This is a genomic window from Oceanicola sp. D3 (assembly GCF_006351965.1).
GTDB lineage: Bacteria > Pseudomonadota > Alphaproteobacteria > Rhodobacterales > Rhodobacteraceae > Vannielia.
Genome location: NZ_CP040932.1, coordinates 57,672 through 111,931, shown reverse-complemented (window position 1 = coordinate 111,931; position 54,260 = coordinate 57,672). Strand labels below are relative to the sequence as shown.

General features: G+C 65.1%; 56 protein-coding genes (2 of these 56 cut by a window edge). 33 read left to right on the top strand and 23 right to left on the bottom strand.

Annotated elements, in window-relative coordinates; translation table 11 throughout:
* A protein-coding gene (pyrC, locus tag FHY55_RS00585; RefSeq protein ID WP_140012341.1) for a dihydroorotase crosses the window boundary here: on the top strand, nt 1-1,246 show its 3' portion. 32 nt of this gene lie to the left of the window's left edge; only the last 1,246 of its 1,278 coding nucleotides appear in the window; the start codon falls outside the window, past its left edge; the stop codon is at nt 1,244-1,246.
* Between the two features lie 40 nt (nt 1,247-1,286).
* Nucleotides 1,287-2,315 carry a Gfo/Idh/MocA family protein gene (locus FHY55_RS00580; protein WP_210410522.1) on the top strand — a complete coding sequence of 343 codons (1,029 nt, stop codon included), beginning with the start codon at nt 1,287-1,289 and terminating at the stop codon, nt 2,313-2,315.
* A gap of 41 nt (nt 2,316-2,356) precedes the next feature.
* Here FHY55_RS00580 and FHY55_RS20395 read toward each other — a convergent pair whose 3' ends face one another.
* On the bottom strand, nt 2,357-2,512 hold the full coding sequence (locus FHY55_RS20395; RefSeq protein WP_168222903.1) for a hypothetical protein: 156 nt from the start codon (nt 2,510-2,512) through the stop codon (nt 2,357-2,359).
* Between the two features lie 258 nt (nt 2,513-2,770).
* Between FHY55_RS20395 and plsY the strand changes: the two genes are divergently transcribed.
* The gene (gene plsY / locus FHY55_RS00575; protein ID WP_140012340.1) at nt 2,771-3,391 is read left to right on the top strand and encodes a glycerol-3-phosphate 1-O-acyltransferase PlsY; all 621 of its coding nucleotides are present in this window, start codon (nt 2,771-2,773) and stop codon (nt 3,389-3,391) included.
* Nucleotides 3,392-3,428: 37 nt separating this feature from the next.
* Here plsY and FHY55_RS00570 read toward each other — a convergent pair whose 3' ends face one another.
* The 5 genes from FHY55_RS00570 to FHY55_RS00550 all read right to left on the bottom strand — a co-directional run bounded on the left by FHY55_RS00570 (nt 3,429) and on the right by FHY55_RS00550 (nt 7,350).
* The gene (locus FHY55_RS00570) at nt 3,429-3,671 is read right to left on the bottom strand and encodes a hypothetical protein (RefSeq protein WP_140012339.1); all 243 of its coding nucleotides are present in this window, start codon (nt 3,669-3,671) and stop codon (nt 3,429-3,431) included.
* 146 nt (nt 3,672-3,817) lie between these two features.
* A complete protein-coding gene (locus FHY55_RS00565) occupies nt 3,818-5,188 on the bottom strand; it encodes a glutamate--cysteine ligase (RefSeq protein ID WP_140012338.1) in 1,371 nt (456 codons plus the stop codon).
* Between the two features lie 61 nt (nt 5,189-5,249).
* On the bottom strand, nt 5,250-5,774 hold the full coding sequence (locus FHY55_RS00560; RefSeq protein WP_140012337.1) for a hypothetical protein: 525 nt from the start codon (nt 5,772-5,774) through the stop codon (nt 5,250-5,252).
* On the bottom strand, nt 5,771-6,634 hold the full coding sequence (locus FHY55_RS00555) for a GNAT family N-acetyltransferase (RefSeq protein ID WP_140012336.1): 864 nt from the start codon (nt 6,632-6,634) through the stop codon (nt 5,771-5,773). Before FHY55_RS00555 ends, FHY55_RS00560 begins: the two co-directional genes overlap by 4 nt.
* Nucleotides 6,631-7,350: a 16S rRNA (uracil(1498)-N(3))-methyltransferase gene (locus FHY55_RS00550; RefSeq protein ID WP_140012335.1), complete on the bottom strand. Its 720-nt coding sequence runs from the start codon at nt 7,348-7,350 to the stop codon at nt 6,631-6,633. Before FHY55_RS00550 ends, FHY55_RS00555 begins: the two co-directional genes overlap by 4 nt.
* A 12-nt stretch (nt 7,351-7,362) precedes the next feature.
* Between FHY55_RS00550 and ubiA the strand changes: the two genes are divergently transcribed.
* The 6 genes from ubiA (at nt 7,363) to FHY55_RS00520 (ending at nt 16,323) form a co-directional block, all read left to right on the top strand.
* The gene (ubiA, locus tag FHY55_RS00545; protein ID WP_140012334.1) at nt 7,363-8,322 is read left to right on the top strand and encodes a 4-hydroxybenzoate octaprenyltransferase; all 960 of its coding nucleotides are present in this window, start codon (nt 7,363-7,365) and stop codon (nt 8,320-8,322) included.
* A 72-nt stretch (nt 8,323-8,394) separates the two neighbouring features.
* On the top strand, nt 8,395-10,371 hold the full coding sequence (locus FHY55_RS00540; RefSeq protein ID WP_140012333.1) for an OmpA family protein: 1,977 nt from the start codon (nt 8,395-8,397) through the stop codon (nt 10,369-10,371).
* Nucleotides 10,364-10,693, top strand: a complete 330-nt coding sequence (locus FHY55_RS00535) for a hypothetical protein (RefSeq protein WP_140012332.1) — start codon at nt 10,364-10,366, stop codon at nt 10,691-10,693. Before FHY55_RS00540 ends, FHY55_RS00535 begins: the two co-directional genes overlap by 8 nt.
* A complete protein-coding gene (locus FHY55_RS00530) occupies nt 10,690-11,340 on the top strand; it encodes a DUF2268 domain-containing putative Zn-dependent protease (protein ID WP_140012331.1) in 651 nt (216 codons plus the stop codon). Before FHY55_RS00535 ends, FHY55_RS00530 begins: the two co-directional genes overlap by 4 nt.
* Before the next feature lie 150 nt (nt 11,341-11,490).
* A complete protein-coding gene (locus FHY55_RS00525; protein WP_140012330.1) occupies nt 11,491-12,954 on the top strand; it encodes an efflux RND transporter periplasmic adaptor subunit in 1,464 nt (487 codons plus the stop codon).
* The gene (locus tag FHY55_RS00520; RefSeq protein ID WP_140012329.1) at nt 12,955-16,323 is read left to right on the top strand and encodes an efflux RND transporter permease subunit; all 3,369 of its coding nucleotides are present in this window, start codon (nt 12,955-12,957) and stop codon (nt 16,321-16,323) included.
* Between the two features lie 86 nt (nt 16,324-16,409).
* On the opposite strand, the gene FHY55_RS20910 is transcribed toward FHY55_RS00520, so the two are convergent.
* Nucleotides 16,410-17,966 carry an ABC-F family ATP-binding cassette domain-containing protein gene (locus FHY55_RS20910; RefSeq protein WP_140012328.1) on the bottom strand — a complete coding sequence of 519 codons (1,557 nt, stop codon included), beginning with the start codon at nt 17,964-17,966 and terminating at the stop codon, nt 16,410-16,412.
* A 131-nt stretch (nt 17,967-18,097) separates the two neighbouring features.
* Nucleotides 18,098-18,910: a protein-disulfide reductase DsbD domain-containing protein gene (locus FHY55_RS00510; protein WP_140012327.1), complete on the bottom strand. Its 813-nt coding sequence runs from the start codon at nt 18,908-18,910 to the stop codon at nt 18,098-18,100.
* A gap of 124 nt (nt 18,911-19,034) precedes the next feature.
* On the opposite strand from FHY55_RS00510, the gene FHY55_RS00505 reads away from it, so the two are divergent.
* Nucleotides 19,035-19,628 (top strand): YqgE/AlgH family protein, encoded by a 594-nt coding sequence (locus FHY55_RS00505; protein WP_140012326.1) that lies wholly within the window; start codon nt 19,035-19,037, stop codon nt 19,626-19,628.
* Between the two features lie 54 nt (nt 19,629-19,682).
* On the opposite strand, the gene FHY55_RS00500 is transcribed toward FHY55_RS00505, so the two are convergent.
* A complete protein-coding gene (locus FHY55_RS00500) occupies nt 19,683-20,633 on the bottom strand; it encodes an L-threonylcarbamoyladenylate synthase (RefSeq protein WP_140012325.1) in 951 nt (316 codons plus the stop codon).
* A 108-nt stretch (nt 20,634-20,741) separates the two neighbouring features.
* On the opposite strand from FHY55_RS00500, the gene FHY55_RS00495 reads away from it, so the two are divergent.
* Genes FHY55_RS00495 through FHY55_RS00485 form a run of 3 tightly spaced genes read left to right on the top strand, consistent with a single transcriptional unit; the run spans nt 20,742 to nt 23,994 of the window.
* Entirely contained in the window at nt 20,742-22,448 is a 1,707-nt protein-coding gene (locus FHY55_RS00495) for an acyl-CoA dehydrogenase (protein ID WP_140012324.1), read from the top strand.
* A gap of 10 nt (nt 22,449-22,458) precedes the next feature.
* Nucleotides 22,459-23,493 carry an MBL fold metallo-hydrolase gene (locus FHY55_RS00490; RefSeq protein WP_140012323.1) on the top strand — a complete coding sequence of 345 codons (1,035 nt, stop codon included), beginning with the start codon at nt 22,459-22,461 and terminating at the stop codon, nt 23,491-23,493.
* A 3-nt stretch (nt 23,494-23,496) separates the two neighbouring features.
* Complete coding sequence (locus FHY55_RS00485; RefSeq protein ID WP_140012322.1) at nt 23,497-23,994, top strand: DUF6173 family protein; 498 nt, start codon at nt 23,497-23,499, stop codon at nt 23,992-23,994.
* A 51-nt stretch (nt 23,995-24,045) separates the two neighbouring features.
* Here FHY55_RS00485 and FHY55_RS00480 read toward each other — a convergent pair whose 3' ends face one another.
* The 3 genes from FHY55_RS00480 to FHY55_RS00470 form a co-directional block, all read right to left on the bottom strand.
* Nucleotides 24,046-24,840: a 3'(2'),5'-bisphosphate nucleotidase CysQ gene (locus FHY55_RS00480; protein ID WP_254695384.1), complete on the bottom strand. Its 795-nt coding sequence runs from the start codon at nt 24,838-24,840 to the stop codon at nt 24,046-24,048.
* A complete protein-coding gene (locus tag FHY55_RS00475; protein WP_140012320.1) occupies nt 24,827-26,179 on the bottom strand; it encodes a TldD/PmbA family protein in 1,353 nt (450 codons plus the stop codon). Before FHY55_RS00475 ends, FHY55_RS00480 begins: the two co-directional genes overlap by 14 nt.
* 351 nt (nt 26,180-26,530) lie before the next feature.
* Nucleotides 26,531-28,036 carry a DUF2125 domain-containing protein gene (locus FHY55_RS00470; protein ID WP_168222902.1) on the bottom strand — a complete coding sequence of 502 codons (1,506 nt, stop codon included), beginning with the start codon at nt 28,034-28,036 and terminating at the stop codon, nt 26,531-26,533.
* Nucleotides 28,037-28,182: 146 nt separating this feature from the next.
* Between FHY55_RS00470 and FHY55_RS00465 the strand changes: the two genes are divergently transcribed.
* Together FHY55_RS00465 and FHY55_RS00460 are read left to right on the top strand one after the other, a co-directional pair.
* The gene (locus FHY55_RS00465; RefSeq protein WP_140012318.1) at nt 28,183-28,935 is read left to right on the top strand and encodes an SDR family oxidoreductase; all 753 of its coding nucleotides are present in this window, start codon (nt 28,183-28,185) and stop codon (nt 28,933-28,935) included.
* Entirely contained in the window at nt 28,932-29,579 is a 648-nt protein-coding gene (locus tag FHY55_RS00460; protein WP_140012317.1) for an enoyl-CoA hydratase/isomerase family protein, read from the top strand. The genes FHY55_RS00465 and FHY55_RS00460 overlap by 4 nt, the downstream gene beginning before the upstream one ends.
* Here the strand turns inward: FHY55_RS00460 and FHY55_RS20705 are convergent.
* A complete protein-coding gene (locus tag FHY55_RS20705) occupies nt 29,539-29,841 on the bottom strand; it encodes an HNH endonuclease (RefSeq protein ID WP_140012316.1) in 303 nt (100 codons plus the stop codon). The two genes, FHY55_RS00460 and FHY55_RS20705, sit on opposite strands and share 41 nt — an antisense overlap.
* A gap of 33 nt (nt 29,842-29,874) precedes the next feature.
* Between FHY55_RS20705 and FHY55_RS00450 the strand changes: the two genes are divergently transcribed.
* The 3 genes from FHY55_RS00450 (at nt 29,875) to FHY55_RS00440 (ending at nt 32,162) form a co-directional block, all read left to right on the top strand.
* Nucleotides 29,875-31,029, top strand: a complete 1,155-nt coding sequence (locus FHY55_RS00450; RefSeq protein ID WP_140012315.1) for a TIGR03862 family flavoprotein — start codon at nt 29,875-29,877, stop codon at nt 31,027-31,029.
* A 145-nt stretch (nt 31,030-31,174) separates the two neighbouring features.
* Nucleotides 31,175-31,699: a hypothetical protein gene (locus tag FHY55_RS00445; RefSeq protein ID WP_140012314.1), complete on the top strand. Its 525-nt coding sequence runs from the start codon at nt 31,175-31,177 to the stop codon at nt 31,697-31,699.
* Between the two features lie 49 nt (nt 31,700-31,748).
* On the top strand, nt 31,749-32,162 hold the full coding sequence (locus FHY55_RS00440) for a hypothetical protein (protein WP_140012313.1): 414 nt from the start codon (nt 31,749-31,751) through the stop codon (nt 32,160-32,162).
* A gap of 12 nt (nt 32,163-32,174) precedes the next feature.
* On the opposite strand, the gene holA is transcribed toward FHY55_RS00440, so the two are convergent.
* The 4 genes from holA to FHY55_RS00420 form a co-directional block, all read right to left on the bottom strand.
* A complete protein-coding gene (holA, locus tag FHY55_RS00435) occupies nt 32,175-33,194 on the bottom strand; it encodes a DNA polymerase III subunit delta (RefSeq protein ID WP_140012312.1) in 1,020 nt (339 codons plus the stop codon).
* 7 nt (nt 33,195-33,201) lie between these two features.
* Nucleotides 33,202-33,735: an LPS assembly lipoprotein LptE gene (gene lptE, locus FHY55_RS00430; protein ID WP_140012311.1), complete on the bottom strand. Its 534-nt coding sequence runs from the start codon at nt 33,733-33,735 to the stop codon at nt 33,202-33,204.
* Nucleotides 33,722-36,265, bottom strand: coding sequence for a leucine--tRNA ligase (leuS, locus tag FHY55_RS00425; protein WP_140012310.1), 2,544 nt, complete (start codon nt 36,263-36,265; stop codon nt 33,722-33,724). The genes lptE and leuS overlap by 14 nt, the downstream gene beginning before the upstream one ends.
* A 137-nt stretch (nt 36,266-36,402) precedes the next feature.
* Nucleotides 36,403-36,948, bottom strand: coding sequence for a DUF3576 domain-containing protein (locus tag FHY55_RS00420; RefSeq protein ID WP_140012309.1), 546 nt, complete (start codon nt 36,946-36,948; stop codon nt 36,403-36,405).
* A 272-nt stretch (nt 36,949-37,220) separates the two neighbouring features.
* Here FHY55_RS00420 and FHY55_RS00415 point away from each other — a divergent pair, with 272 nt between their 5' ends.
* The 4 genes from FHY55_RS00415 to thpD all read left to right on the top strand — a co-directional run bounded on the left by FHY55_RS00415 (nt 37,221) and on the right by thpD (nt 41,536).
* Complete coding sequence (locus tag FHY55_RS00415; protein ID WP_140012308.1) at nt 37,221-38,207, top strand: porin; 987 nt, start codon at nt 37,221-37,223, stop codon at nt 38,205-38,207.
* A gap of 127 nt (nt 38,208-38,334) precedes the next feature.
* Nucleotides 38,335-39,834: a tetratricopeptide repeat-containing sulfotransferase family protein gene (locus tag FHY55_RS00410; RefSeq protein ID WP_140012307.1), complete on the top strand. Its 1,500-nt coding sequence runs from the start codon at nt 38,335-38,337 to the stop codon at nt 39,832-39,834.
* The gene (locus tag FHY55_RS00405) at nt 39,816-40,469 is read left to right on the top strand and encodes a YggS family pyridoxal phosphate-dependent enzyme (RefSeq protein WP_140012306.1); all 654 of its coding nucleotides are present in this window, start codon (nt 39,816-39,818) and stop codon (nt 40,467-40,469) included. Before FHY55_RS00410 ends, FHY55_RS00405 begins: the two co-directional genes overlap by 19 nt.
* 125 nt (nt 40,470-40,594) lie before the next feature.
* Entirely contained in the window at nt 40,595-41,536 is a 942-nt protein-coding gene (gene thpD / locus FHY55_RS00400; protein WP_140012305.1) for an ectoine hydroxylase, read from the top strand.
* 54 nt (nt 41,537-41,590) lie between these two features.
* Here thpD and FHY55_RS00395 read toward each other — a convergent pair whose 3' ends face one another.
* Genes FHY55_RS00395 through ribA form a run of 3 tightly spaced genes read right to left on the bottom strand, consistent with a single transcriptional unit; the run spans nt 41,591 to nt 43,550 of the window.
* On the bottom strand, nt 41,591-42,070 hold the full coding sequence (locus tag FHY55_RS00395; RefSeq protein WP_140015944.1) for a L,D-transpeptidase: 480 nt from the start codon (nt 42,068-42,070) through the stop codon (nt 41,591-41,593).
* Nucleotides 42,070-42,486 (bottom strand): hypothetical protein, encoded by a 417-nt coding sequence (locus FHY55_RS00390; protein ID WP_140012304.1) that lies wholly within the window; start codon nt 42,484-42,486, stop codon nt 42,070-42,072. The genes FHY55_RS00395 and FHY55_RS00390 overlap by 1 nt, the downstream gene beginning before the upstream one ends.
* The gene (gene ribA / locus FHY55_RS00385) at nt 42,483-43,550 is read right to left on the bottom strand and encodes a GTP cyclohydrolase II (RefSeq protein WP_140012303.1); all 1,068 of its coding nucleotides are present in this window, start codon (nt 43,548-43,550) and stop codon (nt 42,483-42,485) included. The genes FHY55_RS00390 and ribA overlap by 4 nt, the downstream gene beginning before the upstream one ends.
* Before the next feature lie 162 nt (nt 43,551-43,712).
* Between ribA and FHY55_RS00380 the strand changes: the two genes are divergently transcribed.
* The 3 genes from FHY55_RS00380 to FHY55_RS00370 all read left to right on the top strand — a co-directional run bounded on the left by FHY55_RS00380 (nt 43,713) and on the right by FHY55_RS00370 (nt 46,115).
* Nucleotides 43,713-44,399 (top strand): response regulator transcription factor, encoded by a 687-nt coding sequence (locus FHY55_RS00380; protein WP_140012302.1) that lies wholly within the window; start codon nt 43,713-43,715, stop codon nt 44,397-44,399.
* Nucleotides 44,400-44,593: 194 nt separating this feature from the next.
* A complete protein-coding gene (locus FHY55_RS00375) occupies nt 44,594-45,139 on the top strand; it encodes a murein L,D-transpeptidase family protein (RefSeq protein WP_140012301.1) in 546 nt (181 codons plus the stop codon).
* Between the two features lie 4 nt (nt 45,140-45,143).
* Nucleotides 45,144-46,115, top strand: coding sequence for an alpha/beta fold hydrolase (locus FHY55_RS00370; protein WP_168222901.1), 972 nt, complete (start codon nt 45,144-45,146; stop codon nt 46,113-46,115).
* A gap of 48 nt (nt 46,116-46,163) precedes the next feature.
* Here the strand turns inward: FHY55_RS00370 and FHY55_RS00365 are convergent, their stop codons facing one another.
* Entirely contained in the window at nt 46,164-47,132 is a 969-nt protein-coding gene (locus FHY55_RS00365; RefSeq protein ID WP_140012299.1) for a hypothetical protein, read from the bottom strand.
* Between the two features lie 92 nt (nt 47,133-47,224).
* Here FHY55_RS00365 and FHY55_RS00360 point away from each other — a divergent pair, with 92 nt between their 5' ends.
* Nucleotides 47,225-48,013 (top strand): exodeoxyribonuclease III, encoded by a 789-nt coding sequence (locus tag FHY55_RS00360; protein WP_140012298.1) that lies wholly within the window; start codon nt 47,225-47,227, stop codon nt 48,011-48,013.
* Nucleotides 48,014-48,271: 258 nt separating this feature from the next.
* On the opposite strand, the gene FHY55_RS00355 is transcribed toward FHY55_RS00360, so the two are convergent.
* Nucleotides 48,272-48,901, bottom strand: coding sequence for an SGNH/GDSL hydrolase family protein (locus tag FHY55_RS00355; protein WP_254695383.1), 630 nt, complete (start codon nt 48,899-48,901; stop codon nt 48,272-48,274).
* Between the two features lie 89 nt (nt 48,902-48,990).
* On the opposite strand from FHY55_RS00355, the gene FHY55_RS00350 reads away from it, so the two are divergent.
* From FHY55_RS00350 to FHY55_RS00320, 7 genes are read left to right on the top strand one after another with little or no spacing between them, the layout of a single operon-like run.
* Nucleotides 48,991-50,478 carry an FAD-binding protein gene (locus FHY55_RS00350; RefSeq protein WP_140012297.1) on the top strand — a complete coding sequence of 496 codons (1,488 nt, stop codon included), beginning with the start codon at nt 48,991-48,993 and terminating at the stop codon, nt 50,476-50,478.
* Nucleotides 50,475-50,876 (top strand): hypothetical protein, encoded by a 402-nt coding sequence (locus tag FHY55_RS00345; protein ID WP_140012296.1) that lies wholly within the window; start codon nt 50,475-50,477, stop codon nt 50,874-50,876. The genes FHY55_RS00350 and FHY55_RS00345 overlap by 4 nt, the downstream gene beginning before the upstream one ends.
* A complete protein-coding gene (locus FHY55_RS00340; protein ID WP_371707105.1) occupies nt 50,873-51,916 on the top strand; it encodes a hypothetical protein in 1,044 nt (347 codons plus the stop codon). Before FHY55_RS00345 ends, FHY55_RS00340 begins: the two co-directional genes overlap by 4 nt.
* Nucleotides 51,900-52,211, top strand: coding sequence for a hypothetical protein (locus FHY55_RS00335; RefSeq protein WP_254695382.1), 312 nt, complete (start codon nt 51,900-51,902; stop codon nt 52,209-52,211). The genes FHY55_RS00340 and FHY55_RS00335 overlap by 17 nt, the downstream gene beginning before the upstream one ends.
* A 39-nt stretch (nt 52,212-52,250) precedes the next feature.
* Nucleotides 52,251-53,165 carry a thioredoxin gene (gene trxA, locus FHY55_RS00330; RefSeq protein WP_140012295.1) on the top strand — a complete coding sequence of 305 codons (915 nt, stop codon included), beginning with the start codon at nt 52,251-52,253 and terminating at the stop codon, nt 53,163-53,165.
* Nucleotides 53,166-53,192: 27 nt separating this feature from the next.
* Nucleotides 53,193-53,849 (top strand): LON peptidase substrate-binding domain-containing protein, encoded by a 657-nt coding sequence (locus tag FHY55_RS00325; RefSeq protein WP_140012294.1) that lies wholly within the window; start codon nt 53,193-53,195, stop codon nt 53,847-53,849.
* Nucleotides 53,846-54,046, top strand: a complete 201-nt coding sequence (locus tag FHY55_RS00320) for a Trm112 family protein (RefSeq protein WP_140012293.1) — start codon at nt 53,846-53,848, stop codon at nt 54,044-54,046. Before FHY55_RS00325 ends, FHY55_RS00320 begins: the two co-directional genes overlap by 4 nt.
* 7 nt (nt 54,047-54,053) lie before the next feature.
* Here the strand turns inward: FHY55_RS00320 and FHY55_RS00315 are convergent, their stop codons facing one another.
* Nucleotides 54,054-54,260, bottom strand: the final stretch of a protein-coding gene (locus tag FHY55_RS00315) for a TIGR00730 family Rossman fold protein (RefSeq protein ID WP_140012292.1). Its footprint extends 633 nt past the window's final position; the window shows 207 of its 840 coding nt (coding positions 634-840); the start codon falls outside the window, past its right edge; its stop codon occupies nt 54,054-54,056.

The following is a 54,260-nucleotide window of genomic DNA, read 5'->3' as shown; positions in this document are numbered from 1 at the left end:
GATCGACCCCGAGGCGCTTACCGAGGCGCCGGGCCACCTGCTGGTGAAAGACGGGATCATTGCCGATGTCGCCACCGGCCCGATGGCTGCGCCCGAGGGGGCCGAGGTGGTGGATGGCGGCGGCAAATGGCTGGCGCCGGGGATCGTCGATCTTGGGGTGAAGATTTGCGAGCCCGGCGAGCGGCACAAGGAATCGTTCAAATCGGCGGGCGCGGCGGCGGCGGCGGGTGGGGTGACCACCCTCATCATGCGCCCCGACACGCTGCCGGCAATCGACTCACCCGAGACGCTGGAGTTTGTCACCCGCCGCGCGGGTGAGGCGGCGCCGGTGAACATCCACGCCATGGCCACGCTCACGAAAAACCGCGAAGGGCGCGAGATGGCCGAGCTGTCCTTCCTCAAGGACGCGGGCGCGCTGGCCTTTTCCGATGGTGACAAGGTCGTGGCCGATACCAAGGTGCTCGCCCGCGCCCTTTCCTACGCCCGCGATCTGGACGCGCTGGTTGTTGGCCACCCGCAGGAGCCGACCCTCTCCAAAGGCGCGGCCGCCACCTCCGGCAAACTCGCCACGCTGATGGGCCTGCCCGCCGTCTCCCCCATGGCCGAGCGCATGGGCGTGGACCGTGACATCGCCATGGTCGAGATGACAGGCACGCGCTACCACTTCGACCAGCTCTCCGCCGCCCGCGCCCTGCCGCCGCTGGAGCGGGCCAAGGCCAACGGGTTCGACATCACCGCAGGCGTCTCGATTCACCACCTGACGCTGAACGCCAACGACATCACCGACTACCGCACCTTCTTCAAGCTCAAGCCCCCGCTGCGCGAAGAAGAGGACAGGCTGGCGATGGTCGAGGCTGTCGCCTCCGGCCTGATAGATGTGATCTCCTCCATGCACACACCGCAGGACGAAGAGAGCAAGCGCCTCCCCTTCGAGCAGGCCGCCTCCGGGGCTGTCGCGCTAGAAACGCTGCTGCCTGCCGCCATGCGCCTCATCCATTCCGGCGCGCTCACCCTGCCGCAACTCTTCCGCGCCCTGTCGTTCAAGCCCGCCGCGCGCCTCGGCCTGCCCTCGGGCCGCCTCGCCAAAGGCGCCCCGGCGGACCTGCTCTTGTTCGACCCCTCCGCGCCCTTCCTGCTCGACCGCACGAAGCTGCGCTCCAAGTCCAAGAACACCCCGTTCGATGGTCAGCGCATGGAAGGCCGGGTGCTTGGCACATGGGTTGCGGGCATCCGCGTTTTCGGCTGAGCGGCGTCCTCGCCAAACCGCGCCAGACTCCCTAGGGTGGGTGAAATCCACCATCCAGACCGTGCCCATGCCCTTCAACTTCGCCACCATCGGCCTCAACCACGGCCATATCTACGGCCAGACCGAGGCCATGCTGAACGCGGGCTGCACCCTCACCCGCTTCGCCGCCGAGGAGGATGATCTTGCCGCCCGCTATGCAGAGGCCTTCCCGCAAGCCACTCGCTGCACCGAGGCCGAGATCATGGCCGACGAGAGCATCCGCCTCATCGTCGCCGCACCCATTCCGTGCACCCGCGCCGCGCTGGCGATCCGGGCGATGGAGGCAGGCAAGGATGTGATGGTCGACAAGCCCGGCTGCCTCTCGCTTGATGAGTTGGCCGCGATCAAGGAAAGTCAGCAGGCGACGGGGCGTATCTGGTCGGTGCTCTATTCCGAGCATTACCGCCAGAAGGCGACCACACGGGCGCTTCAGCTTGTGCGCGAAGGCGCGATTGGCAAGGTCATCCACATGACGGGCTTTGGCCCCCACCGCATTGGTGACTATGGCAACCGCTACCCGTGGTTCTGGGATCCGGCGCAAAACGGCTCTATCCTGACCGATATCGCGGCGCATCAGTTCGAGCAGTTCCTTGCCTTCACCGGCGCGGCTTCGGCCCGCGTGCTGCAAGCCTCCGAGGCCAACCACGCCCACCCGCAATATCCCGGCTTCACCGATTACGGCCATGCGGTGGTGGAGGCAGACACCGGCGCGCTGGGCTTTTTGCGGGTCGATTGGTTCACCCCCGCTGGCTCCCCCGTTTGGGGCGATGGGCGCTGCTTTTTGACCGGCACGACAGGCACAATAGAGCTGCGCAAATACATGGATATCGAGGGCCGCCCGGGGGCAGATCACCTGTTCCTGACCGATGCGCAAGGCACCCGCCACATCGACTGCTCCGACACCCAGCTGCCCTATGGCGCGGCCCTGCGGGATGATGTGCTGAACCGCAGCGAAACCGCCATGCCACAGGCCCATTGCTTCCACGCAACAGAACTCGCGCTACAGGCCGCTGCGCTGGCCTCAAGCTAAGCCCCCTAGCTGCCGCACCCCGCGTTCGGCTGCCTGTCAGCCTACCGCAGGTCGGCAGAAGCTTTCAGGGAAATGTCCACTGGATCGGCTTGCAGGGTTTTGCCCTGGGCGATGGCGTTGCTTTGCGAAAGCATGAAGGCACCGGCCACGAGGCAGACGGCGGTGCAGGTGATCAAGGTCGCGATGTTGAGGGTCATCGGTCGGTCCGTTCAGGCTGTGTTTAGCCTTTAACGAGCCCGGGCCGGGATCCGGTCGCGGAGCGTTGCCAGAATGTTGTGGCATCGCACGTTCCGGCAGGGTTTCGCCGGTGGGCTGTGCGCTGAGATTCTCGTATGCATGGGTTGTGCATGGGATGTGCATCACTTGTGCCTGTGGTGTTCTGTTACCTCCGGGGCGGTTAACCACTTGCCCAAAAACCGCGATTCAGCGCATAGGGGAGGCGAAAAGGAGCTTCGATGCCCGAACTACTGACCAGTTTTCAAACCCTCGCGCTGACCGCGCTGGCTGCCTACCTGCTTGGCTCCGTGCCCTTCGGCCTCGTGATGGCGCGGCTGTTCGGGCTGGGCGATTTGCGCGCTATCGGCTCGGGGAATATCGGGGCAACCAACGTGCTTCGGACGGGCAACAAACCGGCTGCCTTCCTCACCCTCGTTCTGGATGCCGGAAAGGGCGCAATCGCGGTGCTGGTGGCGCGTGCGCTGCTTGCCGAAGATGCCGCCCAAGTTGCTGGATTGTTTGCCTTTCTTGGCCACCTCTTTCCGGTGTGGCTGAAGTTCAAGGGCGGCAAGGGCGTGGCCACCTTCCTCGGCACCCTGCTCGCCCTGCACCCGCTCACCGGCCTCGCCGCCTGCGGCACGTGGCTGGTGGTTGCGCTGGCCACCCGCCTCAGCTCGCTCGCCGCCCTGATCTCGGCGGCCACCTGCACCTTCTGGATGTTCACCCTCGGCTACGGCAACGGCTTCTTTCTCGGGATCGCGCTGACCGTTCTTATTTATGTAAGACATGTCGAGAATATTCAGCGGATGAAAGCGGGCACCGAAACCCGCATTGGCGAGAAAAAGAAAACCGGACCCTGAGGCCCGGTTTTGCAATCTCTAGGAGCTGTGGCGCGTTTTAGCGACCGGCCAGCTTTTCCACCGCTTCGGCGGTCCGCTTGGTGTGGTAGTAGATGCCGATCTGGATGAAAAACAGAGCCATGATGATCACGGCATAGAGGATACCGCCGACGATCAGAGCGAGGCCCACCACTTCACCCTGCGCAAGCGCAATGATGCCGCCGACGATGCCGCCGATGGCGGCCAAGGCACCGATAACCCAGATAAGGACGTCGAAAATCTTGATAATTGTGTCGCGCATTGAATAACTTCCCTCTTCGCGTTCAATGTTTTGTGCCACGAGATTGGGCACTTTTTTACCGTTGGGTCAAGTAAGGTTAACATTTCCGTGTGCTTTCGCCCCCTTCATGACGGGAGTTTTCACGAAAGCCTCACGGATTGCGCAGGTCAGTAGCTGTAGGCGGTGTAGATTTGGCTCAGGTCGCCATTCCAGTCGCCGTCATAGTGCTCCAGCATTTCGTCGGCGAGGGTCTGCCCGCTGGCCACGCTCTCTTGCAGCGCGTTCAGAAAATGGGTTTCGTCCGGCACCATGCCGCCGGACCCGGGCCGCGCTCGCGCCTTCAGGCCGGCCTCTGCGATGTTCAGCGCCTCACGTGCGAGATCGAGAATTTTCAGCCCCTCCACCTCGCCAGCCAGCCCCTGTTCGCCCGCGCAGACATGCAGCTTGTGGCGGGTCTCCGCGTCCCAGCCCTTCACCATGTCCCATGCCGCATCCAGCGCGGTCTGGTCATAGGTCAGGCCGACCCAGAAGGCAGGCAGCGCACAGAGCCGCCGCCACGGCCCGCCATCGGCCCCGCGCATCTCGATGAACTTCTTCAACCGCGCCTCGGGAAAGAGCGTTGTGAGGTGGTCGGCCCAGTCGCTGAGCGTGGGCTTCTCGCCCGGCAAAGCGGGCAGCTCGCCCTTCAGAAAATCGCGGAAAGACTGGCCCAAGGCATTGATATACTTGCCATCTCGGTAAACGAAATACATCGGCACATCGAGCGCGTATTGCACATAGGCTTCAAAGCCGAAGCCCTCATCGAAGACGAACGGCAGCATTCCCGTGCGGTCGGCATCGAGGTTGCGCCAAACGTAATTGCGGTAGCTCTTCACCCCGTTCTTCTGGCCTTCAAAGAAGGGCGAACTGGCGAAGAGCGCATTGGCCAACGGCTGCATTGCGAGGGCCACGCGCATCTTCTGCACCATGTCGGCCTCGGAGCCGAAATCGAGGTTTACCTGCACGGTGCAGGTGCGCCGCATCATGGTGGTGCCGGTGCTGCCAACGCGGCCCATATAGGCATCCATCAGCTTGTAGCGGCCCTTGGGCATGAGCGGCATCTGCTCGTGCGTCCATTCAGGCGCGGCACCAAGGCCGATAAAGCCCACGCCGATCTTGTCGGCAATCTCTTTTACCTCGCGCAGATGCTCGTTCACCTCGTCGCAGGTCTGGTGAATGGTTTCCAGCGGCGCGCCGCTCAGCTCCAGCGCCCCGCCGGGCTCGAGGCTCACATTGGCGCCGTCCTTCTCCAGCCCGATCAGGTATCCGGCCTCTTCCACCGCGGCCCAGCCGAACTTGTCACGCAGGCCTTCCAGCACCGCCTGAATCGAGCGCTCGCCTTCATAGGGCAGGGGCTTCAGGCTGTCTTTGCAGTAGCCGAACTTCTCGTGTTCCGTGCCAATTCGCCAGTCATCCTTGGGCTTGCAGCCATCTGCGAGGTATTCGGCAAGTTGCTCGTGCCGCTCGATCGGCCCGCCGCCGGACTGGGGGATAGACATATTCTGGCTCCGGGGTTTTCTGCCGCTAGAACGGTCAGACTTGGCGGCATTGCCGATGAAGTCAATGCACCAGAAGTCTATCCTTCTGCCACACGATGAACAGGCGCGGCTCGGTGCTGCCCGAGGCCGCGATGACCTGCTCGTAACGGGCACCGGGGAAGGCGGCAAGGGCATCCACCATCTTCTCCGACCCTGCGGCGGAGGCCGGGATGCGTGCCGTGCCCTCCGGCGTGACCCAGAGCCAGAACAGATCGTCCACCATCGGGCCTTCGCCAGTGGTCTCTATCTCGATGCGCACCACATCGGGCAGCGAAATCACCGCGCCGCCCGCGCCGGTGAGGTAGCGCAGCGACCCTTCGTCCAGCTCGATCAGCCCCTGCCCACCAGAGCGCGGCCGGATCAGGGCGCGTTGCATGCCGGCGTAAAAGCCAAGCCCGCCAACGGTGATCATCGCGATCGCGAACCACCATACCAACCCAGAGGTGCGCAGGCCCAGCCAGACACCCACGACCATGATCACCGCCCCGGCGATGCACTCGCGCCAGCGATAGAGATGCGCCCGCGCCTCTGGCCGGATCAGGCTCATGCCACCACCCCCACCGGCACTGGGCGGGAGAGGATGGCAATGCGGTAACGCCCCACCAACTCAAAGCCGATCGCCTCATAAACCCGTGCCGCCGCCGCGTTGTTGGCAAAGAGCACCGCCACCTCGGCGCCCCTTGCGCGCTCCTCCGCGAGGAGCGCTGCCGTTACCTTTCGGCCCCGCCCGCCCCGGCGCAGATCGCGTGGCACGTGGACGGAGCCGAGTTGCACCATATTGGCGACCCGCGCGTTGATCCCGGCCATGGCCACCGGTTTGTAGCCGTGTTCAAGCAGGAGCCGCAGATCTTTCTCATGCACCACGCGTGCTGCCCGCTTTCGGGCATCGGCGGAGGCTTGCAGCTTGTTGGTTGCAAAGCCCGTGTCGAGAAAATGCTCGAAGAACCAGCTTTTCAGCATCGCCTCGTCGCCCGGCTGCGTCTGCCGCAGCTGCGCGCCCGGGTCTTCAAGTCTGTCCAGCTCCATCCGATAGAGCGGCTCGTCGTGGCTCAGGGTGAAGGGGGCGCCCGATAGGCCAAGCCCGGCCAGCGCGCCGCGCACCTGCCCGTCTTCCCCGGTCATCCCTGCCACTTTCCGCCCCGCGAGCGCATGGGTGACGGCACCCCAGAACCCCGGGATCTCCTCGGGCACCTGCGCCATCAGGAAGCCATCGTTGTTGCAACCCACCACAGCGCGGATCTCGCCGCGCTCGGTCTCTGCCAGCCAGCAGGTGCTGGAATGCGGGTGATCGGAGGGCACCAGCCCATGCGCCGCGAGGTTGCCGCGCAGAAACATCGAGGTGTTCGGGTGTTGCGCCAGAAAGGATTCCAGCCGCGCCTCCTCGCCGGGCTGGGCCTGCCGGATCATCGCCAGTCTCCGTGGGTGGTTTGCCAGAGGGTCAGCGCCGCGACGGCTGCCGTGTCGGCGCGCAGGATGCGTGGGCCGAGGCTCACCGCTTGGGCTTGGGGCATGGCGGCCAGCCTTTCGCGCTCCGTTTCCGAAAACCCGCCTTCGGGGCCGATCAGCACCGCCCAGGGGCCGGGCGCTCCGCCCAGTCGCCGGTCTTCGCCCACCAGCGCCTCGTTGCAGAACATCAGGCTGCGGCCTTCGGGCCAGTCTCCCAGCAGGGCCGAGAGTTTCACCGGCTCTGCGACTCGTGGCACGAAGGTTCCGCCGCATTGCTCGGCGGCCTCTACCGCGTGGGCCTGAAGGCGATCTACCTTCACCCGCTCGGCATTGGTGAACTCGGTCAGCACCGGCACAATCCGCCGCGCGCCCATCTCTGCGGCCTTCTCGACGATAAAGTCGGTGCGGGCCTTCTTGATCGGGGCGAAGCAGAGCCAGAGGTCGGGGGGCGACACCTGCGGGCCGGTCTGCTCGCGGCATTGCAGCACCGGGTTGCGCTTGTTGGCCACGATCACCTCGGCCAGCCACTCGCCGGCCTCGCCGTTGAACAGCAACACGCCGTCGCCCACGCTGAGCCGCATCACCGCAAAAAGGTAATGCGCCTGCTCCCGCGACAATCCAACGGTTTGCCCCGCGCCCAGCGGGTGGTCTACATGGAGGCGGGTTTTCGCTTTCATGGGGCCAGAGATATGCACGCCGAGACCGAAACGCCAGACGTGCAAGTGGCTGATGCCGTCACCGGCAACTGGGTGGACCGCTGGGCCCCCGCCGCCGCGCGGCCCTACTTTCGCCTCTCGCGGCTCGACAGACCCATTGGCACATGGCTTCTGTTGCTGCCCTGTTGGTGGGGCGTGCTGCTGGCCGCCGCCTCCACCGGCTGGCGCTGGTTTGACCTGTGGATCATCATCGGTTGCGGCCTTGGCGCCATCCTGATGCGCGGCGCGGGCTGCACGTGGAACGACATCACCGACCGCGATATCGACGGCTCGGTTGCCCGCACCCGCTCGCGGCCCATCCCTTCGGGCGCGGTCAGCGTCAAGCAGGCGCTGGCGTGGATGGTGGTGCAATCGCTTGCCGCCTTCCTCATCCTGCTCACCTTCCCGCCCACGGCGATCTGGCTCGGCATCGGCTCGCTTGCGCTGGTGTGCATCTATCCTTTCGCCAAGCGGTTCACATGGTGGCCGCAGATCTTTCTTGGGCTTGCCTTCAACTGGGGTGCGCTGCTGGCCTGGGCCGCGCATAGCAATGCGCTCAGCCTTGCGCCGGTGTTCCTCTATCTCGCGGGCATTGCCTGGACGATTTTTTACGACACGATCTATGCCCATCAGGACATCGAGGATGATGCGCTGATCGGGGTGAAATCCACCGCCCGGCTGTTCGGCGACAATTCGCCGTCTATCCTCCGCCTCTTCCTTGCCCTCACCATCACCCTGCTGACCGTGGCGATGATTGCCGCGCTGATCGAGCCGGCTTCGCCGTTGCAACTGGCGCTTGCCGCTTGCGGGGCATGGGCGATGGGTTGGCATATGGCCTGGCAGCTTGCGCGGCTCGACATCGACAATCCGGCGATCTGCCTCAAGTTGTTTCGCTCCAACCGGGACGCCGGGTTGATCCCCGTGCTGTTTCTCGCCGCTGTCATCCTTCTGTGATCGCAGCATGATTGCGCCCGTGGCCCCGGCGCTCTAAAGCAAGGTCCAACCCGCAGCCGCGCCGGAGTGTTCATGCGCCTCAGCCCCAAGCTCGTTACCTTTGCCGCCCTCATTCTGGCCGCCGTGCTGTGCTATGTCAGCGCCACCGCCGCCGCAGGTCTGATCGAGCGTGGCTCGCAATCGGCGGTGAAAACGGCGCTGATTGAAGGCGGGCATGATTGGGCGGCGGTTGAAACTGATGGCTTGCAAGTGCGGCTCACGGGCACTGCACCCAACGAGGCCGCGCGCTTTCGGGCGCTCTCTGCCACCGGCGCGGTGGTGGATGCCTCCCGCGTGATCGACGAGATCGAGGTGGAGCCGGGCAAGCCGATTACCGCGCCCAAGTTTTCCATCGAGATCCTGCGGAACGACGAAGGTGTGTCGATGATCGGGCTGATCCCCGCCGAGATCGACCGCGATGCCTTTGCCGAGCGGATCGCCGGGGCTGTGGGCGAGAAGGTGGGCATCACCGACCTGCTGGAAACCGCGGATTACCCCTTGCCCGAGGGCTGGGAGACGGCGGTGGAGTTTGGGCTCTATGCGCTTGAAATGCTGCCGCGCTCCAAGGTGTCCATTGCCGCCGACAGGGTGGCGGTTACGGCCATCAGCGCCTCGGGCGCCGAAAAGCGCAATCTCGAAACCATGCTGGCCCGCAGGGCACCCGAAGGCGTGCGGCTGGTGGTGGATATCACCGCGCCCCGCCCCGTTATCACGCCCTTCACACTGCGCTTCCTGATCGACGAGAACGGCACCGCCCGCTTTGATGCCTGCTCTGCCGATACCGAGGCCACGCGTCGGCGCATTCTTTCAGCCGCCCGCGCCGTGGGGCTTCAGGGGCAGGCCGATTGCGTGCTGGGCCTTGGCGTGCCCACCCCCGACTGGGCCGAAGCTGCCGAACAGGCGATTGCGGCTGTGGGCGAGTTGGGCGGCGGTGCTGTGACCTTCTCGGATGCCGATGTTTCTCTCGTCGCCCTTGCCGGCAGTTCGCAGTCCACCTTCGACCGCGTGGTGGGCGAGCTGGAGAGCAACCTGCCAGATGTGTTCTCGCTCACCTCCAAACTGCCCGAAAAGGCCAGCGTCGACGGCACCGGTGAAGCCGATCAGGGCCCGCCAGAGTTTGTTGCCACCCGTTCGCCCGAGGGCCGGGTGCAACTGAGAGGGCGGGTGACCAACGAGCAGGTGCGCGAGGCCGTGCGCAGCTTTGCGCAGGCCAGTTTCGGCTCCGAGGCGGTGTATCTGGCCACGAGGCTTGACCCGGATTTGCCCGATGGCTGGCCGATCCGCGTTCTGGCGGGGCTTACTGCGCTTTCGGAACTGAACAGCGGTTCTGTTGTCGTGCAGCCGGCCTATATCGAAGTGCGCGGCATCACCGGCAACCCTGATGCCAAGGCAGAGATCGCCCGGCACCTTGCCGCGAAGTTGGGCGAAGGTGCGCATTTCGAGATCGCCGTCACCTATCAGGCGGCGCTCGACCCGCTGGCTGATCTGCCCACGCCCGAGCAGTGCCTTGCCAAGATCGTGGCGATCAACGAGGCCACCAAGATTACCTTCGAGCCCGGCTCCACCGAAATTTCCGGCGGTGCCGTTGCGGTGATGGACAAGATCGCAGAGGTGCTGAAGGGGAAGTGCTCGGAGATCGAATTTGCCTTCGAGATCGGCGGCCACACCGATAGCCAGGGCCGCGAGCAGATGAACCAGCAGCTCTCGCAGCAGAGGGCCGATGCGGTGCTCAACGCGTTGATGGAGCGCCGCGTTCTGACGGGCCGGATCACCGCCATTGGCTATGGTGAGGCCCAGCCCATCGCTGACAACGAAACCGAAGAGGGCCGTGAGGCCAACCGCCGGATCGAATTCAAGCTTGCTGGCGCGCAGGATGACGCGTCTGGCGAAGCTGGGGATGCCGAGGCCGAAGAGGGTGGCGCTGCCGCGGATGATGGGGCAGAAGGTGAGAACCCGTCAGATGACGGTGCGACCGAAGAAGAAGGCGAGGCGGAGAGCGCGGGTGAGTAGATCAGAGTTCATCATCGTTACGGCGATCATCCTCTTTGTCGCTTTCATGCTGGGATGGTTTGCCAATTGGCTGATCCATCGTCTTAGCCGGGTCACGCAATCGGAGATGGGTGAGCTCGATAAGATGGCCCAATCGCTCCACGAGGCCGAAGAAACCCGCGATCAGGCGATTGCCTACCTGCAGCAGCGCGAGGCCGAGTTGACCAACCAGCTTTCGCAAACCGAAGCAGAGCTTTCAGCGGCGATGGACGGGCTGCGCGATGCGCGGCGTGAGGCCGAAGAGCTGCGCAGCTATATCGAGCGTCATCAGCAGGCCGGATGACTGCCGCCGCCGCGCCCCCGCTATCCCTGCATATCTGCAACGCGCGCGGCGAGCTGACCGGCTGCACCGACTGGCTGACCGAGGCCCTCCGTGCCACCCATGCCCGCGCCGCCTCTTATCTGCCCCTTGGCCCGCTTGATGTGATCTTGCGGGCTGGCAAGCAGGTGATCCGCGAAAAGGGCCATGTTGGCCTCGCGCCCGGGCCGGGCATCGTTATCCTCACGGTCGATCCCGAAAATCCGGCGCTGGAGGCCAATGAGGGTGAGGGGTTTGAGCGGATGGTGGCGCATGAGCTGCACCACGCTGCCCGCTGGGATGGGCCGGGCTATGGCCGCACACTAGGGGCCACGCTGGTGTCGGAGGGGCTGGCCTGCCACTTCGCGCAGGAGCTGTTTGGCGCGCCACTGGAGCCGTGGGAGGTGGCCGTGCCCGATGCGCTCGCCACATGGGGCCCACGGATCCGCGATGACTGGCGCGATGCCTCCTACGATCACGGCGCATGGTTTTTCGGCACAGGCGAAATGCCCGAGTGGCTTGGCTACTCCGCCGCCTTCCAGCTCGTCGCCCGCTACTTTCAGGAGCACCCCACCGCCACGGCGGCAGCGCTGGCTCACGATCCGCCAGAGCACTTCAGAGCGCTCGTCTGACAGCACAGCGCGGGGCTGCGTTACATTTTCTGCGCAATCTCGAAAAATAGTGCGACGGAAACCCTGTTGCCGGGCGTAACACGCTTGTGCCTTTGCGTCTTTCTGCGTCAGGGCTAGGGTGATTTCGGTCTGCTGAGGCAGAGGACAACTATGAACTTCCTGCGCCGCTCCCTTGTGGGGCTGTTCCTTCTTTCCGTCACGCTCGGGCTTCTGGCCGTGGCGGGCGCCAGCTTTTGGGGCGCCGTCGAAGAGCGGATGAACCGCGAGGCGGGCAGCCGCCCCGCGCGCGAACGGGTGGCGGGCGTCAACGTGGTGCAGATCGAGCCGGGCCGCGCCGTGCCGGTGATGACGGCGTTTGGCGAGGTTCTGAGCGAGCGCACGCTGGATATCCGCGCTGTGGTTGGCGGGCGGATCGTTGAGCTGTCTGAGGCCTTTACCGAGGGTGGCACTGTTGAGGCGGGCGAACTTCTGGCGCGGATCGACCCGGTGAATGCCGAGGCGGCGCTGGAAAATGCCCGCACCGATCTGGCCGAGGCAGAGGCTGAGCTGGCAGACGCAGAGCGGGCCCTTGTGCTTGCGCGTGACGATCAGGCCGCCGCCGAGCGTCAGGCCGCGCTGCGCGAGCAAGCCCTTGCGCGGCAGGAAAGTTTGCGCGAGCGCGGCGTGGGCTCGGCCGCCGCCGTCGAAGAGGCCCAGCTTGCTGCGGCCTCTGCCGACCAATCCGTTTTGTCCAAACGTCAGGCCGTGGCTTCGGCGCAAAGCCGCGTGGATGTGGGCCGCAACGGTGTGAGCCGCGCGCGCCTTGGTCTGTCCAACGCCGAGCGCGATCTGGCAGATCATGAAATCCGCGCGTCCTTTTCTGGCACCCTTGCCGATGTCGCCGTGGTCGAGGGCGGGCTTGTGGCTGCCAACGAGCTGATGGCCTCGCTGATCGACCCTGACGCGCTGGAAGTGTCCTTCCGCCTCAGCACCGCCCAATACGCCCGCCTGCTGGGCGAAGATGGGCGGCTTATTCCTGCGTCGATGCAGGTTCGGCTCGATGTGTCCGGGCTCGACCTCGTGGCCGAAGGCCGGCTGGACCGGGTGAGCGGCGCAGTGGGCGAGGGCCAGACGGGCCGGGTGATCTATGCCGACCTGTCCGAGACCGGCGGCTTCCGGCCCGGCGATTTTGTAACCGTCACCATCGAAGAGCCAGCGCTTGAGGGCGTGGCAGTGGTGCCCGCCACGGCGGTGGATGCGGCGGGCACGGTGCTGGTGCTGAACGCCGATGAGCGGCTTGAACTGGCGCAGGTTGAGGTGCTCCGGCGGCAGGGCGACGAGATCATCATCCGCGCCGAGGGCCACGCGGGCGCACTCATTGTTTCCGAGCGCAGCCCGCTTGTTGGCCCCGGCATCCGCGCCCGCGCCTTGGGCGAGGCCGCGCCCGCGCCCGCAGAGCCCACACCCGAGGATCTGGTGGAGCTGACGCCAGAGCGCCGCGCCCGGCTTATCGCCTTTATCGAGGGCAACAACCGCATGCCCGCCGACGCCAAGGAGCGCGTGCTCGCCCAACTCGCGCAAGATCGCGTTCCCGCCGAGACGGTGGAGCGAATCGAAAGCCGGATGGGCGGATAAATGGCTGGGCGGGCAACGGGCATTCTGGGCTACTTCACCCGCCACAAGACGGCGGCCAACCTTGTGCTGGTGCTGATGATCGCGGCCGGGGTCGCAGCCTTTCCGCGGATGCGGGCGCAGTTCTTCCCCGACATCGTGCTCGACAGCGTGCGCGTTTCCATTGCTTGGGACGGGGCGGGGGCAGAGGATGTCGACAGCGGTATCATCGCCGTGCTGGAGCCAGCGCTGCTGGCGGTCGATGGTGTAGAGGAGAGCGATGCCACCTCCCGCGAGGGGTCCGGGTCTATCCGGCTGGAGTTTGAGGCCAATTATGACATGGCCCGTGCCGCCGAGGATGTGCAGCAGGCGGTGGATGGCATAAACAACCTGCCCGAAGAGGCCGATGAGCCCGTTGTTACCCGCTCCGCCTGGCGTGACAGGGTGACGGATGTGATCATCACCGGCCCGGTGGGGGTGGAGCTGCTGGCGCGCTATGCCGATGAGTTCGTGGCCCGGCTCTTCGAGGCCGGGGTGACGCGCACGACGATCAGGGGCGTTGCGGCGCCGGAGATCATCATCGAGGTGCCCTCGGCTCAGCTCATCAACAACGATGTGACGATGCGGCAGATCGCCGATGCCATTGCCGCCGAGGCCGAGGCCGACCCGGCGGGCGATGTTTCGGGCGGGGCGGCGCGGGTGCGCACCGGGGTGGCCAAGCGCAGCCCCGACCAGATTGCCGGGATCGTCCTCAAGCCGGACCTCACCATTGGTGACCTCGCGCAAATCCGGGTGGAGGGGGTAGACCGCAACCGCACCTATTTCGTCGGCCCCAACCCTGCCGTTTCGGTGCGGGTGGACCGCTCTGTGCAGGGCGATGCCATCGGCATTCAGGAATCGGTGGAGGAGGTGGCCGCAGAGTTGGAGCTGACCCTGCCCGCCGGGGTGAAGATTGACCTGATCCGCACCCGCTCCGAGGCCATCGAGGGGCGGCTGAACATTTTGATCGAGAACGGGCTGATGGGCCTCGCGCTGGTGCTTGGCCTGCTGTTCCTGTTTCTCAATGCGCGCACCGCCTTCTGGGTGGCGATGGGCATTCCGGTGTCGATGTTCGCTGCAATCGCCATCATGTGGGCCGCTGGGCTGACGCTCAACATGATCTCGCTCTTTGCCTTGCTGATCACGCTGGGGATCGTGGTGGATGACGCAATCGTGGTGGGCGAACATGCTGACTTTCGGGCGCGAAGGCTTGGCGAGGGGCCGTTTCAGGCTGCCGAGAATGCCGCCATTCGCATGTTTGGCCCGGTGTTTTCGGCCACGATCACCACCGTCATCGCCTTTGCCGGGCTGACGGTGATCGAGGGGCGCTTTGGCGAGATGATCGCCGACATTCCCTTTACCGTCATCACGGTGCTGATCGCCTCTCTGATCGAGTGCTTTGTCATCCTGCCCAACCACATGGCCCACGCGCTCGCAGCCACACAGAAAAAGCCGGCATGGTATGACTGGCCCTCGCGCCAGTTCAACAAGGGGTTCTCATGGGTGCGCGACCACCTCTTTCGCCGGTTGATGCGCACCGTGGTCTGGGCCCGCTACCCGGTGCTGGCGGCGGTGTTCGTACTGCTGGCGGTGCAGGTGGGTGAACTGGTGCGCGGCAATGTGCAGTGGCGGTTTTTCTCTGCGCCGGAGGAGGGCTCGGTATCGGGCAACTTCGCGATGGCGCCGGGGGCGGACCGCGCCGACACAGTGGCTCAGATGCGGATGTTTCAGGCCGCCGTCGAGGCGCTGGGCACGCAATACGAGGCAGAATTTGGCCGCAATCCGGTGGCCTATGCGGTGGCCGAGATCGGCGGCAACACGGGCCGGGGCCTTTCGGGGGTGGACAGCAAGGATGAAGACCTGCTTGGCTCCATCGCCGTCGAGTTGATCGACCCCGACCTGAGGCCCTACACCAGCTCGAAGTTCGTGGCCGACCTTCAGGAAAACGTCGAGAAGCATCCTCTGGTGGAGATTGTGAGCTTTCGTGGCTGGCGCGGCGGCCCCGGCGGGGATGCGGTGGATGTGCAGCTTTCTGGCGCCAGTGTCGCCACGCTGAAGGCCGCTGCAGAGGGGCTGAAAACGCGGCTTTCGCAGTTTGGCGAAGTCTCGGCGCTGGAAGACACGCTCAGCTATGACAAGGAAGAGCTGATCCTTGACCTCACGCCGCAGGGCCAGGAGCTGGGCTTCTCGATTGACGATCTCGGCTCGGTTCTGCGCAACCGCCTTGGCGGCATCGAGGCGGCCACCTTCCCCGATGGTCCGCGCTCTTCTGCCATCCGCGTGGAATTGCCGGAAGAGGAACTGACTGCCGATTTCCTCGACCGCACGATGATGCGCACCCCGGAAGGGGCCTACGTGCCGCTGGCCGATATCGTGAAGGTCAGTCGGCAGACCGGCTTTTCCACCATCGACCGCGAAAATGGCATCCGCCTCGTCTCCGTCACCGGCGACCTTGATGATGGCGACCCGGCCCGCGCTGCCGAGATCATGCTGCAACTTCAGGAGGTCATCCTGCCCGAGATCGAGCAGGAATACGGCGTTGCCTCACGGATGAGCGGGCTTTCGGAGCAGGAAAGCGAGTTTTTGTCCGATGCCATCCTCGGCTTCGGGGCCTGTATGATCGGCATCTATCTCGTGCTGGCATGGATCTTTTCCAGCTGGACCCGGCCTTTGCTGATCATGGCCGTTATCCCGTTTGGCCTTATCGGCGCAATCTGGGGCCATCAGATTTGGCAGTTGCCGCTCTCGATGTTCTCGGTCGTCGGCTTGATTGGAATGTCTGGGATCATCATCAACGATAGTATCGTGTTGGTGACAACGGTGGATGAATACAGCCGTGAGCGCGGGCTGTTTCCGGCCATCGTCGATGGTGCCTGTGACCGTTTGCGCCCGGTGCTGCTGACCACGCTCACCACGGTGATCGGCCTTGCGCCGCTGCTCTATGAGCCCTCCAGTCAGGCGCAGTTTCTGAAGCCCACGGTGGTGACGCTGGTCTTTGGCCTCGGCTTTGGCATGTTTCTGGTGCTCCTTGTGGTGCCTTCGTTGCTGGCGATGCAACAGGATGTGTTGCGCCAGTTTCAGGCCCTGCGCCGGGCCGGGCAGTTTCGCGCGGGTGCGCGGGGGGTTTCGGGCATTGTGGGGCTGGTGGCGGTGGCATTGGTGCTTTGGTTCATCGCCACGTTGGGATGGGCAATTGTGACCGGCGCGGTCTGGCCGCTGCTCGGGGCGCTGGTGCCCGCAGCGGGGCTGGCTGCCGCGCTCGGCCTCTTCCTCCTTGGCGCGCTTGCGCTGATCCTGCTGGGGTTCGCGCTGGGGGCGCTGGGCCTCATCGCCGCGCACCGCCGCACCGCCTGACCGAGGCCGCGCTTCGGGGCATCGCCTCCTGATCGCAGCTGCGAAGAGGGCCGTAAGGACCGATGAGCTGCCTCTGCAACGCTGCCCTAAAGCGCGATCTCGCGGGTCAGCCCGATGGCCTGCCGAAAGGTGCTGTCGTGGCTGGTGACCAGCAGTGCGCCGGTGTAGCCCCGCAGCGCCTCTTCCAGCAGCTCCACTGTTTCAATGTCGAGGTGGTTTGTCGGCTCGTCGAGCAGCAACAGGGCCGGAGGCTGCCCACCAAGCGCCATCGCCAGCGCTGCACGCAGCCGTTCTCCGCCGGAGAGCCGGGCCACGGGCCTCTGCGCCGCCACATTCTGAAAGCCGTAGCGGGCGAGCAGCGCATGGGCATCGTGGGGAGACATGCCGGAATGGCGCCGCGTGACATTTTCCAACAAGCTCTGCTCCGGCGCCAAGTCGCCCGCGTGCTGATCGAGCGTGGCCAGGTTCTCCGTCACGGACAACTGCCCAGCCGTTAGCGCGATTTGCCCGCGAATGGCCGCGATCAGGGTGCTCTTGCCCGCTCCGTTGGGCCCGGTTAGCGCTACCCGTTCGCCCGCGGCCACCTCGGCGTCCACCGGCCCCAGCCGAAACGCCCCACGCTCCAGAATGACGCCGTCCAGCCGCAGTACCACCGCCTCGCCCCGCGTGGACTCGGCGCCGATCTCCAGCGCCCGCGCCGGGCCGACATGCGCCGCTGCTGCCTCCCGCGCCGCTTCGGCCCGGGCCTCAAGACGCTCGGCGCGCCGCCTATCCGCGCCTTGCGTGCGCCCCGCTCTATCAGCCATCGCATCGGTCAACACCTTCGGCTGCGAGCCGCTCGCCCGCGCCTTCTTGCCCGCCTGCGCCCGCTGCGCGGCCTTTTCCTTCGCGGCCTGAAGCTCCCGCGCCACGCGCGCCTCCTCGCGCCGCGCCCGCTCCAGCTCGGTGGCTGCCCGGGCCTGCCGGGCATCCCGCGCAGCCACATGCGCTGCCCAGCCACCGCCCGTCACAAATGCGCCCTGCGGGGCGATCTCGACGATCCGGTCCATCTCCGCCAGCAGGGCCCGGTCATGGCTTGCCACCACCACCCCGCCCGGCCAACTGCGGATGATCTCCGACACCAGTGCCCGGCCTTCTGCATCAAGGTTGTTGGTGGGCTCGTCCATGAGCAGGATATCCGGCTTGTCGAGCAGCAGCCGTGCCAGCCCCACTCGCGTGCGCTGCCCGCCAGAGAGGTTACCGAGCCTCCGCGCCAGATCGAGCCCGGGCAAACCGGCCCGCGCCAGAGCCGCCTCGATCCGGGCGGGCAGCAGCCAGTCGGCGCGGTCAAGGTCATCCCCTTCCGGTGTGCCCGCCTCGATCCGCGCAATCCGCGCCAGCGGCTCGTCTTGTCCGAGTGCCGCACCGAGCGTGATCGACAGATCCGGCCAGCTCTGCAAAAGCTGCCCCGCCGTTGCTTGCCGGTCGATTGTACCACGCCCCGGTGGATAGCCTGCCAGAAGGCCAAGCAGGGTGGATTTGCCCACGCCGTTTGGCCCCACGAGGCCGGTGCGCTCGGGGCCGAAGGTCAGGTTGAGGGGTGGGGTGAGAACGGTGCCGTCAGCAGCGGTGAGCGGAACGGCGGAGAGAGTAAGAGCAGGCATGAGAGACCTCAAAGCAGAACGCGGGTAGGGCGATTGCGGTGAGGTTCAGGTTCATGTCAGGCGCTCCCTTGGATGGGGCGGATTTAAGGGGCCGGGGTGGCTGGGTCAAGTTTTGTGGGTTTTGGCGCGGCTCAGGGTGCGGGGCAGCCCTGAATGTCGATGGCGCGGCCACGGCCCAGCAAAGTCACCCGCAGGGCCTTGCGCGACAGGGCCAAGGCCCGGCCTGCGGGGGGCACCATTTCGGCGCTGGCCATCAATGTGCTGCCCTCCCGGCGGGTTTCGGTTTCGGAGGCCCAGACGCTTGGAATGCCCGGCTCGATCACCGCCACACGGCGCCCACCGATCCGTTCTGCGGGGATGCTCGCGGTCACCCGCACGCCGTCCGATATCGGGTCGACCACACAGGTGACGCCCGACAGGCCCGCTTCTCGCGCTGTCATCGGCCGGGCTTTCAATGCGGCTTGAATCGCCGGGTCGAAGCTGCCTTTGCCCGAGAGCGGCGCGCGGAAGCTGAGCGAGGCCGGCACACAGATGTGCTCGCACACGCCAAGGTCGACATCCGCAGCCAGTTCCACCGGCTTGCCTGCGTCGGTTGGGGTGATTTCTATCGGCAACACCAGCTCACGCTTGTAGCCGATGGTGCGCACCCCGGCTTCATCAAAGATCTGTGGGGAAGGCCAATGCAGGGTCACGCGGGCCAGATTGCGCGAGGCAGACCAATCAAATTGCGGCGGAATCCCGGTTTCGCCGGGGGCGCGCCAATAGGTCTTCCAGCCGGGCGCTAGGGTGAGCCGCAGCGCGGCCATCCGCGTGCCGCGCTTGGTGGTCCAGCCGGGCAGCACCTCGGCCTTGACCACCTCGCCGGGCGTGGTGCCATAGGTGCCCGCCCCTGCGACGGGGGCGAAGAGCGTGAGGGCAAGCAGGGTGGCAAGGAGAGCTTTCATGACGGCGCAGCATAGGCCCGGCACGGCTCCGGTGAAATCACGTTTGGGCGAGAGAGCAGGTGGCGTGGCCGATGCGCCGCAGCGATGCCTTGCACCGCGCGCCCGCACCCCCCATCATTGAGCTATGCTCAACGCCTCGAACCAAGAAGAGATGGACCTCACCGGAAAGTTGCTCATCGCCATGCCCGGCATGGGCGATCCGCGATTCGAACGTGCCGTGATCTACGTTTGTGCCTATTCCGACGAGGCCGCCATGGGGCTGATCGTCAACCGCACGACAGATGACCTGACCTTCTCCGAGTTGCTCAAGCAGTTGGATATCGCCAGCGATATCGAGTTGCCGCCAAGCCGCGCCGAGACGCCGATTTATGTTGGCGGTCCGGTGGAACATGGGCGCGGCTTTGTCTTGCATTCCACCGATTACCGGAGCGAAGGGGCCACGCTTGAGGTGAGCCCCAGCTTTGGGATGACAGCGACGGTCGACATTCTGGAAGACATGGCGCGCGGCAAAGGCCCGGAAAATGCGATTCTTGCGCTGGGCTATTCCGGCTGGGGCCCGGGCCAGTTGGAGGGGGAAATCACCCGCAATGGCTGGCTGACTTGCGATGCCACACCCGAGATTGTCTTTGGCACCGGCGATGCCGACAAGTGGACCGAGGCCCTGAACTCCCTCGGCGTTGACCCTCGCCTGCTGAGCGGCGACGCGGGCCGCGCCTGACCGTTCCCTTCCCGAGCGCAGCGAGGCCACCGAAAGCCGCAGGTGGCGTTTGCCTCAACCTCGCGGCGCGGCGGCGCGGGAGAGCCTGTCGTTGATCGCCAGCCCGAGGCCGCGTTGCGGAATTGGCGCCACGGCGATTTCTGCGCCCGGCAGCGCGTCGAGCTTGTGCAGCATCGCAAAGAGGTTTGCGGCGGCCTCGCGCAGATCGCCGGATGGCGAAAGGTTGGCCGTTGCCGCCGGGAAGCCGGGACCGAAGGCCAGAAACAGGCTGCTCTCCGGCGGGGTGGTTACGTTCAGCCGCACAGCCTTGCCCGGGGCATAATGGGATGACAGCTGCCCGGGGGACGAGGGGGCCGTGTCATCCGTGGGAGCGTCACGCCCGAGTGGGGTGCCTAGCGCCGCCTCCAGCGTTTCCAGCGGCAGACCGCCGGGGCGCAGCAGGCGTGGTTCAGGCCCGGTGCAGTCGATGATCGTGCTTTCAAGCCCCACATCCGCTGGCCCGCCGTCAAGCACCGCCGCGATTCGCCCTTCAAGCCCTTCAGCCACATGCGCAGCGGTGGAGGGGGAGATCTTTCCTGAAGGATTCGCTGAAGGGGCGGCGAGCGGGCCGCCGAAGGCGTCCAGCAGCCGGTGGGCGAGGGGCAGGGCTGGCACCCGGAGGGCCACGCTGTTCAGCCCCGCCGTCACCAGCGGTGAAAGCCCCGCCGCCTCGCGGAGCGGCACCACCAGAGTTAACGGACCGGGCCAGAAGGCCTCTGCCAGCCGCAGGGCCGCGCCCTCAATCACCCCAAACCGCCCGGCGGCCTCCAGTGATGCAAGGTGGCAGATCAGCGGGTTGAACCGTGGCCGCCCCTTGGCCTCGAAGATCGCCGCGACCGCTTCGCCTTCGCGTGCATCGCCGGCGAGCCCGTAGACCGTTTCGGTCGGGATCGCCACAAGCTTGCCCGCGCGCAGTAGCTCCACCGCCCGCGTCAGCCCTGCCTCACCTTCCAGCCTCTCGGTCATCCGCTCTCTCCGTGACGCGGCGTTTTGTGCCTTTCGCTTGGGCACGCCCGTCTCATCTCTTATGCTGCGTCGCGTGGCCTCTCAAGGCCAGCTGAGGAGGAACTGCCAATGCCATATACCGCGCCCGTCGATGAATTTCGCTTTCTGCTCAATCATGTGGTCGGCTACGATCAGGTGACGCAGACAGAGCGCTTTGCCGAGGCGGGCGGTGAGATGGTTGATGCGATCCTCACCGAAGCCGGTCGGCTCTGCACCGAGGTTCTGGGGCCGCTGCAACGCAACGGAGACCTGCACCCCGCGGTGCTGGAAAACGGCGTGGTGCGCACATCGCCCGGCTTTGCCGAGGGCTACAAGGCGATTGCCGAGGGGGGCTGGATCGGGATCAGCGCCGACCCCGAGCATGGCGGCATGGGCCTGCCGATTGCGCTGATGGAAGCGGTGAACGAGATGATGAATGGTGCCTGCCTGTCGTTGGCGCTCAACCCGCTGCTGACACAGGGCCAGATCGAGGCGCTGGAGCACCACGCCTCTGACCAGATCAAGGCCACCTACCTGCCCAAGCTCATCAGCGGCGAATGGCAGGGCACGATGAACCTGACCGAGCCGCAGGCGGGCACCGATGTGGGTGCGCTGCGCAGCAAGGCCGAGCCCAACGGCGACGGGACGTACAGCATCAGCGGGCAGAAGATCTATATCAGCTGGGGTGATGCGGACTTTGCCGAGAACGTCTGCCACCTCGTGCTGGCGCGCTTGCCCGATGGGGTGCCCGGCACCAAGGGCATCAGCCTCTTCATGGTGCCGCGCAATATCCCCAATGAGGATGGCTCTCCCGGCGAGCGCAATTCTCTCCGTGTGGTCAGCCTTGAGCACAAGATGGGCCTGCATGGCTCGCCCACGGCGGTGATGGAATATGACGGCGCCAAGGGCTGGCTCATCGGCAAGGAACACGGCGGGATGGCGGCCATGTTCACCATGATGAACAACGCCCGCCTTGGCGTGGGCATTCAGGGCATCGGCGTGGCCGAGGCTGCCACGCAGGCGGCAATGGCCTATGCCGCCGAGCGCAAGCAGGGCAAGGTGGGCGGCTCGGGCAGCATCATCGAATTCCCCGATGTGCGGCGGATGCTGATGACGATGAAGGCCGAAACTCAGGCCGCGCGGGCCATCGCGCTGGCCAATGCCGTGGCGCTCGACATGGCCAATGCCACCGGCGAGGCCGCATGGGCCGCCCGCGCCGCGCTCCTCACCCCGATCTCCAAGGCCTATGGCACCGATGTAGGCTGCGAAGTGTCCGCCACGGGCATTCAGGTGCATGGTGGCATGGGTTTCATCGAAGAAACCGGTGCGGCGCAGTTTTACCGCGATGTGCGGGTAACCACGATCTATGAGGGCACCAATGGGATTCAGGCGCTCGATCTGGTGGGCCGCAAGCTGGCGGATGGCGGCGAGGCGGCGCTGACTCTGCTGAGCGAGGTTCAGGACGCCGCCGAGGCTGGTCGCGGCCGTTTCCCCCGGATGACGGATGCGGTGTGGAATGCCGCCGAGGTTCAGCGCGAGCTGACCGAGGCTGTGCTGGAGATGGACATGGAGGCGCGCGGTGCTGTGGCCGTGGCCTACTTGCGGGCCTTTGCGCGGGTGCTTGGCGCACATTTCCACCTCGCCTCCGCCATGACCGAGAAAGACACCGGACCGCGCGCCGGGCTTGCCCGCTTTTACATCAAGCGGCTCCTGCCTCAGCACGCGGGGCTTGCTGCCGAAGTGCGGATGGGCGGGGACGGGATGGATGCCCTTTCCAACGAGGAGCTGATGGCCTAGGTCCAAGCCTATGGACGCACAGCCCCTCAGTTTCCCGTGGGATACCCCGCCCGAACCCGGCGAGGCGGTAGAGGTTGCCCCCGGCATCCTCTGGTTTCGCCTGCCGCTGCCGATGGCGCTCGATCACGTCAACCTCTATGCGCTCGATGAGGGCGATGGCTGGACGCTGATTGACAGTGGAATGAACTGGGCGAAGGCCCGGGCACAGATGGAGCAGGTGCTGGCCGGCCCGATGGGCGGCAAGCCGGTGCGCCGCGTGGTGCTCACCCATCACCACCCCGATCATATCGGTCTGGCCGGGTGGTTCGCCGAGCAGGGGGCCGAGATCGTCGCAACGCGGGTGGCCTGGCTCACTGCGCGGATGCTGCAACTCGATGAGCAGGAGCGACCGGTGGAGGCGCAAAAGCTGTTCTGGCGCCGCGCCGGGATGGCTCCCGAGATCTACGAAAAACGCTGCAACGAGCGGCCCTTCAACTTTGCCGATATGACGGTGCCACTGCCGCTGGGATTTACGCGGATCGCAGAGGGCGATGCCATCACCATGGGCGGGCGGCGCTGGCATGTGCGGCTGGGGCAGGGGCACGCGCCCGATCATGCCACCTTCTGGTGCGAGGATGCGCCGCTTGTGCTGGGCGGCGATCAGCTCTTGCCCTCCATCTCGCCCAACCTCGGCGTCTATCCCACCGAGCCAGAGGCCGACCCGGTGGGCGAATGGCTGGAAAGTTGCGCGCGTCTGGCTGCGCACGCCCGTGGTGACCAACTGGTTCTGCCCGGCCACAAGCTGCCCTTCACCGGACTGCCTGCGCGGCTGGTGCAGATGGCCGACAATCACCACACGGCGCTTGCCCGCTTGCTGAAGCACCTCTCCGCCACGCCCGGCTCTGCGCATGACTGTTTCGAACCGATCTTCGGGCGGCAGATCACCGGCGGTGCCTACGGGCTGGCGCTGGTCGAGGCCGTGGGCCACCTCAACCACCTCTATGTCACGGGCAAGGTGAGCCGCGAGGTTGGCCCGGATGACGCATATATCTTTAGGGTGAACTAAGAGATGGAAGACGATATCCGCACCGTGGCCGAGGCCCATGAGGCAAGCGCCCTGCCACGCTCCCGTGCTGTTCACGCCGATCCGGATGCGCCCGCGACTGCCGAGCAAAAACCGCTGCCCGATGCCATGTGCACCCGCCCGGCAGATGAGAAATCGCCTGCCGAATGGGCCTACGAACGGCTGATTCTTTATATCCAGAACTTCGAAGAGCAGCTCGACTCCGATGAAGAGATCGCCATGGGCATGATTGATGGCGGCGCGGGGCTGCTGCGGATCGAGGGCATCGGCTTTTTCGCGCCTGATATCGTCAGCTTCTATGGGCGCGATCCCTCGGGCGGGCGGATGCAACTGGTGCAGCATGTGACCCAGCTCAACGTGACCCTCCGCGCTCTGCCCAAACCCAAGGGCGAGCAGAAGGCGCAGCGGATCGGCTTTCGGCTGGCGCGGGGGCTTTCGGAGCCGGATGCAGGCGCGGGAGAGGACGCCTCGAAGGGCGGATGAGCCGCTGCATACGGCTCAGCAGGCCTTCATCGCCCATCCCAAGCGGTCGCTTCAGGTGTCTTTCGTCACCCTTTGCATCAGCCCGCCATGCAACTCATCATTCGCGGCAATCACGCCTGCCGTCAGCCGATCTGGCGTGTTGAAGCGCAGCGGCGTGCCCCGGCGGTCCGTCACCCGGCCTCCGGCTTCTTCCACGATCAGGGCTCCGGCAGCGATGTCCCATTCCCAGCTGTCGCGGAAGGTTATCATCGCGTCGTAGCGCCCCTCGGCCACCAGTGCGAGGCGGTAGGCCAGTGACGGGCGGTAGTGGCGGCTGTGGCGCGGCACGCCGCCGGGCCATAGCTGGGGCGCGAGGTTTGGCTTGGCGGTGACGATTGTCACATCATCCGGCCCCGATGTGGCCGTCACCCGCAGCGCCTCGCCATTGCGTGTGGATCCGCGGCCCTTTGCAGCAGCGTAAACGGCGTTCTTGGCGGGCATTGCCACCACTCCGGCAACGATCTGCCCCGCATCGGCGATGGCCAGTGAATGTGCCCAGCTTGGCTCACCAGCCGTAAAGGCGCGGGTGCCGTCGATCGGGTCGACGATGAAGCAGCGCTCCCTGTCGAGCCGTGCGGCCGTGTCAGCACTCTCCTCGGACAGCCAGCCATAATCGGGGCGCGCGCCCATCAGCTTGCTGCGCAGCATCGCGTCAACCGCGAGGTCGGCCTCTGTCACCGGGCCTGCGCCATCGGCCTTGTCCCAAACGCGATGCTCGGCGCGAAAGTAGCGCAGCGCGATCTCGCCCGCCATTTCCGCCGCATCCATCAGCAACGTCAGGTCGTCTGCGGCCTCAAGCTCCGGCAATGGTGAGGCCTTCGACGAGAAGCGAGGGAATGCGGCGCGATTTGTGGTCTTCGGCGTCATTGGCGGCCACCAGCGTTGGCAGCATTTCCAGCAGGTTGCCCGCAATGGTGCACTCATGCACGGGATAGGCAATTTCGCCGTTTTCCACCCAGAAGCCCGAAGCCCCGCGCGAGTAGTCGCCGGTGTTGGGATTGATGGTGGAGCCGATCAGCGAGGTCACCAGCAGGCCGGTACCCATGTCGCGCAGAAGCTCGTCGCGGCTGGCGGTGCCGGGGGTGAGGGTGAGGTTGCTCACCGAAGGTGAGGGCGGGGCCGAGGTGCCGCGGGCTGCGTTGCCGGTGCTTTCCAGCCCCAGTTTGCGGGCTGAGGCAAGATCGAGCACCCAGCGGGCGAGGCGGCCGTTTTCCACGATGGGCGCGGTGCGCGTCGGTAGCCCCTCGCCGTCAAAGGGCTTGGAGCCAGACACGCGCGGGCGCAGCGGTTCTTCGATCAGCGAAAGCGCCTCGGGCAGTACCAGCTCCCCCATTTTGCCAGCCAGCCACGAGGAGCCGCGCGCCACGGCAGCGCCGTTTGCGGCAGAGAGCAGGTGCCCGATCAGTGAAGAGGCTGCACGCTCATCATAGAGCACGGCAAAGCGCCCCGATGGCGGTTTCTTGGCACCGGCACGCGCAGCGGCGCGCTCACCGGCCTTGCGGCCTACCTCTTCCGGTGACGGCAGATCGGCGGCAAAGATACGGTGCTCATAGCAATGGTCACGGTCCATCGTGGTGCCGCTGCCAGTGATGGCAGAGGCCGAGAGCATATGGCCGGTGCGGGTGTAGCCGCCCGCAAAGCCGTTGCTCGCCGCGAGGTGAATGGCATGGCGGCCAAAGCCTGCCGAGGTGCCTTCGATCTGGCTCACGCCTTCCACAGCGGCGGCGGCAGCCTCGCAGGCCAGCGCGGCCTCTTGCAGCGCAGCGGCCTCCGGCTCGCTGCCAAGGTCGGCCAGCTCCAGCGCGGCGACGTCCCAGTCTTGCGCTAGTTGCTCGGGGCTTGCGAGCCCGCAGTGCGGGTCTTCCGGGGCAAGCCGGGCCATGGCCACTGCACGCTCGGCCATCGTGTACATCGTCTCGGCCCGCAGGTCGGAACCTGAGACGCAGGCCTGCCTTTTGCCAACCAGAACCCGCAGCCCGATCTCGGTGCCCTCCGAGCGTTCTGCCTGCTCCAGCGCCCCGGCGCGGGTGTCGATGGAGAGCGAGGTGGCGGCCACTGCCATTGCGTCGGCGGCTTCCGCGCCAGCCCGGCGGGCGGCGGCAAGAAGCGCCTCGGTCAGGCTCTCAAGGCTTGTGCTATCTGTCATTTCTGTCCTTCTGCGCGGCGGTGGCGGTCGCACCTGCCGAACTGAGCTAGCCGCCGGGGCGATGCGAGGCAAGGCCGGAGCGCCGAAAAAACGGGCATCGGATGCGCTGCCGGGCTGTTCGGGGCCCCGCGCCACCCAAGGCCGAAGTTCGAGGGCGGAGGCATTCAGCTGACGAGAGTTTAGCCTCTGGGGCCGAGGCAAAAAGGCCGCTGGAACAGACCGATGGCCTCAGCACAGCCATTGCCGGTTAAAGCGGCACAGCAACGGTGCGGTGGCAGCAATCCACGCCTGAAAAGAAAAGGCCCCCGGTGCGTATTGCGCAACGGGGGCCTCTATCGAGATCTTAGAAGATCATTGCAGCGGGATCGGAATGCCGTTGGCCGAAACCGTGCCATCGGGCGACACGCCAATCTCGGTGGTCAGCACGTCCGGGCCATCGCCGGGGCGGAAGAACATGCCCGACATCATCTTGACGCCATTGGCCTGATCGGCGGGCACGTAGCCCATTGTCACCAGCTTGTCCAAAAGGCCATTGGCCCCCGAAAGCTTGGCGCGCAGCGTGCCATCGGGCGCGGGCATGCCGCCAAAGGTCATCAGGTCGGTGTTGTCGAATGTGAAAGTGCCTTCTGCCGTCAACTCGGCGCCTGCTGCCTTCAGGAGCACGTCGGAGATGTTCAGCGAGTGGATCTCACCGGGCATCCCCTGCGGGTTGGCCATGGCCTCTGGGTCGAGAATGTCGATCAGCCAGTTGCCGGTGCCCGCGAGGTTGAAGGTGAGCGTTGCCGGATCGCGCGGCAGCACGGTGCCCGGGTCGAACATGTTCCAGATGCCGTCTGCGATGGTCAGGTCTTTGAGGCCCACGGCCAGCATGTAGGGCTTGGGCGCGTCAGACTGGGCGATGGGCATAATCATGTTGAAGGAGGTCTCGCCAAGGCCGACGGTCACTTCCGGCAACGGGATCTCGCTGCCCGACATGGTCATGTCGAAGCCGGTGTAGCTGACAGCGTAGAGCACCTGATCGGCATCCAGCTTCACCGAGCCGGTGCCACCGTCCATATCGCCCGAAATCGCAAAGCTTTCGCCTGCATCGGTGCCTTCGATTGCGAAGGTGGTGGCGCCAACCTTGGTGGAGCCCTGCACCGAGGCGCCAGATTTCAGCAACTCTGGAATGGCCTCCGGGTCCATGAAGATAAGTTGGCCTTTACCGGTGGAGGTGGAGCTGATGTCGGCCATGCTGATCGTGCCCTTGCCCCGGCCTTCGCCTTCGGGATCGCGGCCATCGAAGTCGATCTTCAGGCTGTCGGCGTTGAACACCGAAGTCACGATATCACCCGCTTTTGTATAGGTGCCGGTGCTGCCGCCGATTGTGCCGACAAAGTTGATCGGCACTGCCTCTCCATCCACCGTCATATCGCCCAGGGTGAAGGTCATCGTAGGTGCATCGTAAGAGAAGGCTGCCCCCCCACCATCGGCGTCGGACGCCGTCATATCGAGGCCTTCCATGGCGAAGTCGAGCGTGAGTTCGACCTTCTCACCATATTCCGGATCGGCAACCATCATCATCTGGAAGGCGGAAGGAACCGCGATTGCCACGGTGCCATCACCATTCTCGGTGAAGGTTACGTCACCCAGATCGCCCGACAGGTTCAATTCTTCCATCTCCATCGACACGGACACGCCCGAGGCGGTGAGCACGTTGCCGGATTTGGAGGTATTGGCGGCGGTAACCTCTTCGCCGTATTCGGCGGCAATGCCGACCCAGGCCTCCCAGGCCTCTTCAGCGGTGAGTGACCATGCTGCGGGGCTGGCGGCGCAAAGCGCAGCCGCGGCAGCTGTGAGGCGGAGGAATGGTTTCATCGGGCAAAGTCCTTTCGGGCAGAAATGAAGTGGCGTCATCCTCCCGTGCGGCGCGGGCGGGGTCAAGTGCCCGATGGCTCGAAGCGGGTGGACGACAGGCACCTTTCCGTTATCTCTGGAAGAAAGCCGAAAGAGGAGGGCGCGCCATGGAAATGAGCGGCAAGGTAGTGATGATCACCGGTGCAAGTCGTGGCATTGGGGCAGAAGCCGCGCGTGTCTTTGCCGCGGCCGGGGCGCAGGTGGCCCTTCTGGCCCGCAGCGAAGAGGCCGTGGCCGACCTCGCAGGCGAACTTGGCCCCGATGTGGCGCTGGCCATCCCTTGCGACGTCAGCCGGTTCTGGGAGATGGAAGCCGCCGTCGATGCCTGCGTGAAGACATTCGGGCGGCTCGACGTGCTGGTGAACAATGCGGGCATACTCGAGCCCATCACGCATCTCGCCGAGGCCGATCCCGAAGCATGGGGACAGGTGATCGACGTCAATCTCAAGGGCGTCTTTAACGGTATGCGCGCGGCCCTGCCCGTGATGCTCGCCGAAGGCAGTGGCACGATCCTCACCATCGGGTCGGGCGCGGCGCATGGGCCGGTTGAGGCATGGTCGGCCTATTGCGCGTCCAAGGCGGGGGCGCTGATGCTCACCCGTATGACCGACAAGGAAAACGGCGAAGCCGGCATCCGCGCCATCTCGCTTTCGCCCGGCACCGTGGCCACCCAGATGCAGCGCGACATCAAGGCCAGCGGGATCAACCCGGTCAGCCAGCTTGACTGGTCCGACCACATCGCCCCTGACTGGCCAGCCAAGACGCTGCTCTGGATGTGCTCTGCCGAGGCCGATGAGTTTTGCGGGGCGGAGGTGTCGCTGAGGGATGAAGAGATACGCCGCAAGGTGGGCCTGATATGATCCGCGTCGCCGACGAGGGCGGGTTGCGCACCGTCACCATCGACCGCCCGGACAAGGCCAATTCGCTCACCGGCGAGATGCTGGAGGCGCTGATCGAGGCGGTGGAGGGCACGCCGGGCGGCGCGCTGGTGCTGACCGGGGCGGGGAAGGTCTTTTCGGCCGGGGCCGATCTTGAGGCCGCAAAGGCCGGGCTGGCCACGTCGCCGCTGTGGGAGCGGCTTTCTCACGCGGTGGCCGAGAGTGACGCCCTCACCATCGCCGCCCTGAACGGCACGCTGGCGGGTGGGGCCTTTGGCATGGTGCTGGCCTGCGACCTCCGGATTTCGGTGCCGGACGCGAGGTTTTTCTACCCGGTGATGAAGCTCGGCTACCTCCCCCAACCCTCCGACCCGGCCCGGCTGACGGCGCTCGTGGGCCGTGGCCGTGCCCGGATGATCCTGCTGGCCGCCCAGAAGATCGGGGCCGAAGAGGCTGTGTCTTGGGGCTTGGTCGACAGACTCGCGGAGCCGGAGGCCCTGTTGCCGGAAGCCGCCGCCCTGTGTGAAGCCGCCATTGCCGCCACACCTGAAACCCGCGCGGGCATCAAGGCGATGTGCCGGGGCGTCACCGTGCCCGGCGCCGGGAGCCTGTTGATCGGGGATTGAAACCGGGGGGACGTTTGGCGACCCAAGCGATGAACTTTGCCAGCCTTGGATGCGCTCTGAGCGCCTCGGGTGTGGCATAGCTCCGCGCCAGCTCGGTTTCGCTCAGGGTGGCGTGAATTTCCTTGTGGCAAATATGGTGCAGCAGCACCGTGTCCCCGCCCTTGCCGCCACGCAGCCGGGGCACAAGATGGTGGCGGCTTTGCGGCACATCCGCCGGAATGGGCCTGTGGCACAAGGGGCATATGGGCGGCGTGTCTTCCATGGGGCATAGATGGGCCAAATGGCAGGAGCGGCAATGGATGTATTGGTAATCGGCGGTGGCCCGACAGGGCTGGCAGCGGCGGAGGTGCTTGCAGGTGCAGGCCGCAGTGTGCTGCTGGCCGAGGCGAAGCCCTCTGTGGGCCGGAAGTTTTTGATGGCGGGCAAATCTGGCCTGAACCTGACCAAGGAGGAGGAGGGCTTTGCCGCGGCCTATGGCACCGATTGGCTGGCGCCCATGCTATCGGCCTACGGCCCCAGTGAGGTGCGGGGCTGGGCCGAAGCGCTGGGGCAGCCTTGCTTTACCGGCACGACTGGCCGGGTCTTTCCAAAGACGATGAAGGCCTCGCCCCTCTTGCGGGCATGGCTGGCGCGGTTGGATGGCGTTGATATCCGCACGCGTTGGCGCTGGCAGGGCTGGGATGGTGCGGCGGCGCTTTTCTCCACCCCTGAAGGCGTGCAGCGCATCGAGGCCAAGGCCACTGTGCTGGCTCTCGGCGGCGCAAGCTGGGCAAAGCTCGGCTCCGATGGGGCCTGGGCCGATATCCTTGCCGCCGAGGCCGTGCCCCTTGCTCCGTTTCAGCCCGCCAACGTGGGGTTCGAGGTCAACTGGTCCGCCCATATGGCTCCGCATCTGGGCAGCCCGGTCAAAGGCACCCGCCTCACCGCTGGCCCGCTTCAAAGCCGGGGCGAGTTTGTGATCTCGGCCCGAGGGCTGGAAGGTGGCGGGATTTATGAAGTCTCCGCCGCAGCGCGAGACGGTGCGCCGCTGATGCTCGACCTGCTGCCGGACATGAGCACCGATGACGTCGCCGCACGCCTCGCGCGGGGCGGCAAAGACAGCATTGGCAACCGCCTGCGCAAACGCCTCGGCCTCACCCCCGCTGCCCGTGCCCTGCTGATGGAGTTCGGTCGCCCCCTGCCGGAAGGCCGGGCGTTGGCCACTCTGGTCAAGGCGCTGCCGCTCCGGCACGCTGGCCCGCGCCCGATTGATGAGGCGATCTCCGTGGCAGGCGGTGTGCGGCGCGAAGCGGTGGACAATGGGCTCATGCTCAAGGCCCGCCCCGGCACCTTCGTGGCTGGCGAAATGCTGGATTGGGAGGCCCCCACGGGCGGCTACCTGATCACCGGTTGCCTTGCCACCGGGCGGTGGGCCGGGCGGGCGGCAGAAGGCTATCTCGCGGCCTGCTGAAAAATCCGTGAATCCGGAAGGCCGAGCACAGCCGGAAGTTGCGCCGCTCGCTCCGATGCGCCTAAACTTTCTGTGTTTGAAGAACCAAAGTCATTTATCCGGGCCTCGGCCCCCTTTGCCGAGCGCCCCCAGAGGAGGACGTGTGATGAGCCTGAATTGGGAGCGCTTCAAGGCAGCGCAGGCCAACTACGTGCGCAACAACCGCAGCCCGTGCAGCGACGGATATACCAACCAATGTGCCATCCGCGTTAGTAGTGCTCTGGTCGACGCAGCCTGGCCCTTCAACGGGACGGGACAGCGCTACACCGAAGAGCGGTTCGGCCCATTGTGCAGCCACGGGCGGGCGCGCGGCGCGCGATCCCTGGCGGATTACCTGGAGGTCTACCTCAAGCGCCCACGCCGCTACATCCGCCCGGCCCATCCCACAACCGGGGTGCGTGCCAGCGAGCCCGGCGTTTATGAGGCTGACGGCACCTTCTATCCTGTGCTTGACTGGCTAAAGAAGAAGGCCGGTGAGGGGCAGAAGCTGCGGGGCATCATGTTTTTCGGTAGTCCGCATCATATCGACGGATTCGACCTGCACGACAGCACCAACACCCAAGGTTCATACGGCATGATAGGAGAAGAATATGCGAGCTCATCCGATCACGTGCGCGTTTTCTTTCTGTAGCGCACTCGCGTCGGGGGCGGCGGCGCAGGCTCAGGAGGCCCCGGCCTCGGTGGCAGCCTGCGCGTTGAGCCTTGGTGGGTTCACGATCTACGCGCCTTTGCCTGCGCCTTGTGATCTGGTGCGCGGCAAGGCGGGCGGTGTGCTGGCCTATGAGAGCGAGGGGTTCGTGTTCTTCGCCATCACCGAGGCCGGGGCGCAGGAGCCCGACAGCTGCGATCTGCCTGTCGCGCCGGTGCTCTATGACAGGCGTTCAGGCCGTTTCGCTTTTTCTGCGCTGGAGGAGATGCAAAGCTGGGTGTTCGGCTGCAACATCCGCCTGCCCGGCAACCGGCCCGACGCCAAGCAGATGCATTACAGCTTCGCCGACGAGGCCGAGGCCCTGCGTGAAGAGGCGGTCGATCTGGATTCGGGCAGTTTCAAACTGGTGCCGGAGCTATCCGTGGTGCTCAAGCCCGAAGATTGAACGAGCGGCGGCCTAGCGGGGCATCATCGCCAGCCGGATCATTGCCCGCTCTACCTGCGCCATCTGCGGCGCGGTCTGGCCTGCTGAGCGCAGGGCAAGGTCGGTGTCGAGCAGCAGTGTCAGCGCCCGTTCCAGCCGGGCCAGCCCCCAGTTTTGCGCCTGCCGGATCATCCTGTCGCGCCGCGGCCCAAAGACCGGCGGGCGCATCTTGGCGATTCCCTGCGCGGGGCCGCCCGGGTCGGAAGCGGCTACATGCAGGGTGCGAAAGTGCATCCCCGCCATGATGCAAAGCGTCGTCGGGTTAACGCCCTGACCTTCCAGACGCTGCATCAGCGGGCCGATCTGGTCGCGCTTTGCCTCGGCGGCGGCGTTCAGCAGCTCATCCACCCCGGCCTCTGTTGTGGCCGGTGCAAGCGCGGCAATCTCGGCCTCGCTCAGCGGCGCGGAATCGCCAAGTTTGTAGAGCGAGAGCTTCTCGATGAACTGGCGCAGATCACCCGGGTCTATGTGCGAGGCCAGCGCCACAAGCGCCTCCATCGCGGCATGCTCCACATTCGCGAGCCCCGCCGCGCTTAGCCTGTCCTTGATCTCTGCGGCGCTCGGCGGGTCATCATAGATCGCCACGAAGCGAGCGCGCGGGTCTTTCTCGAAGAGTTTGCGCAGCTTGGAGCTGGCCTTCAGGCTTCCGGCGGTGGCCACGACCATGCCATCGCCCTCCTGCCATTCACTCAGCGCGGTGGCGAAAACATCCGTCAGCCCGTCTGTCGCCCCCTCCACATGCACCGCGCGCGGGCCGGGGAAGAAGGACGCACCGCGCACCGCGTCCAGCAGTGCCGCAGGGTCGCTGCGCAGATCGGCACCAGAGAGGCGCGAGAGCCGCATTTCCTCTTCGCCGTTCGGCCCCACCAGAGCCTTCAGCAAATCCTGCCGTTTCAGCGCCACCCGCATGGCATCGGCCCCGGAAATCAGGATCCCGGGCCCGGGCGTCGGCTTGGCGAAGAAGGCGTTGGCGTCGCGGGTCGAAAGCTTCATGCCGCGCTCACGGCAAGAAGGTTTCGGCGCTGGCCAGCAGGTGGGTAACGGCCTGATCGGCCAGAATCACCATCAGCCGCTTGCGGGCATCCCGCTCGGCGGTGGTGGTGGCCACGGTTGTGCCGGTGGCGGAAAAGCTGGTGAAGCTGTTGGTCTGGCCGGTGGACAGCACGTTGCCCGTGGTGGTGTCGGTCACCTGATAGCGCACCTCACCGATGAGGTTGTAGCGCTGCGTCTCCTGATCGGCGGTGATCGCAAGCCCGTCGCTGCGCGTGGTGATGGTGTAATCCAGCCGCATGGGTGCGGCGGCTGCGCGGCCCAGCCGCGTTTCTACCCGTGCGACGAACTCAAACTCGTTCTCCGTGGTGGGTTCGGCGATTTCTATCTGCCCGTGCAGCGTGTCGCCCGGCCCGCCGGGGCCGTACAGCGGAGCAAAGCCGCAGGCGGCGAGCAGCAGGGCGGGCGCAACCCACCGCGTCGCCCGCCGGAGGTTGGGTTTCACCCAGCCTACGAGAGCCTCGGTTGCCCTACGCCACCACATTCACGATCCGTCCCGGCACCACGATCACCTTTTTCGGCGCGTTGCCGTCCAACGCGCGCTGCACAGCCTCCTCCGCCAGCGCCAGCTTTTCAACCTCGGCCTTGTCCATATCCTTGGGCACGCTGATCTCCGCCCGGCGCTTGCCGTTCACTTGAATCGGCAGGGTTACCGTGTCTTCGACCAGCAGCGCCGGGTCGGCCTTGGGCCACGGGGCCTCGGTGATGAGGCCGTCACGGCCCAGCATGTGCCAGACTTCCTCGGCCAGATGCGGCGTCATCGGGGCCATGAGCTGGGCCATTGCCGCCATTGCCTCTTTCTTCGCTGCACCGCCCGCCTTCGACTTTGCGAGCGTGTTGGTGAAGGCGTAGAGCTTGGCGATGGAGGTGTTGAAGGCGAAGCTTTCGACCCCCTCGGTCACATCCGCGATGGTGCGATGCAGCGCCTTTTGCAGGGCGGCGTCTTCGGCGCTTTCAGCGCTGTCATCCGCCGCGATCTCGCCCGCCAGACGCCAGACCCGCGCGAGGTGGCGGTTGGCGGCTTCGGCGCCCGAGGCTGTCCACTCCACGTCGCGCTCGGGAGGGCTGTCAGAGAGCACGAACCAGCGGGCGGTATCGGCGCCGTAGCTTTCGATGATGTTCAGCGGGTCGACCACGTTGTTTTTGGATTTCGACATCTTGGCGGAGGGGATGACCTCGACCGGGGTGCCGTCTTTCAAGGTCGCGCCTGCGTCGCCCACCGTGACATCCTCGGGGTAGTGATAGACCGGGCGGCCCTCGGCGCTCTTGGTCTGGTAGATCGCGTGCGTCACCATGCCCTGCGTGAACAGCGCATTGAACGGCTCTTTCGACTTTTCCGGCAGGTGGCCGGTGGCGTGCATCGCGCGGGCGAAGAAGCGGGAGTAGAGCAGGTGCAGAATCGCGTGCTCGATGCCACCGACGTATTGGTCGACGTTCATCCAGTAGTCCGCATCCTCCGCCACGGTCGGCGTTTCGGCGCGGGGCGCGGTGAAGCGGGCGAAGTACCACGACGAATCGACGAAGGTGTCCATCGTGTCGGTTTCGCGCTTGGCGGGCGCGCCGCAGGACGGGCAGGCGCAGTCGCGCCACGTGGGGTGACGGTCCAGCGGGTTGCCCGGCGTGTCGAAGGACACGTCATAGGGCAGCTCGATGGGCAGGTTCTCTTTTTTCTCCGGCACCACGCCGCAGGCCTCGCAATGCACAACCGGAATCGGGCAGCCCCAGTAGCGCTGGCGGGACAGCCCCCAGTCGCGCAGGCGGAACTTGGTAACACCCTCGCCCCAGCCCTCGGATTCGGCGCGGGCGATTGCGGCGGCCACGGCCTCTTCGCCGGTTTGCAGTTCGTCACCCGCGATGGCGCGGGTAAAGCGCACCTTCTCGCTTTTGGGCGGGGTGAAGGCGGCGGTTTCGTCCAGCGCGCCCTCGGCGGGGGCGAAGGTATAGGTGATGGGCAGGCCGTATTTGGTGGCGAACTCATAGTCGCGCTCGTCATGCGCCGGGCAGCCGAAGATCGCGCCGGTGCCGTAATCCATCAGGATGAAGTTGGCGATCCAGATCGGCAGCTCTTTCGACGGGTCGAGGGGGTGGCGCACCGTGAGGCCGGTGTCGAAGCCCTTTTTCTCCGCCGTTTCAAGCTCTTCTGCCGTGGTGCCGCCCTTGGCGCATTCGGCGCGGAAGGCGGCGACCTCGGGGCTTTGCTCGGCCAGCTCCTTCGCCAGCGGATGATCGGGCGAGATGCCGACAAAGCTCGCGCCCATCAGCGTGTCGGGGCGGGTGGTATAGACTGTCACCGGATCACCGCCGTCGGTGCGCTCGAAGCTGAACTGCAGGCCGCGCGACTTGCCGATCCAGTTGGACTGCATCAGCCGCACCTTCTCGGGCCAGTCCTCCAGCCCATCCAACGCCTCCAGCAGCTCTTCCGACATGTCGGAGATCTTGAAGAACCATTGCGTCAGCTCGCGGCGCTCCACCTCGGCACCAGAGCGCCAGCCCTTGCCGTCGATCACCTGCTCGTTGGCGAGCACGGTCATGTCGACCGGATCCCAGTTGACCGTGGCATTGCGGCGGGTGACGAAGCCGGCCTCCAGCATGTCGAGAAACAGCGCCTGCTGCTGGCCGTAATATTCAACGTCGCAGGTGGCGAACATGCGCGACCAGTCCAGCGAGAGGCCCAGCGGCTTCATCTGACCAACCATGTCTTCGATATTGCCGTAGGTCCAATCCTTCGGGTGGCCGCCGGTGGCCATCGCGGCGTTCTCTGCGGGCATCCCGAAGGCATCGAAGCCCATCGGGTGCAGCACGTTGAAGCCCTGTGCGCGCTTGTAGCGGGCCACCACGTCGCCCAGCGAGTAGTTGCGCACATGGCCCATGTGGATGCGACCGGAGGGGTAGGGAAACATCTCCAGCACGTAATACTTGGGGCGGCTCTCGTCGCGCTCCGCCTTGAAGGTCTGGGCGTCGTCCCAGGCCTTTTGCCACTTGGGTTCAATCTCTGCGGGGGTGAAACGGGTCATCTGCGCTGCCTTGCGGGTATTCTATATGGTCCCGGCGTGTTTACGGCGGGCGTGGCGCAGGGTCCAGCGGGTTGGCGCCGGGCTGCGTGAGCGAATCTGTGGTGTGAACGGGCTGTAGGGTGGGTGTTAACCCACCATCACAACTTTCCGTCCTGAATGCGCAGCTGCCGCGCGCGGGTGAGGATTGCATCCTCGACGGCGCGCACCGTATCGGCGCTGACTGCCCCGCCGTTGCGCGACTGGAGCGCCACCTTCAGCGAGCGGGCGTCGAGGGCCGGATCCTGCACATAGACGGTCGCGCGATAGGGGCTGCCACCGCCGGGCGGGCGCCCGTAGCCAAAGACGATGACGCCGGAGAACGGGTCCACCGTCTGGATCGGCATGAAGTTCAGCACTTCCAGCGAGGCACGCCAGATGTACTTGTTGACCTCAACGGTGATGTTCGGGTCGTCCCGGTTGCCGAAGAGATCCCAGATGGTGGAGGTGCGAACACGCCCGCCAACAATCTCCCGACCGAGTCGGTCTGTCTCGCGGGGCTGCGCCGGGGCATTGCGAATCCCTGCCGAGCTGCCACCCGAGCTTCCGCCAAGGCTGTTGCCCAGCCGCCCGCTCACGCCGCACGCGGAGAGCGTCAGCACCATCGCAGTTATTCCCGCTGCCCGCAGTCCCTTCCGGAAGGTCATTAAAAGCTGCCCCTCTCAAGCTTTTTTGCCTGTCTATCCGAGCGGCCCCACCCCCACAAGGCTTTTTGCCCACGGCGCGTGGTGCCGCGTGCATAGGATAAGGGCTTAGATGGCCGCTATGATCACTGTGGCAGGTTTGCACCATATGCCAGAGAGTCCCCTCGCCCGGTTTTCGCCATTATTGCAATCGCACGGCGAAAGAGCGAAACAGCCTCACATACCCAGTCTGGATTCCCCGGATTGGGCTGACCTTTGATAACGAGGGAAACAAGATGAAAAAGGTTCTTCTCACTTCGACCGCGCTGGTCGCCTTCGCTGGCGCCGCGTCGGCAGAAGTTACCATCTCCGGCTGGGCCGAGATGGGTATTAACGGCGGCACCGATATGGAGACTGAGTTCTTCCAAGATATCGACGTCGAATTCCGTATGTCCGGTGAAACCGACGGTGGTCTCACCTTCGGTGCTGGCGTTGATCTCGACGAAAACGGCGCCTTCTCCACCGATGACGATGGCGGCGCGTTCGTCTTCATCTCCGGTTCGTTCGGTACCATCACCATGGGTGACACCGACGGCGCTCTTGACTGGGCCCTGACCGACATGGGCAACATCGGCAACCCCGGTTCGATTGCTGACGACGAGACCGTCCACCTGGGTTACAACGGCAACTGGCTCGACGGCGCCTACGACGGCCAGATCGTTCGCTACGACAACACCTTTGGTGACTTCGGCGTCGCAATCTCGCTCGAGATGGACGACGACGGTTCGCGCGACGACGGCTACGCCATCGGTTTCAAGTACTCGACCGATCTCGGCGGTGCTGACCTGGCCCTCGGCCTTGGTTACCAGGAAGCTGAAATCGTCACGCTCGGCACGATCATCGACTACCTCGACACCGGCACCGGCACCCCGACCTCCGCGACCGGCGCGAAAGTGTCTGCTCTTGGTCTCGGTGCGACTGTCACGCTGGACTCCGGCTTGACCGCTGGCTTCACCTACACCGACTTCTCGATCGATGGCACCGACCTCGACCTGAGCCACGTCGGCATCGGTGCTGGCTACCAGTTCGACGCTGTGTCCGTGCACTTCAACTACGGTGTGTTCGACATCGACGGCACCGAGCTTTCCGGTTGGGGTCTCTCCGCTGGATACGACCTCGGCGGCGGCGCATCGGTTCTCGCCGGTTACGGCTCGTCCGACTTCTCCGACGTTGGTGGCGACACCGTCGACACCTGGTCGCTGGGTCTGTCGATGGCCTTCTAAGGCAGTCGAAAATCTTTAGGGAAGAGCGGGCCTTGTGCCCGCTCTTTTCTTTTTTGGGATTCATTCCTGCCAGCGGATCGGGTAGGGGTGGGCCGTCAATCAGCAGCAAGAGAACGGCAGGCGGGTGATGGCGACCATCGAGATCAAGGACATTCCTAAGCTCTATCAGCGCGCGATGAAGCTGCAATCTGCTGGGCAGATGCGGGAAGCGCACGAGATCTATAACGAAATCATCACCGTGCGACCGCAAACGGCGGAAGCGCACTTTCAGATCGGGCGGATCGCGCGAAACGTTCGAGACTTCAAGGTGGCAACGGTAGCGCTGAACCGGGCGTTGTCGCTCAAGAAAGGCGAGCCCGTCATTCTGCGTGAACTTGCAGAGACATTGGCGGATGCCGGTGACCTCGATGAGGCGGTTCGGGCTTATCTTGAGTTGTCGAAGCTGGTGAAGCGCGATTTGGAAATCCAGTCGGCGCTTGGCTTGCTCTACCAGCGGCTCGGCAAATTTGACGAGTCGGAAAAGCACTTCCGCAAGGCTCTGCGTTTCAGCCCCGGCAATGGCATGATTTACCGCACTTGGCTTCAGGGCAAGAAGATAAAAAGAGGCGAGCCGATTATCCGTGAATTGCAGGAGGTCTATGCCGACCCGCATGTCCAGGGGTTGATGCGCGCACACCTTTGTTTCGCTCTGGCCAAGGCCATGGAAGATATCGGTGATTTCAACAAAGTGTTTCGGTTTTTGAACGAGGCAAACCGGTTGATCGGCAAGGCCACGCCCTTTCTACAGGCAGGCTTCGACAAGGAGTATGATACATCGCTCGAGCTTCTGCGGGGCTTTGAGTGGCGCAAGAGTTCACCACCGCTCGACAACGAGAGTTTTGGCCCGATCATCGTAACCGGCCTGCCCCGCTCAGGGACAACGTTGATGGAACAGATCATCGCCAGCCACAGCAAGGTGGAGGGCGCCGGTGAGATCGGTGTCATTACAAAGCTTGGCCGCCGCCTGATGCGCGACCGAAACGATGCGGCTTGGAAAGATCACTTCGCCCTGAAAGAGCAGCAGTATGAAGCGTTTCCGCGCTTGATAGAAAGCGAGTTTCGCAAGCGCATCAAGTTCGAGAACCTCGTGACCGACAAGTCGATTTCGAACTTCCGCTACATCGGCCTCATAAAGGAGCTGATCCCGAACGCCCGCATTATCGTGGTTCGCCGCGACCCGCGCGACCAGCTCTTGTCGATCTACAAGAACGTCTTTGCCGAGAACACGCACACCTACGCATACGACTTCGAACACCTTGCCCTGTTCTATCGCAAGTTTGTCGACAACATCGAGTTTTGGCGCGAGCGGACGCCCGATGCGTTCACCGAGGTGAAATACGAAGAGTTGGTGAATGACCCGGAAGTGCAGAGCCGCAAGCTGATCGCCGCCGCCGGGTTGGAGTGGGAAGACGCTTGCCTCGACTTCCACAAGAACAAGCGTGACGTGAAGACGCTGTCGATCCACCAGGTTCGCCAGCCGATGTATAAGTCTTCGGCCCGCGCTTGGGAGAAATACGCTGATGATCTGAAGCCGCTGACCGATGCGCTCGAGCGGCATGGGGTGTTGGATTGGCATTACAAGACATAGAAGCCCGCATCGCCAAGGCCTGCGAAGGCGCGGGCCGGGCGCGTGAGGATGTTACCCTCATCGCCGTTTCCAAGGTGCAGCCTGATGCGCGCGTCGAGGCCGTGCTGGGCGAGGGGCACCGTTGCTTTGGCGAGAATCGCGTGCAGGAAGCGCAGGGCAAGTGGCCCGGCTTCCGCGAGCGGTTCGAGGGTGTCGATCTGCACTTGATCGGCCCGCTCCAGAGCAACAAGGCGCGGGTGGCGATGGAGCTGTTTGACGCCATCCACACCGTGGACCGCCCCAAGATTGCCTCCACCATTGCCCGGCTGGCCGATGAGTTGGGGCGCTGCCCCGACCTTTTCATTCAGGTCAACACCGGCGAGGAGGCCCAAAAGGCGGGCTGTCTGCCGTCTGAGGTGGATGGCTTCGTGGCCGAGTGCGCGGCACTGTCCCTGCCGGTTCGGGGCCTCATGTGCATCCCCCCGGTGGATGAGGAGCCTTCGCTGCACTTCGCGCTGCTTGCCAAGATGGCCAAGCGCAACGGGCTCTCCGGCCTCTCCATGGGCATGAGTGCCGACTTCGAGCGGGCCATTGCTCTGGGCGCCACCCACATTCGCGTGGGGTCGGCCATCTTTGGGGAACGCACCCCCGGCTAAAGTCGCGCGGAACTACAGCAAAAGACAAAAGTGAACCTGATGCGCCTGTGCGTGTTGATGGTCTGTGTGCCGGCCATAAGCGCCCGGCCTGACCCAGAGACCGACAACAGACGGAGGAAAGGTTCATGGACTTCAATCCACACCAATTTCAAACGCCGCCAGCCGACATTTACCCCACACGGCTGCGCGGCGGAGAGCAACTACATGCGCGCAAGGATCCGGTGCTGTGGTCCGACTGGCACGAGGGCGCGCCGATCGAACGCGCCGAGGCCGAGCAGTATCGCGAAAACGGCTATCTCGTACGCCGCGACGTGTTTTCTCAGGATGAGTTGGCGCTCTTGGTCGAAACATCGGCCACGCTGCGCGACGATCCCGGCGGCATTCGCCGGGAAGACCTGATTACCGAACCCGAGAGCGACGCCGTGCGCACTGTGTTCCGGCTGGATGAGCATTCGCCGCTCTTTGCGCGGCTCGCCAAAGACAGCCGTTTGGCGGGTGTGGCCCAGTTTCTGCTTGGGGACGAAGTTTATCTGCACCAGTCGCGGCTGAACTACAAACCGGGCTTCACCGGCAAGGAGTTTTACTGGCACTCGGATTTCGAGACTTGGCATGCGGAAGACGGCATGCCCCGGATGCGCGCGGTGTCGGCCTCGGTGCTGCTGACCGACAACTCAGAGTTCAACGGGCCGCTGATGCTGGTCCCGGGCTCGCAGGAGGTGTTTGTGGCCTGCGCCGGGGAAACGCCGGATGCCAACCACGAGGAGTCGCTGAAAAAGCAGCAGGTAGGCGTGCCGCAGCCCCAAACGATTGACCGACTGGTGCGCGAGAACGGGCTGGACGCGGCCACCGGGCCCACTGGCACCGTGATTTTCTTCGATTGCAACACGCTGCACGGCTCGAACGGGAACATCACCCCCGATCCGCGCTCGAATGCGTTTTTCGTATATAATGCGGTATCCAACAGGGTGACTGCACCCTATGCCGCGCCGCAGCCGCGGCCCGATTTTCTGGCAAACCGGGTGCCTGATCGGATCGCACCGGTGACGGGCGAGATTCGTAAAGGGTGAGGCCTTGTCGACTTGCGAAACAGGCGGGCAGAGCGCGGCTCTGGCCCGCCTTTTTCATGGCCTGACGAGCAACTCCGTGCCGGGCGCAGCGCGGGCGGCGATCCAAGCGAGGTGGTCGGGGCGAAAGGCAATGCAGCCCTCGGTCGGGTGGCAGCGTTTGCGCCAGCGATGCAGAAAGATGGCCGAGCCCCTGCCGGGGGTTGCGGGTGTGTTCCAATCCGTCGTCAGCACGATGTCATAAAGCCGGTCTGCGCGGCGCATCTTCTCATGGCTGGCGGGGTAGGGGGCCTGCACCAGCGTGTTGTAGGCTGCACCTTCCGGCGCGTCCGACCACAGGTCACGCGGCCCGATTGCAATGGCCCATGGGGCAGGCGCGGGCACCCGATCAGCGCGGTAGTAGCAGGCCAGAATGCGGTGCCGCCCCACCGGCGTCGCGCCGTCGCCCTCACGCTTGCTTGCCGTCACGCCACCCCGGCCAATGACTGCGGGGAAGAGGTGGCCTTCAAAAAGGAGCCCGCGCGGGGTGAGCCGCATCACGGATAGGCGCCATGCACGGCGAGCGCCGCCACCCGCTCCGGCGCGCCAAGCAGAACCGTCGCGGCCAGCTCATGTGGCCCGAGTTGAAACCAATGGCCCGCCGTGGGCGGCCCGCCTGCGCCCGGCGGGTTTGGCTCGATCCGGAGAAACCGCAGCTGATCGAGCAGCGGTTTCATCCGCGTCATCGGCTCGGGCTGGCCGAAATGCGCAATCAGCAGCCCGCCGAACCGCGCTGAAGGCCCGGGGCTGCGCAACTCGAAGCCGCTGAACGGCCCGGACCCGGGTGCATTGAACCCGACCCAGGCCTGCGATTTGCGCGTGGCCGTCAGCCGCAGCCCCAGCGCCGCCTCCACTTCAGCCTGAGAGAAATCTTCAAGCCGTGCGGCGGCGTTCAGAAATGCGGCAGGTGTCATAGCAAATGCCCCGACTTTGCGGCCTTCGTGGCCAGATACCCTTCATTCTCGGCGGTGCGGCCCACCTGTAGCGGCACCCGTTCCACCACCTCTACGCCCTGGGCCTCCATCATGGCGATCTTGGCGGGATTGTTCGTCATCAACCGTATCTGGCCAACACCCATTTTGCCAAGCAGGGCGGCGCCAATCCTGAAGTCGCGCTCGTCATCCTCAAAGCCCAGCCGATGGTTGGCCTCCACCGTGTCAAACCCCTGATCCTGAAGAGAATAGGCGCGCATCTTGTTGGCCAGCCCAATGCCGCGGCCCTCTTGGTTGAGATAAAGCAGCATGCCGCCGCCCTCGGCTCCCATCGCGGCCAAGGCGGCGTGGAGCTGGGGGCCACAATCGCACTTCAGCGAGCCCAGAACATCGCCGGTGAAACAGGCCGAATGCAGGCGGGTCAGCACTGGCGCGTCCCGATCCGGGCGGCCCACCTCAATCACGTAATGCTCCTCGGCCCCGTCTTCGGGGCGAAACACATGCACCCGGCCTGCACCCGCAAGCCGCATCGGCAGGCGGGCCGAAATAGCCTCCGCAAAGGGGGGCAGCGCGTCTCCCACCTTCGCGGCGATCCGTGTCAGGCCTTCTGGTGCAGGTCCGGTCAGCGGGGCCAACAGCACGGCGGGCAGCACCCGCGCCTCCTTCGCCAGCCGAATGCCCGCGCGGGCAAGCTCAGGGCAGCCCTCACCCCCGCGAAGCGCGTTGAATGGCCCTTTCATCGGCGTTGCGAGGTCGGTCGCCGGATCGGCCACCGCCGCCGCCCAAGCGGCCTGCCCGTCACTCGGGAGCAGCAGCCGCGCCATGTCGCCGTCATAGGCGTGGGCCTTCAGCGTCTCGGCCCGCCGGGCGGTTACTGCAAGGTAGGCCCCCTCCTGTGCCAGCTCGGCCACGCGCTCCGGCGCGGCCTGCTCGGCGGCCATCACCAGCGCCGCCTCCCCTTCGCCCACGATCACGACAGGCAACCCAAGCCGCAGATCGGCACGGGCGCGGGCGCGTAATTCTTGTGGGGTGGGCAGCAGGCTCATGCGTGAAACCTCAGGGGAACTCGGGGCACATCTAGTGGGTTTTCGTAGGAATATGAAACATTTCCGCCCCCTCGCACACGGTTGCGTGAGCGATTTGCAGCAAATCTTGCCGAGCTCGTGCACCGTTCACACATCCGAGAGAGCAGAAGAAAGGAGCCTTCCATGGCCAACCTGAAGAAAATTCTCCTCGTCGATGACGACGAAGACCTGCGCGAGGCGCTGAGCGAGCAGCTCGTGATGACAGAAGATTTTGACGTGTTCGAAGCCGGAGACGGCGCGGGCGCGATGGAAAAAGCCAAGAACGCGATCTACGACTTGGTGATCCTCGACGTGGCCCTGCCCGATACCGATGGCCGCGAGCTGTGCAAGCTGATGCGCAAGCAGGGGGTCAAATGCCCGATCCTGATGCTCACCGGCCAAGACAGCGATGCCGACACCATCCTCGGCCTTGATGCGGGCGCGAACGACTATGTGACCAAACCCTTCAAGTTTCCGGTGCTGCTGGCCCGCATCCGCGCCCAGCTGCGCCAGCACGAGCAATCGGAAGATGCCGTGTTCCAGCTTGGGCCGTATACCTTCAAGCCCTCGATGAAGATGCTGGTGGATGACGCCGAGAAGAAAATTCGCCTCACCGAGAAAGAGACGAACATCCTGAAGTTCCTCTACCGGGCATCCGAGGGCGTGGTGCCACGCGATATCCTGCTGCACGAGGTCTGGGGCTACAACGCGGGTGTGACCACGCACACGCTGGAAACCCACATCTACCGCCTACGCCAGAAGATCGAGCCTGATCCGAGCAACGCGCGCCTTCTGGTGACCGAGAGCGGCGGCTACCGGCTGGTGGCATAAAAATCCCTCCGTGGCCGGGGTAATGGCCACACCTCCCTGTTGGACTGGCCCGGGTTTGCGCCCGGGCCTTTTTTTGGTGCCTGCATCGGCTGGGTGTCATCCTCGGGCCTGACCCGAGGATCTCTCGGTGTCTGGCAGATCCTCGGGTCGAGCCCGAGGATGACGGGCTGTGAGCGGGGTGCTAAACCGCTCGCATGAAACGTGTTCTGAAGATCGCGGCCACCCTCGCCGTCCTCGCCCTCGGCCTCGTGGCCTACACCGCCGCAATGGCGCGCGTCGGTTCGGGCACAGCCCCTGCTATGGCCCCCGAGGCGGCGCAGGCCGATGAGATCCTGGTCGACAAATCCGCCCGCCGTATGGACCTTCTGCGGAATGGCGAGGCAATCGCCAGCTACACCATCAGCCTCGGTGCCGCGCCCGAGGGCCACAAGGCCCGCGAGGGCGACGAGCGCACCCCCACCGGCAGCTACGTGATTGACTGGCGCAACCCGAACTCCATCGCCCACCTCAGCCTGCACATCTCCTACCCCAATGCCGATGACCGCGCCCGTGCCGAGGCGGCGGGCCACAGCCCCGGCGGCGACATCATGATCCACGGCATCGCTAACGGCTGGGGCTGGATTGGCGGGCTGCACCGCGCGTGGGATTGGACCAACGGCTGCATTGCCGTGACCGATGCCGAGATGCGCGAGATCTGGTCACTGGTGCCCGATGGCACCCCCATCACCATCAGCGAGTAATCCCGTGGGCCGTTTCATCAAGTTCCTCCTGAAGCTTGCCGCCGTTCTGGTGGTGATCGTCGTCGTTGCCCTGCTTGCGCTGCGCGGCATGGCCGCCCTGCGCGAAACCCAAACCGAAGCGGCCCGCTGGGGCAGCATGGTGCAAACCGCGATGGGCGAGGTCTACGTGATAGACTACGGCCCCAAGGAAGCGACCCCGGTGCTGCTGGTGCATGGCTCGGTTGGTTGGTCGGCCTTCTGGGATGAAACCATCGTTGCGCTGGAGGGCGCAGGCTACCGCGCCATCGCCTTCGACATGCCCCCGATGGGCTGGTCGGAGCGGGATGCGGCGGGTGACTACAGCCGTGTGACACAGGGCCAGCGCGTGCTGGCGCTGACCGAAGCGCTCGACGTGCGGCCGGTGCTGGTGGCCCATAGCTTCGGCGCAGGCGCGGGGGCCGAGGCCGTCATGGCCAAGCCGCAGGCCTTCGCCGGGTTCATCGTGGTGGACGGCGCCATCGGGCTTGAGGCTCAGCCCGGCCCGCCGCCGCTGCCGCTGCGATCCGGCCCGCTGCGCCAACTTGCTGTCTCGGCCACCATCACCAACCCCTGGGCGATGAAGCCCATGCTGAAGGCCTTCCTGCACAAGAAAGAGCGCGCCGCCCCCTATGTGGCCACGCTGAACGCCCCGATGAAGCGCGCGGGCACCACCGCCGCCATGGCCGACTGGCTGCCCACCCTCGTCACTCGCCCCGAAGGCGCGGCCAGCGTGACCCAAGAGGGCTGGCGCGGGCTGACGCTTCCGGTCGGCATCCTCTGGGGCGTGGAAGACACCGCAACCCCGCTGGCCCAGGGCGAACAACTCGCCGCGCTGGTGGAGGGCGCGCGCCTCTGGAAGCTGGACGGCCTCGGCCACATCCCGCAGATCGAAGACCCCGCCGCCTTCATGGCCGCGCTGAACGACGCGCTCGTCTGGGTGCAAACGCAATCCAATTGAGCGCCTTCCGGCGCATTCCATGTTTTGTTTGCCGCCCGGTGGCGGAGGTCAGTCCATGAAGCCCAGCGACGGGTCTGCGCAGAGGCCGTCAACGTTGAGCCGGTCCGGCACCGTGGGCACGTAGCGCAAAAAGGCGATCATGTCGGGCAGGGCTTCACCATAGGCGGCCACCACAGCGTCGAAGGCCTCGGCATCGTCGCGGAACATCTTCAGCCCCATCTGTGCCCTGAACTCGTCGACGCCTCCATCTTCGGAGGTGCGAAAGATCCCCGCCACCATCCCCGGCAGTCCGGAGGCGGCCCGCAGCTTCGCCGCCTGCATCCTCTCTTCTTCGGTCGGCTCCGCCATCCTCGGCGCGGCCCGGCGCGCTGCAAAATCATAGTCCAACGAGGTGCCAAAGCCGCGCACCACCCGCTGAAACCGTGCCTCTTTCTCCGTTGGTTCGGTCTCGGCCAGCAAGGGGGCCAGCGCCCGCACCTCGCAGCCCGCCATCTTGGCAATGGACTGCTCAAAGATCACCGGCAGCGCGGCAATCGCCAAAGCGTCGTCACCGCGCACCTCGAAGAACTCCAGCGTCGTGCCGGCGCTGTCCAGTGTGAACCCGTGCGCGTTTGGAGCAAAGCGGGCCATCTGGAGAAAGCTGATCGCGAAGTTGGTGTAGACGGCGTCCTGCGGCATGCCGACGTGGGTCACGGTGGAAGGCTCGATGGCAGCGTCCCTGTCGATCTCGAATGCCTCGAGCACCAGTTTTCCCGCATCGATCCGCGCGGTTGCCGTGGCGGCCTGCACCCTTGGCTCGCATACCCCCTCCCGGTCGCAGGCCGCGTGATCTAAAGGCAGCGGATACAGGAAGTGGAGCTGCATCTGTTCGCCCTCGAAGGTCAGCACCACCGAGCGTGGCAGCACGTGCTCGGGCCAGATGTAACTGCCCAGCATGAAGCTCCCCTGCGGCGGGGCATCGGCCCGGCCCGGCAGGGCGGCAAGGGCAAGGAGGGCGGCGACAAGGAGCTGTTTCATGCGCCCGAGCCTGCGCTGTCAGCTGCGGCAGGGCAAGGGGTGGAAACCCGGCTTCGCCCGCGCTATCCCGACCCGGAACAACGGAGGCGGGCATGGCATTTTCACTGGCAACATGGAACATCAACTCGGTGCGGCTCAGGGCCGATCTTGTGGCGCGTCTGATGCGTGAGGAAACCCCCGATGTGCTCTGCCTGCAGGAGTGCAAGAGCCCGGTCGACAAGATCCCGGTCGAGATCTTTCAAGCGCTGGGTTACACCCACATGGTTGCACGCGGCCAGAAGGGCTACAACGGCGTGGCGATCCTCTCCAAGCTGCCGATGGAAGAGGCTGGCGCGGCGGATTACGCCAAGCTCGGCCACGCCCGCCACATCGCTGGCAAGCTTGAGAGCGGCGTGACAATCCACAACTTCTACGTCCCCGCAGGAGGCGATGTGCCTGACCGGGAGGTGAACGAAAAGTTCGGCCAAAAGCTCGATTACCTCTCCGAGATGCGCGATGCCTTCCACGCCGAAACACCCGAAAAGGCCATTCTCGTTGGAGACCTCAACATCGCCCCGCGTGAAGATGACGTATGGGATCACAAGAAACTGCTGAAGATCGTCTCTCATACCCCCGTTGAGGTGGAGGCGCTGGGCGCGACGCAGGACGCGGGCAAATGGGTCGACATCACCCGCAAGGACATCCCCGAGGGGCTGCTCTACAGCTGGTGGTCTTACCGTGCAAAAGATTGGGATGCCGCCGACAAAGGCCGCCGGCTGGACCATATCTGGGCCACGCCCGATATCTCAAACGCTGCCCACTCCAGCCGCATCCTCCGCTCAGTGCGCGGCTGGGAAAAACCGTCCGACCACGCCCCCGTCTTCGCGGAATTCGACCTGTAGCGCGAGCAGCAGGCGGCACAGTGGGGGCCTGCCCCCACACCCCCGGGAGTATTTACGGCAAGAAAATGAGAGCAAGTGCGGGCAATTTGAATCAAGTTGTTCATTTTCTTGCTCCAAATACTCCCCGCCGGAGGCCCAAAATCTCTTCTGGTAACCCCTGTCAGTCCTCGCGACGGTGAGGCAGAAAATGCGGATGAGACGCAGGCCACGCCGAGCGAAGCGAGGCGCCCCCGGTCGGCGCGCGTAGGCGCGGCGAAATCAGCCGAGATGTGCTGCCAGCGCCCTTCCAAGCGCAATATGGTCGGAAGCCGCGATGTGAATGCCGTCCACCGGGCTCACCGATATTTGCGACCCAGCGTCAAAAAAATCCAGACCACGCGATGCTGCGAGGGTCCTCAGGGCCGGAGCAAGCTCTGGCCTTATACGGGCGGCCCCGGCAAACTCCGCGGCGAAGAGCCCTGCCTCGATCGGCGCGGGCGGCGCGATCAGGGTGATCTTCAGGCCGGGGCTTCTTGGCGCCTCGAGGGCGCTGGCCGCGATGTCCAGCAGTCCTGCAAGACCGGCGGCGATCTTTCGGGCAGAGGGCGCAAAGCGGGCTTTGAGGTCATTCGTTCCCAACATGATCAGCAGTCGGTCCAGCGGGGCATGGCTGCGCAGCGCAATTCGCAGGGCCGGCTCCGCGTTCATGAAAGCGCCCATCACCGGGTCATCGTGGCAGGTGGTGCGCCCCGGCAGCCCTTCTTCGATCAGCTCAACCCCGCCCATGGCCTCTGCCATGACCCGGGGCCAGCGGGTGTCGGGGCCAAAGCGCGCATGTCCGCCGTGGGCCTCCATCGGCGGTGTGCCGAAGGTGTTGCTGTCGCCAAAGCATAGAATCCTTTGTGCCACGGTTGTCTCCCTGCAATCCCCGCTGCTCAGTTTTTACGTTTTCCGGAGCGGCGTCCATTGGCAAGATGGCGCAAAAGCGAGGGTGTGTGATGGGCAAGTTGGGCCGCAGGGCCGTGGTTTTTGGCGCGGGGGCGGCGGCAGGAGTGGCCGGGGCCAAGTGGTTGAAGAGCGACGTGCCGGTGCTGGCAGGCACCCGCTCGCTTGCGCCCGAGGGCCGCGTGAACACGATGAACGACGCCTCCGGCCTCAGCGAAACCCCGGTGGCCAAGCATGTCATCCTCACCGACGATCCGGGCGAGGCGCTAGTGGCCAAGTTGCGCGCCGAGCTGAAAGAGGCGCAGGCGGAGGGCCGCCCGGTGAACCTTGGCGCGGCACGGCACTCGATGGGTGGGCAGGCAATCCCTCGCGAGGGCACGGCGATCAGCTATCGCAACCCCTTCGTGGAGCTTGACACCGCCGCAAGCACCTACCGTGCCCACGCAGGTGCCCGCTGGTACGAGGTGATCGCCGCGCTTGATCCGCAGGGTTTTGGCCCCGCCGTCATGCAATCCAACTCCGATTTCGGGCTCGCTGCCACCTTCTCGGTCAATGCCCACGGCTGGCCGGTGCCTTATGGCCCGATGGGCGCCACCGTGCGCGAGGTGCAGATGGTGCTGCCCGATGGCGAGCTTGTCACCGCCAGCCGCACGGAGAACGCCGAGCTTTTCGCCATGGCAATGGGTGGCTATGGCCTTGTGGGTCTGATCACCGAGATGGTGGTGGACATGGTGCCAAACCAGCGCCTCATCCCTAGCTTCACGCGGATGGAGGTCGAGGCCTTCGCCCCCGCCTTCCGCGCCGCCGTGGATAACCCGCAAATCCCCATGGGCTATGGCCGCCTCAACGTGGGCCGTGCCCGCTTCATGGAAGAGGCGCTGCTGATCACCTACAGCGAAGACCCTGAAAGTGACGAGATTCCGCCTGCCGAATACGCCTCTGGGTTCACCTCCAAGGCCGCCGCGCGTCTCTACCGCTGGCAGCTTGGCAACGAGCGGATGAAGCGCTGGCGCTGGTGGACGGAATCCCGCGCCGCGCCGATGCTCGCCGGGGCCGCCAATCGCAACGCGCTGATGAACGAGCCGGTCGTGACGCTGGATGACCGCGACGAGCGCCGCACCGATATCCTCCACGAGTATTTCGTGCCCTTCGACCGCTTCTCCGACTTTCTCCAGGTCTGCCGCGAGGTGATCCCGGCCAGTTATCAGGAGTTTCTCAATGTCACCCTGCGCTTCGTGGATACCGACAGCACAAGCTGGCTCTCCTACGCCCGGGTGCCGCGCATCGCCGCCGTCATGTCCTTCAGCCAGGAAATGACCGCGCGCGGCGAGGCCGACATGGCCCGGATGACCCGCGCCCTGATTGGCGGTATCAACGCCATCGGCGGGGCCTATTACTTGCCCTACCGCCCGCACGCCACGCTCGACCAACTCATGGTGGCCTACCCGCGCGCGCAGGAGTTTGCCGCGCGCAAACGCGAGATCGACCCGGGGCTGCTGCTCCGCAACAACCTTTGGGACAGTTATCTGGGGCTCCTATGACCACACTCCGCATCATCGCCTTCGGTTACTTCTTCGCCCTGCTCGGGGCCGCTGCGCTCAACTACGTGCCCGGCATCACCGACAGTGAGGGGCTGGCCTTCGGCATCTTCGAACTCGACATCTTCGATGACGCCCTGCACCTCGTCTCCGCCCTCTGGGCGCTTGGCGCTGCGCTCACCTCGCACCGGGCGAGCAAGATCTTCCTGCTGCTCTTCGGCGCGCTCTACCTCGCCGACGGGGCGATGGGCCTCGCCTTCGGTTCGGGCTATCTCGACATGGGCATCTTCACCAACGGCGTGCTTGACCTGCCCTTCGGCTTCAAGATTCTCGCCAACCTGCCCCACATCGGCCTCGGGGGCTTTGCCCTCTTCGCGGGCCTGTTCCTGGATCGCAAATGATCCGCTGGGTCTGGAAATGGGTCAAACGGCTGCTGGTGGTGGCGGTGTTGCTGCTGCTCGTGCTGCTGGCCCCCGTGGGCTACGTCGAGGTGGCCTGTCGCGGCAAGGATTATATCCGCAAGGAGTATGAGCCGCTGCTGACGCCTGAATGGCACCGCGCCGAGGGCCGCACGCTGATGACCTATCCCGAGTGGCACATCGTTCACGCCTATGACGATTATGCCGAGGTGATCTCTTCGGGTGACCCGCATGACTTTGGCTATTTCCGCGCGGTTGGCGGCTTTTGGGGCTCGCTCTGTGCCCTCTCAAAGGCCTCGCCCGCGCACGGCGGCTTTGACTGGACCACCAAGCAAACCGCCTATGTGATCGGCGTCAGCTTCACCGCCGAGCTGATGCTGAAGGCTGCCTATGAAGAGACGGTGGGCCGCGTCTACACATGGATTCGCGGTTCTGAGCGTGCCGCGCTGGATGAGGTTTCTGCCCGGCAGGCCCGCGACTATGCGGCCTTCCTTCAGCAAACCCCGTGGTACAAATGGGATTTCAAAGGCGACATTGCCGAGCACGCTGAAGCCAGTGAAGGCAGCAAGCGTGACAATGAGCGCCGCTTGGCGCTGGGCATCGAATTTTCCGCCAAATCCGCTTACGCGGGCGTGATCGAACAGGCGGTGGCCGGTGTGGGCGCCGATGCGCTGCGGCTGCGGATGGTGGTGCAGGGTGAGCGGGCTCAACTTGAGGGGTTGGAGGGCGTCGAGATCATCGAAAGCCGCCCCGAAGGGCTGGTGCTGGAAACTCCACGCTATCGCGCCCTCACCGAACTGATGAAAGAGATGGCCGAGCGCGGCGCTGACTTCATCGAAATCGCCGGCAATGACGACATCATGCTCACCGCAATCGCCGACACCCCGCTGCCCGGCGCGCTTTATGCCCGCGAGCGGCAGGGCTACGGCGACACCCGATCACTGGTGCTGATGCAGGTCACCGATCTTGCCGCCTTCCTGCGCGAAAACGGCGATATGGTGGAGCATGTCCACGATTATTAAGCGCATTGCTCTCTGGGCCCCGCTTCTGTTCATCGCATGGGTCGCCACCATGGCGTTTGTCATGCGGTTCTCCGATGCGGCCCCGGCGGCGGTTGTGATGTTTCCCGGCGAGGCCTTTCTTGCCGGGCTGCCCGAGGATGCGGCCGTCATTTCCGCCAGCGCGGCAACCGTCACCCTGAAGAGCGACACCCCCGATTTTGCTGCCCGTCTCTACCGCGCCGGAGCGCTACTGGTGCTCCCTGCCGGGCTAACCGGCTGCCTGCCTCTGCCCGGTGCCCTTGCAAACAAGGGCTGAGTGCTCCATCTACCCGTTCAACAGATGATGGAGGCCCCAATGCTCGAACTTGGCCAAGGCAACACCGAAGCCCCCGCAGGCGACCTGATCAAGGACGTGAACGAAGCCGACTTCATGGCGGAGGTCATCGAAGCGTCGCAGACCGTGCCGGTGATCGTGGATTTCTGGGCCACATGGTGCGGCCCCTGCAAAACGCTTGGCCCCCAGCTCGAGGCCGCCGTGACCGCCCAGAAGGGCAAGGTGAAGATGGCCAAGGTCGATGTCGACCAGAACCAAGGCATCGCCGGGCAGCTGCGCATCCAGTCCATTCCCACGGTCTATGCCTTCTGGCAAGGCCAGCCGGTGGACGGCTTTCAAGGCGCGCTGCCCGAAAGCCAGCTAAAGGAGTTTGTTGCCAAAATCGCCGCTCTGGCCCCAGAGGCCGATGGCGGGCTGGCCGATGCAATCAACGCCGCTGAGGAAATGCTGGAAGAAGGCGCCGCCGCCGATGCCGCCGAGGTTTTCGCCGGGGTGCTTGAGGAAGAGCCAGAGAACGCCCAGGCTTATGGCGGGCTGGTGCGGGCCTATATTGCTGCCGGGCAGGTGGAGCAAGCTGACGCCCTGCTGAACAACGCGCCGGAAGCCGTGGCGACAAGCGCCGAGGTGGAGGCTGCCCGCGCCCAGATCGACCTGCTCAAACAGGCCGAAAGCGCAGGCCCCGTTGCCGAGTTGACGGCCGCCGTCGAGGCGGACCCCGACAACCATCAGGCCCGGTTTGACCTTGCCACGGCGCTTCATGCCAACGGCGACACCGAAGCGGCGGTGGATCATCTGCTCGAACTGTTCCGCCGGGATCGCGAGTGGAACGATGGCGCAGCCAAGACCCAGCTCTTCACCATCTTCGATGCGCTGAAACCGCAGGATCCGGTGGTGCTGACGGGCCGTCGTAAACTCTCCTCGATGATATTTGCCTGACGCGCGGCGCGGCCTACCTTGATGGCCATGATGCACTCAGGCGATCTTCCCGAAACGATCCCGATTTTCCCGCTGCCCGGAGCGCTGCTGTTGCCGCGCGCCCGGTTGCCGCTGCACATCTTCGAGCCGCGCTACCTTGCGATGCTCGACGATGCGCTGAAAACCTCCACCCGCCTCATCGGCATGGTCCAACCCTGCGAAGGCCCCAAGGGCTGCGGGTGCGAGCCGGGGCGGTTGCAGAAGATCGGCTGCGCCGGGCGGCTCACCGGGTTTTCCGAAACCGAGGATGGCCGCTACATGGTCACCCTCACCGGCATCTCGCGCTTCCGGATTCAGGAAAGTGTCGAGGGCTTCACGCCCTATCGGCGTGTCAAACCTTGCTGGAAGGGGTTTGACCGGGATCTCGGCCAACCCGAGCACGACAAGGGCTTCAACCGCGAACGTTTCATGCCCAAGCTCTGCCGCTACTTCGAGGCGCAGGGCCTGTCGACGGATTGGGACAGCCTCGAAGAAGCCGATGACGAGTTGCTCATCAACTCGCTCTCGATGCTCTGCCCCTTCGAGGTTGAAGACAAACAGGCGCTGCTGGAGGCGCCTTCACTCGAAACCCGGCGCGAGACGCTGGTAACCCTGATCGAGTTTGCCCTGCGCAGCGGCGAAGACGGAGAGGAACGGCTACAATGAGCGACGAAACGGCCACCGCCCATTCCGGGGTCGAGCGCCATGTGCTGGAGGCCTTGGTCTGCCCCGAGACCCAAGGCGTGTTGCGCTATGATTCCGAGGCCGGAGAACTGATCTCCGAACGCGCCGGCCTCGCCTTTCCCATCCGCGACGGTATCCCGATCATGCTGGTAGACGAGGCCCGGCGGATCGACGATTAAGGGCGCCCTACCGCCCCGGGATTTCCCCACGCTTCTCACCTGCGCCTTCCCAGCTGTCGATGGCCGCAACAGCCTCCTCCGCCGAGTCCACGAATTTGAACAGGTCAAGATCGTCTGGGCTGATGGTCCCTGCGTCCTTCAGGGCATCCCAGTTGATGATCTTTTCCCAAAAGGCCTTTCCGAACAGGAGGAAGGGCACCTTCTGCATGCGGCC

What these genes read in the sequence shown, in the direction of transcription:
- FHY55_RS20395 (WP_168222903.1), bottom strand. Translation starts at nt 2,512, where the DNA reads ATGACCCTCAACATCGCGACCTTGATCACCTGCACCGCCGTCTGCCTC.
- plsY (WP_140012340.1), top strand. Translation starts at nt 2,771, where the DNA reads ATGCCCGAACTACTGACCAGTTTTCAAACCCTCGCGCTGACCGCGCTG.
- FHY55_RS00570 (WP_140012339.1), bottom strand. Translation starts at nt 3,671, where the DNA reads ATGCGCGACACAATTATCAAGATTTTCGACGTCCTTATCTGGGTTATC.
- FHY55_RS00565 (WP_140012338.1), bottom strand. Translation starts at nt 5,188, where the DNA reads ATGTCTATCCCCCAGTCCGGCGGCGGGCCGATCGAGCGGCACGAGCAA.
- FHY55_RS00560 (WP_140012337.1), bottom strand. Translation starts at nt 5,774, where the DNA reads ATGAGCCTGATCCGGCCAGAGGCGCGGGCGCATCTCTATCGCTGGCGC.
- FHY55_RS00555 (WP_140012336.1), bottom strand. Translation starts at nt 6,634, where the DNA reads ATGATCCGGCAGGCCCAGCCCGGCGAGGAGGCGCGGCTGGAATCCTTT.
- FHY55_RS00550 (WP_140012335.1), bottom strand. Translation starts at nt 7,350, where the DNA reads ATGAAAGCGAAAACCCGCCTCCATGTAGACCACCCGCTGGGCGCGGGG.
- ubiA (WP_140012334.1), top strand. Translation starts at nt 7,363, where the DNA reads ATGCACGCCGAGACCGAAACGCCAGACGTGCAAGTGGCTGATGCCGTC.
- FHY55_RS00540 (WP_140012333.1), top strand. Translation starts at nt 8,395, where the DNA reads ATGCGCCTCAGCCCCAAGCTCGTTACCTTTGCCGCCCTCATTCTGGCC.
- FHY55_RS00530 (WP_140012331.1), top strand. Translation starts at nt 10,690, where the DNA reads ATGACTGCCGCCGCCGCGCCCCCGCTATCCCTGCATATCTGCAACGCG.
- FHY55_RS00525 (WP_140012330.1), top strand. Translation starts at nt 11,491, where the DNA reads ATGAACTTCCTGCGCCGCTCCCTTGTGGGGCTGTTCCTTCTTTCCGTC.
- FHY55_RS00520 (WP_140012329.1), top strand. Translation starts at nt 12,955, where the DNA reads ATGGCTGGGCGGGCAACGGGCATTCTGGGCTACTTCACCCGCCACAAG.
- FHY55_RS20910 (WP_140012328.1), bottom strand. Translation starts at nt 17,966, where the DNA reads ATGCCTGCTCTTACTCTCTCCGCCGTTCCGCTCACCGCTGCTGACGGC.
- FHY55_RS00510 (WP_140012327.1), bottom strand. Translation starts at nt 18,910, where the DNA reads ATGAAAGCTCTCCTTGCCACCCTGCTTGCCCTCACGCTCTTCGCCCCC.
- FHY55_RS00505 (WP_140012326.1), top strand. Translation starts at nt 19,035, where the DNA reads ATGCTCAACGCCTCGAACCAAGAAGAGATGGACCTCACCGGAAAGTTG.
- FHY55_RS00500 (WP_140012325.1), bottom strand. Translation starts at nt 20,633, where the DNA reads ATGACCGAGAGGCTGGAAGGTGAGGCAGGGCTGACGCGGGCGGTGGAG.
- FHY55_RS00495 (WP_140012324.1), top strand. Translation starts at nt 20,742, where the DNA reads ATGCCATATACCGCGCCCGTCGATGAATTTCGCTTTCTGCTCAATCAT.
- FHY55_RS00490 (WP_140012323.1), top strand. Translation starts at nt 22,459, where the DNA reads ATGGACGCACAGCCCCTCAGTTTCCCGTGGGATACCCCGCCCGAACCC.
- FHY55_RS00485 (WP_140012322.1), top strand. Translation starts at nt 23,497, where the DNA reads ATGGAAGACGATATCCGCACCGTGGCCGAGGCCCATGAGGCAAGCGCC.
- FHY55_RS00475 (WP_140012320.1), bottom strand. Translation starts at nt 26,179, where the DNA reads ATGACAGATAGCACAAGCCTTGAGAGCCTGACCGAGGCGCTTCTTGCC.
- FHY55_RS00470 (WP_168222902.1), bottom strand. Translation starts at nt 28,036, where the DNA reads ATGAAACCATTCCTCCGCCTCACAGCTGCCGCGGCTGCGCTTTGCGCC.
- FHY55_RS00465 (WP_140012318.1), top strand. Translation starts at nt 28,183, where the DNA reads ATGGAAATGAGCGGCAAGGTAGTGATGATCACCGGTGCAAGTCGTGGC.
- FHY55_RS00460 (WP_140012317.1), top strand. Translation starts at nt 28,932, where the DNA reads ATGATCCGCGTCGCCGACGAGGGCGGGTTGCGCACCGTCACCATCGAC.
- FHY55_RS20705 (WP_140012316.1), bottom strand. Translation starts at nt 29,841, where the DNA reads ATGGAAGACACGCCGCCCATATGCCCCTTGTGCCACAGGCCCATTCCG.
- FHY55_RS00450 (WP_140012315.1), top strand. Translation starts at nt 29,875, where the DNA reads ATGGATGTATTGGTAATCGGCGGTGGCCCGACAGGGCTGGCAGCGGCG.
- FHY55_RS00445 (WP_140012314.1), top strand. Translation starts at nt 31,175, where the DNA reads ATGAGCCTGAATTGGGAGCGCTTCAAGGCAGCGCAGGCCAACTACGTG.
- holA (WP_140012312.1), bottom strand. Translation starts at nt 33,194, where the DNA reads ATGAAGCTTTCGACCCGCGACGCCAACGCCTTCTTCGCCAAGCCGACG.
- lptE (WP_140012311.1), bottom strand. Translation starts at nt 33,735, where the DNA reads ATGTGGTGGCGTAGGGCAACCGAGGCTCTCGTAGGCTGGGTGAAACCC.
- leuS (WP_140012310.1), bottom strand. Translation starts at nt 36,265, where the DNA reads ATGACCCGTTTCACCCCCGCAGAGATTGAACCCAAGTGGCAAAAGGCC.
- FHY55_RS00420 (WP_140012309.1), bottom strand. Translation starts at nt 36,948, where the DNA reads ATGACCTTCCGGAAGGGACTGCGGGCAGCGGGAATAACTGCGATGGTG.
- FHY55_RS00415 (WP_140012308.1), top strand. Translation starts at nt 37,221, where the DNA reads ATGAAAAAGGTTCTTCTCACTTCGACCGCGCTGGTCGCCTTCGCTGGC.
- FHY55_RS00410 (WP_140012307.1), top strand. Translation starts at nt 38,335, where the DNA reads ATGGCGACCATCGAGATCAAGGACATTCCTAAGCTCTATCAGCGCGCG.
- thpD (WP_140012305.1), top strand. Translation starts at nt 40,595, where the DNA reads ATGGACTTCAATCCACACCAATTTCAAACGCCGCCAGCCGACATTTAC.
- FHY55_RS00395 (WP_140015944.1), bottom strand. Translation starts at nt 42,070, where the DNA reads ATGCGGCTCACCCCGCGCGGGCTCCTTTTTGAAGGCCACCTCTTCCCC.
- FHY55_RS00390 (WP_140012304.1), bottom strand. Translation starts at nt 42,486, where the DNA reads ATGACACCTGCCGCATTTCTGAACGCCGCCGCACGGCTTGAAGATTTC.
- ribA (WP_140012303.1), bottom strand. Translation starts at nt 43,550, where the DNA reads ATGAGCCTGCTGCCCACCCCACAAGAATTACGCGCCCGCGCCCGTGCC.
- FHY55_RS00380 (WP_140012302.1), top strand. Translation starts at nt 43,713, where the DNA reads ATGGCCAACCTGAAGAAAATTCTCCTCGTCGATGACGACGAAGACCTG.
- FHY55_RS00375 (WP_140012301.1), top strand. Translation starts at nt 44,594, where the DNA reads ATGAAACGTGTTCTGAAGATCGCGGCCACCCTCGCCGTCCTCGCCCTC.
- FHY55_RS00365 (WP_140012299.1), bottom strand. Translation starts at nt 47,132, where the DNA reads ATGAAACAGCTCCTTGTCGCCGCCCTCCTTGCCCTTGCCGCCCTGCCG.
- FHY55_RS00360 (WP_140012298.1), top strand. Translation starts at nt 47,225, where the DNA reads ATGGCATTTTCACTGGCAACATGGAACATCAACTCGGTGCGGCTCAGG.
- FHY55_RS00350 (WP_140012297.1), top strand. Translation starts at nt 48,991, where the DNA reads ATGGGCAAGTTGGGCCGCAGGGCCGTGGTTTTTGGCGCGGGGGCGGCG.
- FHY55_RS00345 (WP_140012296.1), top strand. Translation starts at nt 50,475, where the DNA reads ATGACCACACTCCGCATCATCGCCTTCGGTTACTTCTTCGCCCTGCTC.
- FHY55_RS00340 (WP_371707105.1), top strand. Translation starts at nt 50,873, where the DNA reads ATGATCCGCTGGGTCTGGAAATGGGTCAAACGGCTGCTGGTGGTGGCG.
- FHY55_RS00335 (WP_254695382.1), top strand. Translation starts at nt 51,900, where the DNA reads ATGTCCACGATTATTAAGCGCATTGCTCTCTGGGCCCCGCTTCTGTTC.
- trxA (WP_140012295.1), top strand. Translation starts at nt 52,251, where the DNA reads ATGCTCGAACTTGGCCAAGGCAACACCGAAGCCCCCGCAGGCGACCTG.
- FHY55_RS00325 (WP_140012294.1), top strand. Translation starts at nt 53,193, where the DNA reads ATGATGCACTCAGGCGATCTTCCCGAAACGATCCCGATTTTCCCGCTG.
- FHY55_RS00320 (WP_140012293.1), top strand. Translation starts at nt 53,846, where the DNA reads ATGAGCGACGAAACGGCCACCGCCCATTCCGGGGTCGAGCGCCATGTG.